Source organism: Paenibacillus sp. NPDC058174 (assembly GCF_042883865.1).
In the GTDB taxonomy this organism is placed as follows: Bacteria; Bacillota; Bacilli; order Paenibacillales; family Paenibacillaceae; genus Pristimantibacillus.
In genome coordinates, this window is the sequence record NZ_JBHVUY010000009.1 from 1 (window position 1) to 57,671 (window position 57,671).

General features: G+C 50.0%; 50 protein-coding genes (1 of these 50 running past the window's edge). 39 read left to right on the plus strand and 11 right to left on the minus strand.

The window, feature by feature from the left end; genetic code table 11:
• The first annotated feature begins 410 nt into the window (after positions 1-410).
• The 4 genes from ACFVVF_RS26080 to pheA are packed head-to-tail and all read left to right on the plus strand — an operon-like array spanning position 411 to position 4,074.
• Positions 411-848, plus strand: coding sequence for an ACT domain-containing protein (locus ACFVVF_RS26080; protein WP_042164717.1), 438 nt, complete (start codon positions 411-413; stop codon positions 846-848).
• 48 nt (positions 849-896) lie between these two features.
• Complete coding sequence (locus tag ACFVVF_RS26085; protein ID WP_387815754.1) at positions 897-2,183, plus strand: homoserine dehydrogenase; 1,287 nt, start codon at positions 897-899, stop codon at positions 2,181-2,183.
• A gap of 38 nt (positions 2,184-2,221) precedes the next feature.
• Positions 2,222-3,202, plus strand: a complete 981-nt coding sequence (thrB, locus tag ACFVVF_RS26090) for a homoserine kinase (protein ID WP_387815756.1) — start codon at positions 2,222-2,224, stop codon at positions 3,200-3,202.
• Positions 3,199-4,074 (plus strand): prephenate dehydratase, encoded by an 876-nt coding sequence (pheA, locus tag ACFVVF_RS26095; RefSeq protein ID WP_387815758.1) that lies wholly within the window; start codon positions 3,199-3,201, stop codon positions 4,072-4,074. The genes thrB and pheA overlap by 4 nt, the downstream gene beginning before the upstream one ends.
• 1,211 nt (positions 4,075-5,285) lie before the next feature.
• Here the strand turns inward: pheA and ACFVVF_RS26105 are convergent.
• Positions 5,286-5,603, minus strand: a complete 318-nt coding sequence (locus tag ACFVVF_RS26105) for a Cys-every-fifth RiPP peptide CefA (protein ID WP_387815944.1) — start codon at positions 5,601-5,603, stop codon at positions 5,286-5,288.
• Between the two features lie 1,189 nt (positions 5,604-6,792).
• Here ACFVVF_RS26105 and ACFVVF_RS26115 point away from each other — a divergent pair.
• The 8 genes from ACFVVF_RS26115 (at position 6,793) to yajC (ending at position 14,619) form a co-directional block, all read left to right on the plus strand.
• Positions 6,793-7,440, plus strand: a complete 648-nt coding sequence (locus ACFVVF_RS26115; protein ID WP_387815760.1) for a BofC C-terminal domain-containing protein — start codon at positions 6,793-6,795, stop codon at positions 7,438-7,440.
• Between the two features lie 315 nt (positions 7,441-7,755).
• The gene (ruvC, locus tag ACFVVF_RS26120) at positions 7,756-8,256 is read left to right on the plus strand and encodes a crossover junction endodeoxyribonuclease RuvC (RefSeq protein WP_042164705.1); all 501 of its coding nucleotides are present in this window, start codon (positions 7,756-7,758) and stop codon (positions 8,254-8,256) included.
• Positions 8,253-8,888, plus strand: coding sequence for a Holliday junction branch migration protein RuvA (gene ruvA / locus ACFVVF_RS26125; protein WP_387815762.1), 636 nt, complete (start codon positions 8,253-8,255; stop codon positions 8,886-8,888). Before ruvC ends, ruvA begins: the two co-directional genes overlap by 4 nt.
• A gap of 19 nt (positions 8,889-8,907) precedes the next feature.
• On the plus strand, positions 8,908-9,909 hold the full coding sequence (ruvB, locus tag ACFVVF_RS26130) for a Holliday junction branch migration DNA helicase RuvB (protein ID WP_387815764.1): 1,002 nt from the start codon (positions 8,908-8,910) through the stop codon (positions 9,907-9,909).
• A 62-nt stretch (positions 9,910-9,971) separates the two neighbouring features.
• Entirely contained in the window at positions 9,972-12,065 is a 2,094-nt protein-coding gene (locus ACFVVF_RS26135; RefSeq protein ID WP_387815766.1) for a SpoIID/LytB domain-containing protein, read from the plus strand.
• Between the two features lie 7 nt (positions 12,066-12,072).
• Positions 12,073-13,119, plus strand: coding sequence for a tRNA preQ1(34) S-adenosylmethionine ribosyltransferase-isomerase QueA (queA, locus tag ACFVVF_RS26140; protein WP_387815768.1), 1,047 nt, complete (start codon positions 12,073-12,075; stop codon positions 13,117-13,119).
• Positions 13,120-13,147: 28 nt separating this feature from the next.
• Positions 13,148-14,281 carry a tRNA guanosine(34) transglycosylase Tgt gene (tgt, locus tag ACFVVF_RS26145; RefSeq protein WP_387815770.1) on the plus strand — a complete coding sequence of 378 codons (1,134 nt, stop codon included), beginning with the start codon at positions 13,148-13,150 and terminating at the stop codon, positions 14,279-14,281.
• A gap of 20 nt (positions 14,282-14,301) precedes the next feature.
• Entirely contained in the window at positions 14,302-14,619 is a 318-nt protein-coding gene (yajC, locus tag ACFVVF_RS26150) for a preprotein translocase subunit YajC (protein ID WP_387815772.1), read from the plus strand.
• Between the two features lie 51 nt (positions 14,620-14,670).
• On the opposite strand, the gene ACFVVF_RS26155 is transcribed toward yajC, so the two are convergent.
• Positions 14,671-15,498 carry a phosphatase PAP2 family protein gene (locus ACFVVF_RS26155; RefSeq protein ID WP_387815774.1) on the minus strand — a complete coding sequence of 276 codons (828 nt, stop codon included), beginning with the start codon at positions 15,496-15,498 and terminating at the stop codon, positions 14,671-14,673.
• 100 nt (positions 15,499-15,598) lie between these two features.
• Positions 15,599-15,991 (minus strand): TIGR04086 family membrane protein, encoded by a 393-nt coding sequence (locus ACFVVF_RS26160; protein WP_387815776.1) that lies wholly within the window; start codon positions 15,989-15,991, stop codon positions 15,599-15,601.
• Between the two features lie 172 nt (positions 15,992-16,163).
• Here ACFVVF_RS26160 and ACFVVF_RS26165 point away from each other — a divergent pair, with 172 nt between their 5' ends.
• Positions 16,164-16,946, plus strand: a complete 783-nt coding sequence (locus tag ACFVVF_RS26165; protein ID WP_387815778.1) for a YetF domain-containing protein — start codon at positions 16,164-16,166, stop codon at positions 16,944-16,946.
• Positions 16,947-16,991: 45 nt separating this feature from the next.
• On the opposite strand, the gene spoVB is transcribed toward ACFVVF_RS26165, so the two are convergent.
• Complete coding sequence (spoVB, locus tag ACFVVF_RS26170; RefSeq protein WP_387815780.1) at positions 16,992-18,593, minus strand: stage V sporulation protein B; 1,602 nt, start codon at positions 18,591-18,593, stop codon at positions 16,992-16,994.
• Between the two features lie 222 nt (positions 18,594-18,815).
• Between spoVB and ACFVVF_RS26175 the strand changes: the two genes are divergently transcribed.
• The 6 genes from ACFVVF_RS26175 (at position 18,816) to ACFVVF_RS26200 (ending at position 24,869) form a co-directional block, all read left to right on the plus strand.
• Complete coding sequence (locus ACFVVF_RS26175) at positions 18,816-19,055, plus strand: post-transcriptional regulator (protein WP_042164684.1); 240 nt, start codon at positions 18,816-18,818, stop codon at positions 19,053-19,055.
• 88 nt (positions 19,056-19,143) lie between these two features.
• Entirely contained in the window at positions 19,144-20,376 is a 1,233-nt protein-coding gene (secD, locus tag ACFVVF_RS26180; protein ID WP_387815782.1) for a protein translocase subunit SecD, read from the plus strand.
• Positions 20,366-21,286: a protein translocase subunit SecF gene (gene secF / locus ACFVVF_RS26185; RefSeq protein ID WP_387815784.1), complete on the plus strand. Its 921-nt coding sequence runs from the start codon at positions 20,366-20,368 to the stop codon at positions 21,284-21,286. The genes secD and secF overlap by 11 nt, the downstream gene beginning before the upstream one ends.
• A 36-nt stretch (positions 21,287-21,322) precedes the next feature.
• Entirely contained in the window at positions 21,323-22,234 is a 912-nt protein-coding gene (locus ACFVVF_RS26190; RefSeq protein WP_387815786.1) for a cation diffusion facilitator family transporter, read from the plus strand.
• A 39-nt stretch (positions 22,235-22,273) separates the two neighbouring features.
• A complete protein-coding gene (gene recJ / locus ACFVVF_RS26195; protein WP_387815788.1) occupies positions 22,274-24,313 on the plus strand; it encodes a single-stranded-DNA-specific exonuclease RecJ in 2,040 nt (679 codons plus the stop codon).
• A gap of 40 nt (positions 24,314-24,353) precedes the next feature.
• Entirely contained in the window at positions 24,354-24,869 is a 516-nt protein-coding gene (locus ACFVVF_RS26200; RefSeq protein WP_387815948.1) for an adenine phosphoribosyltransferase, read from the plus strand.
• A gap of 97 nt (positions 24,870-24,966) precedes the next feature.
• On the opposite strand, the gene ACFVVF_RS26205 is transcribed toward ACFVVF_RS26200, so the two are convergent.
• Positions 24,967-25,317 carry a hypothetical protein gene (locus ACFVVF_RS26205; RefSeq protein WP_387815790.1) on the minus strand — a complete coding sequence of 117 codons (351 nt, stop codon included), beginning with the start codon at positions 25,315-25,317 and terminating at the stop codon, positions 24,967-24,969.
• Positions 25,318-25,888: 571 nt separating this feature from the next.
• Here ACFVVF_RS26205 and ACFVVF_RS26210 point away from each other — a divergent pair.
• The 9 genes from ACFVVF_RS26210 (at position 25,889) to ACFVVF_RS26250 (ending at position 36,707) form a co-directional block, all read left to right on the plus strand.
• Positions 25,889-26,752: an ABC transporter permease gene (locus ACFVVF_RS26210; RefSeq protein ID WP_387815950.1), complete on the plus strand. Its 864-nt coding sequence runs from the start codon at positions 25,889-25,891 to the stop codon at positions 26,750-26,752.
• A 55-nt stretch (positions 26,753-26,807) separates the two neighbouring features.
• Positions 26,808-27,701, plus strand: coding sequence for a carbohydrate ABC transporter permease (locus ACFVVF_RS26215; protein ID WP_387815953.1), 894 nt, complete (start codon positions 26,808-26,810; stop codon positions 27,699-27,701).
• A 96-nt stretch (positions 27,702-27,797) separates the two neighbouring features.
• Positions 27,798-29,480 carry an extracellular solute-binding protein gene (locus ACFVVF_RS26220; RefSeq protein WP_387815792.1) on the plus strand — a complete coding sequence of 561 codons (1,683 nt, stop codon included), beginning with the start codon at positions 27,798-27,800 and terminating at the stop codon, positions 29,478-29,480.
• 118 nt (positions 29,481-29,598) lie between these two features.
• The gene (locus ACFVVF_RS26225; protein WP_387815794.1) at positions 29,599-30,423 is read left to right on the plus strand and encodes a response regulator transcription factor; all 825 of its coding nucleotides are present in this window, start codon (positions 29,599-29,601) and stop codon (positions 30,421-30,423) included.
• A gap of 2 nt (positions 30,424-30,425) precedes the next feature.
• Positions 30,426-32,213 (plus strand): cache domain-containing sensor histidine kinase, encoded by a 1,788-nt coding sequence (locus tag ACFVVF_RS26230; RefSeq protein ID WP_387815797.1) that lies wholly within the window; start codon positions 30,426-30,428, stop codon positions 32,211-32,213.
• 125 nt (positions 32,214-32,338) lie between these two features.
• A complete protein-coding gene (locus ACFVVF_RS26235; protein ID WP_188892034.1) occupies positions 32,339-34,510 on the plus strand; it encodes a RelA/SpoT family protein in 2,172 nt (723 codons plus the stop codon).
• A 16-nt stretch (positions 34,511-34,526) separates the two neighbouring features.
• Positions 34,527-34,970 carry a D-aminoacyl-tRNA deacylase gene (gene dtd, locus ACFVVF_RS26240; RefSeq protein WP_387815799.1) on the plus strand — a complete coding sequence of 148 codons (444 nt, stop codon included), beginning with the start codon at positions 34,527-34,529 and terminating at the stop codon, positions 34,968-34,970.
• 446 nt (positions 34,971-35,416) lie between these two features.
• Complete coding sequence (locus ACFVVF_RS26245) at positions 35,417-35,590, plus strand: hypothetical protein (protein ID WP_387815801.1); 174 nt, start codon at positions 35,417-35,419, stop codon at positions 35,588-35,590.
• A 571-nt stretch (positions 35,591-36,161) separates the two neighbouring features.
• Positions 36,162-36,707: a hypothetical protein gene (locus ACFVVF_RS26250; protein WP_387815803.1), complete on the plus strand. Its 546-nt coding sequence runs from the start codon at positions 36,162-36,164 to the stop codon at positions 36,705-36,707.
• A gap of 383 nt (positions 36,708-37,090) precedes the next feature.
• Here the strand turns inward: ACFVVF_RS26250 and ACFVVF_RS26255 are convergent, their stop codons facing one another.
• The gene (locus ACFVVF_RS26255; RefSeq protein ID WP_387815805.1) at positions 37,091-37,771 is read right to left on the minus strand and encodes an LrgB family protein; all 681 of its coding nucleotides are present in this window, start codon (positions 37,769-37,771) and stop codon (positions 37,091-37,093) included.
• Complete coding sequence (locus tag ACFVVF_RS26260) at positions 37,768-38,190, minus strand: CidA/LrgA family holin-like protein (RefSeq protein ID WP_387815807.1); 423 nt, start codon at positions 38,188-38,190, stop codon at positions 37,768-37,770. The genes ACFVVF_RS26255 and ACFVVF_RS26260 overlap by 4 nt, the downstream gene beginning before the upstream one ends.
• Before the next feature lie 119 nt (positions 38,191-38,309).
• On the opposite strand from ACFVVF_RS26260, the gene ACFVVF_RS26265 reads away from it, so the two are divergent.
• The 4 genes from ACFVVF_RS26265 to ACFVVF_RS26280 all read left to right on the plus strand — a co-directional run bounded on the left by ACFVVF_RS26265 (position 38,310) and on the right by ACFVVF_RS26280 (position 43,457).
• A complete protein-coding gene (locus ACFVVF_RS26265; RefSeq protein WP_387815809.1) occupies positions 38,310-39,191 on the plus strand; it encodes a LysR family transcriptional regulator in 882 nt (293 codons plus the stop codon).
• Positions 39,192-39,578: 387 nt separating this feature from the next.
• A complete protein-coding gene (hisS, locus tag ACFVVF_RS26270) occupies positions 39,579-40,823 on the plus strand; it encodes a histidine--tRNA ligase (protein WP_387815811.1) in 1,245 nt (414 codons plus the stop codon).
• Between the two features lie 63 nt (positions 40,824-40,886).
• Entirely contained in the window at positions 40,887-42,680 is a 1,794-nt protein-coding gene (gene aspS / locus ACFVVF_RS26275; RefSeq protein WP_387815813.1) for an aspartate--tRNA ligase, read from the plus strand.
• A 21-nt stretch (positions 42,681-42,701) separates the two neighbouring features.
• Positions 42,702-43,457 carry a tRNA threonylcarbamoyladenosine dehydratase gene (locus ACFVVF_RS26280; RefSeq protein ID WP_387815814.1) on the plus strand — a complete coding sequence of 252 codons (756 nt, stop codon included), beginning with the start codon at positions 42,702-42,704 and terminating at the stop codon, positions 43,455-43,457.
• A 76-nt stretch (positions 43,458-43,533) separates the two neighbouring features.
• Here the strand turns inward: ACFVVF_RS26280 and ACFVVF_RS26285 are convergent, their stop codons facing one another.
• Both ACFVVF_RS26285 and ACFVVF_RS26290 read right to left on the minus strand, forming a co-directional pair.
• Positions 43,534-45,042: a methyl-accepting chemotaxis protein gene (locus tag ACFVVF_RS26285; protein WP_387815816.1), complete on the minus strand. Its 1,509-nt coding sequence runs from the start codon at positions 45,040-45,042 to the stop codon at positions 43,534-43,536.
• A 20-nt stretch (positions 45,043-45,062) separates the two neighbouring features.
• The gene (locus ACFVVF_RS26290) at positions 45,063-45,626 is read right to left on the minus strand and encodes a hypothetical protein (RefSeq protein ID WP_387815818.1); all 564 of its coding nucleotides are present in this window, start codon (positions 45,624-45,626) and stop codon (positions 45,063-45,065) included.
• Between the two features lie 292 nt (positions 45,627-45,918).
• On the opposite strand from ACFVVF_RS26290, the gene ACFVVF_RS26295 reads away from it, so the two are divergent.
• Positions 45,919-47,232 (plus strand): replication-associated recombination protein A, encoded by a 1,314-nt coding sequence (locus tag ACFVVF_RS26295; protein WP_387815819.1) that lies wholly within the window; start codon positions 45,919-45,921, stop codon positions 47,230-47,232.
• Positions 47,233-47,383: 151 nt separating this feature from the next.
• Here the strand turns inward: ACFVVF_RS26295 and ACFVVF_RS26300 are convergent, their stop codons facing one another.
• Positions 47,384-48,565 (minus strand): hypothetical protein, encoded by a 1,182-nt coding sequence (locus ACFVVF_RS26300; RefSeq protein ID WP_387815821.1) that lies wholly within the window; start codon positions 48,563-48,565, stop codon positions 47,384-47,386.
• 392 nt (positions 48,566-48,957) lie between these two features.
• On the opposite strand from ACFVVF_RS26300, the gene ACFVVF_RS26305 reads away from it, so the two are divergent.
• The 5 genes from ACFVVF_RS26305 to ACFVVF_RS26325 all read left to right on the plus strand — a co-directional run bounded on the left by ACFVVF_RS26305 (position 48,958) and on the right by ACFVVF_RS26325 (position 55,639).
• The gene (locus ACFVVF_RS26305; protein ID WP_387815823.1) at positions 48,958-50,718 is read left to right on the plus strand and encodes a cache domain-containing sensor histidine kinase; all 1,761 of its coding nucleotides are present in this window, start codon (positions 48,958-48,960) and stop codon (positions 50,716-50,718) included.
• A 120-nt stretch (positions 50,719-50,838) separates the two neighbouring features.
• Positions 50,839-52,188: an extracellular solute-binding protein gene (locus tag ACFVVF_RS26310; RefSeq protein ID WP_387815825.1), complete on the plus strand. Its 1,350-nt coding sequence runs from the start codon at positions 50,839-50,841 to the stop codon at positions 52,186-52,188.
• Positions 52,189-52,267: 79 nt separating this feature from the next.
• Positions 52,268-53,143, plus strand: a complete 876-nt coding sequence (locus tag ACFVVF_RS26315) for a carbohydrate ABC transporter permease (protein ID WP_387815827.1) — start codon at positions 52,268-52,270, stop codon at positions 53,141-53,143.
• A 17-nt stretch (positions 53,144-53,160) separates the two neighbouring features.
• Complete coding sequence (locus ACFVVF_RS26320; RefSeq protein WP_387815829.1) at positions 53,161-54,048, plus strand: carbohydrate ABC transporter permease; 888 nt, start codon at positions 53,161-53,163, stop codon at positions 54,046-54,048.
• Between the two features lie 37 nt (positions 54,049-54,085).
• The gene (locus ACFVVF_RS26325; protein ID WP_387815831.1) at positions 54,086-55,639 is read left to right on the plus strand and encodes a response regulator transcription factor; all 1,554 of its coding nucleotides are present in this window, start codon (positions 54,086-54,088) and stop codon (positions 55,637-55,639) included.
• Between the two features lie 58 nt (positions 55,640-55,697).
• Here the strand turns inward: ACFVVF_RS26325 and ACFVVF_RS26330 are convergent, their stop codons facing one another.
• Complete coding sequence (locus ACFVVF_RS26330) at positions 55,698-56,603, minus strand: AraC family transcriptional regulator (RefSeq protein ID WP_387815833.1); 906 nt, start codon at positions 56,601-56,603, stop codon at positions 55,698-55,700.
• A gap of 165 nt (positions 56,604-56,768) precedes the next feature.
• On the opposite strand from ACFVVF_RS26330, the gene ACFVVF_RS26335 reads away from it, so the two are divergent.
• On the plus strand, positions 56,769-57,671 hold the 5' portion of the coding sequence (locus ACFVVF_RS26335; protein ID WP_387815835.1) for a glycoside hydrolase family 130 protein. 102 nt of this gene lie beyond the right edge of the window; only the first 903 of its 1,005 coding nucleotides appear in the window; it begins with the start codon at positions 56,769-56,771; the stop codon falls past the right edge of the window.

Sequence of the window (57,671 nt, forward strand, 5' to 3'; positions counted from 1 at the left end):
TTGGGTTATTTATCACCCAATCAATTTGAGTTGAATTATTACAAAAAAGTAAGTTGATACACTTAAGCAGTGTCTACTTTCTTGACAGAGGTCCAAAGTGCAGGCTGATTGGACTAAAAAGCATGAATGGGGCGGTTTTGACCGATTTCAAATGTACATTTGCATTTTGAAGGCAACTTGGCGTCATTTAAAGCCTAACAAAATGCACTTTTGCATTATGTTCCTCTAGCAGCGCAATTTAAACTAGCATACAGGCGGGCAACAGAGCTTCTATTTTACACGGAAAAAACAATAGAGCAATCTACAGCGGATTTATAGAGAGGCAAGCAATAAACCTATTGCCGCGGCAGAAGGATTCCGATATAATGTCCATTATAGATGAACATTTGTCTTTGTAGGGAGGACGAATAGTGACGCAACGTTATTATGTCGTTCGGGAAGATATGCTGCCTGAGGCGATCATGAAGACGATCCAGGTGAAAGAGATGCTCGGGCGGGGCGAAGCTGCTACGGTGCACGAGGCCGTTGAGCGGGTAGGCTTGAGCCGGAGCGCTTTTTATAAGTATAAAGATGGCGTATATGCGCTGCATGAGCTTGAACGGGAACGCATCGTCACGATCTCGATGGATTTGGAGCATCGGTCGGGCGTATTGTCCAAAGTGCTCAGCTTAGTGGCTGGACTGGAAGGCAATGTGCTGACGATGAATCAGAGCATCCCGCTTCAGGGGTACGCGAATGTTGTGATTTCGGTCGACATTTCGCAATTGACGGGAGATCTATCCTCGCTCATCGAAGTGATCCGCAGCCAGCAAGGGGTGCGCAAAGCTTCCGTAATCGGGCAGGGTTAATGCAATAATAAATCATTTACGAGACGATTGATCTGTGGAGGGAATGTCATGAAGCCAGTTAAAGTTGGATTGCTAGGTCTTGGTACGGTCGGGACCGGCGTCGTACGGATCGTGGAGGGACATCAAGAGGATTTGCAAGGCCAGGTCGGATCCCCGATCGTCATTGAGAAAGTACTCGTCCATAACAAAAATAAATCGCGCAGCATTTCGATCGATTCGTCTAAGCTGACCGAGGATCCGTGGGAAATTATCCACCATCCCGAAATTGACGTTATCGTTGAAGTGATGGGCGGTATTACACATACGAAAGAATACATTATGGAAGCGCTGGCCAGCGGCAAGCATGTCGTGACGGCGAACAAAGATTTGATGGCGCTGCACGGCAAAGAAATTTTGGCGAAGGCGCATGAACATAACTGCGACGTTTTCTATGAAGCTAGCGTTGCCGGAGGCATTCCAATCATTCGTACGCTGATCGAGGGCTTTTCCTCCGACCGGATTACGAAGATTATGGGCATCGTGAACGGTACGACCAATTATATTTTGACGAAAATGAGCCAAGAAGGCGCGTCATATGATGATGTATTGAAAGAAGCGCAAGAGCTCGGTTACGCGGAAGCTGATCCAACCTCCGATGTGGAAGGTCTGGATGCTGCCCGCAAAATGACGATTTTGTCGACGCTTGGCTTCCGCGCCAACGTGGATTTGAATGATGTTTCGGTACAAGGGATGTCCAAGGTGAGCAAAGAGGACATTTTGTATGCGAAGCGCCTCGGCTATGAGGTGAAGCTTCTTGGCATTGCGGAGCGCCAGGATGATGAGTTCAGCATCAGCGTACAGCCGACAATGGTGAAGACATCCCATCCGATCGCATCCGTTAACGGCGTGTATAACGCGGTTTATGTGTATGGCGAAGCGGTAGGCGAGACGATGTTCTACGGCCCGGGAGCGGGCGAGCTGCCGACAGCTACGTCCATTGTAGCCGACCTCGTTGCCGTGGTGAAAAACTTGAAGTTGGGCGTGAACGGCAAGCAAGGCGTCGTGGCCTTCAAGGAGAAAAAGCTGAAATCCGACGAGCAAATTTCTTCGAAATATTTTCTGCTGCTGCATGTGGACGACCGGGCGGGCGTGTTAGCCCGTATTACGCAAGTGTTTGCTGATTTCGAGGTAAGCCTGGAGTCCGTTCTTCAGCAGCCAAACCCATTGAATCCGGAAGCCGAAATTATTGTAATTACGCATGATGCCAACAAGGCGGCGATCAATAAAGTGCTGCAGCAGTTCGAATCGCTAGATGTGATTCGTAAGGTGAAGAGCGTCTATCGCGTAGAAGGCTAATCCAAATCTAATCGAGGCAAAAAGGAGCTTTACCCGCTATGAAACGAGTATTAGTAAAAGTGCCGGCAAGCACAGCCAACCTGGGCCCCGGCTTTGATACATTGGGCATGGCACTCTCCCTCTATTCATGGATCGAGATGTCGCCTGCAACAGTGACGTCGTTCCGTCTGCATGGCGAGCAGATGCAGGGTCTGCCGACCGATAAAAGCAACCTGATCTATAAAGTAGCACAGCTGGTGTTCAAGGAAGCGGGCGTGCAAATGCCCGAGCTCCATATTGAGATGTACAGCGAGATCCCGCTGACGAGAGGTCTTGGCAGCAGCGCGTCCGCAATAGTCGGCGCTCTGGTCGCGGCTAATGCGCTGATCGGCAGCCCGTTAAGCGAAGACAAGCTGTTTCAAATTGCGACATCGCTTGAAGGGCATCCCGACAACGTTGGCGCGTCCTTGTTCGGCGGCATCGTTGTCTCTGCTTGGGATGGCGAGCGGGCCGACTATGTACGGCTTGCTCCGCATCCCAAGCTGGAAACGCTGGTAGCTATCCCAGCGTTTCAATTGTCCACAGAGAAGGCGCGGCATGCGCTGCCTTCTCAAGTGAGCATGGCCGACGCCGTCTTCAACGTCGGCCGCAGCTCGCTGCTCGTCGCCGCTTTGGCCAGCGGCGAGCTCGGCCTGATCCGTCATGCGATGCGCGACAGGCTGCACCAGCCTTACCGGGCAGCCCTTATTCCAGGCATGACGGCTATTCTGGAGCGCGCTGCCGATAACGGCGCGCTTGGGGCAGCGCTCAGCGGAGCGGGGCCGACGCTGATTGCGTTTGTGGATGCGGACAGCCCGCGTAAAGCGGAGCTGGAGCGTTTTCTGCTGGAGACGCTGCAGCAGGAAGGCATAACGGCGAAGACGATGTGGCTGGAGCCGTCTGTGTCAGGGCCGGAAGTACGGATTGAAGAAACGAATGCCGACAGCATCAATGACGGAACGACGCTAATGTCGCGGATTAAAGGAGAGGTTATGCAATGAGTATGAGCATCGCGCTGTTGCCGGCGGGCTCCGTCTCCGATGAAGCGGCGAAAAAGCTGTTCGGCAATGAAGAAGTTACTTGGAAGCACCACCGCTTGATCGCTGACGTGTTTCTGTCTACGGTCAATAACGTTAGCCAATACAGCATTATCCCGATTGAGAACACGATCGAGGGCTCGGTCAGCCTGCATATGGACTGGCTCGTGCATGAGGTTGATTTGCCGATTCAGGCGGAGTGGGTATACCCGTCTATTCAGAATCTGATCGGCCGGCGCTCTGAGCTGACCGGACCAGACGGCGAGCTCGATTTGAGCAAAATCAAAAAAGTGTTCAGCCATCCGGTTGCAATCGCCCAATGCCTTCAGTTTCTGCGTGCGGAGATGCCGCAGGCAGAGAAGGAGACGGTGGGCAGCACCTCTGAGGGCGTGCGCATCGTCCGGGATAACCCGGACAACGGCTGGGCTGCAATCGGCACGGCGACGGCGGCTGCAAATCAGCAGCTTGATGTGCTTGCCAGCGAGATTACTGACCACAACAACAACTTTACCCGCTTTCTTCTTGTCGGCAATGAGCCGTTTACGGCAAGGGAATCTGCGACGCGCAAGACGAGTATTCTTATTACGCTTCCGGATGATTTTCCGGGTGCGCTTCACCGGGTGCTGTCCGCGTTCGCTTGGCGGAAAATCAACTTGTCCAAAATCGAGTCGCGTCCAACGAAGCGGCAGCTTGGCACGTATTATTTTTACATCGATATCGATATGGCGCTGGATACGGTGCTGCTGCCGTCGGCGCTTGAGGAGATCGAGGCGCTGGGCTGTCAGGTTCGCATTCTCGGCAGCTACCCGAGCTTTACCTATGAGCAGCTGAGCTAGGAGTCGAGAGTGGTGGTTCTTGAGCTCAAATTTGGTTGATTTGCAGGGCATCACTGAGCGCTTCAAAATGCAAATATGCAGTTTGTTGGCCCATTTCGGAGGCAAACTAGCTGTCAAAATGTAAAAGTGCATGTGAATGAGGCTTTATCGAGCTAAAATGAGGCTCGAGGCGCCTGTTAAACTGCACTTTTGCATGTTGAAGCTGATTTCGAAGCGAAATCGGGGAATCAAAATGTACTTTTACATGTTGGTACGAAATGCCGATGGTTAGAAGGTGCTCCGCATATGCGGGGCGCCTTTTTTTATAGAGGACAAGCAACATTTTCGCAAATGCAAACATTCGTCTATTTTTTTTCGAATAAGTTGGAGACACCTGCCCATGTTCTGCATAGGATGTAATGATTAGCGGGGCATTAGCCTTGACTGTGGTACAAAGAACGTGACAGGAGGTTTTCGGCGAGTGAAAATTTATGTCGTGAAGAAAGGCGATACATTGTACTTTATTAGCCAGAAACATAATGTGTCGATTGAAGAGATTTTGAAGCTGAATCCAACGATAACGAATCCGGATGCACTGGACGTTGGGATGAAGCTCAAAATTCCATCCTCGCATGGCGGAGGTGCCGGGGACATTATGCATCAGCATGTCGTCAAGCAAGGCGATACGCTCTGGAAGCTGTCCAAAGCATGGGGTGTGCCGCTGGCGGACATGATTAAAGCCAACCCGCAGCTGAAAAATCCGAATGTGCTGCTGACTGGCGAGATCGTCAACATTCCGAAGGCAGGCCATGCATCGGTTGAATTGCCGGCTGCTGGTACCGGTGCGGCTCATCATCCGCTGCATCCGATGTCGATCGTCCAAGGCGTTCAAAATTTGGTAGGGGGCAAAAAACCGACCGGCCCGATTCAAGGAAAAACGAATACAGCACCTATAGCGACGGCACCTGCACCAGTAGCGCAGGCCGTTCCAAACAAGCAGCCGACCGGCCCAATCATAGATAAAAAACCGACAGCTCCTATAGTGAAGCCTGTGGAGCCGGCTAACATTCCCGCCCCGCAGCCGGCTGCAGTGAAGCCGAATAAGCCGCTTCCGGTTGAAAAGCCTTTGAAGGCTGAAAAAGCCGGTAAAAAAGAGCTGCCGGTTCAAAAAGAGCTGAAGCAAAGTGTTGATTTGTTCAAGCAAAGCAACATCCCGGCTATAGAAGCTTCCTCTAATGCGAGTCCGATTTTTGGTGGTTATGGTCACGGCGAGCATGTTTCGCCGATTCACTCCGGGTATGGCTACGGTAATTCGAACATCGGTCCATCGAACATTGGTCCATCGAACATTGGTCCATCGAACATTGGTCCGTCGAACATTGGTCCGTCGAACATTGGTCCGTCGAACATTGGTCCGTCGAACATTGGTCCGTCGAACATTGGTCCGTCGAACATCGGTCCGTCGAACATTGGTCCGTCGAACATCGGTCCGTCGAACATTGGTCCGTCGAACATCGGCCCGTCAAACATCGGTCCGTCGATTTGTCCACCTGGCACGATGCCAGTCTCCCTTGGCGGTTATGGCTACGGCGGCTGGGGTCCAACAGCAGTATCGCCGGAATCAACGGGCGGTTATGGCTACGGCGGTTGGGGTCCAACAGCAGTATCGCCAGAATCAACAGGCGGCCACGGTTATGGCGGCTGGGGCCCGACAGAAGTATCGCCGGAATCAACAGGCGGTTATGGTTACGGCGGCTGGGGCCCGACAGCAGTATCGCCAGAATCAACAGGCGGCTATGGCTACGGCGGCTGGGGTCCAACGGCAGTATCGCCGGAATCAACAGGCGGCTATGGCTATGGCGGCTGGAGCCCGACAGCAGTATCGCCAGAATCAACAGGCGGCTATGGCTATGGCGGTTGGGGCCCAACAGCAGTATCGCCAGAATCAACAGGCGGCTATGGCTATGGTGGCTGGAGCCCAACAGCAGTATCGCCAGCCTCGAACGAGTCAATCGAAAGTGTTGCTAACAGCAGCATCAGCCCGTCGAACATCAGCCCATCGAATATCGGCCCGTCAAACATCGGTCCGTCGAGTATCGGCCCGTCAAACATCGGTCCGTCGAATATCAGCCCGTCGAACATCGGCCCGTCGAACATCGGCCCGTCGAACATCGGCCCGTCGAACATCAGCCCATCGAATATCGGCCCGTCAAACATCGGTCCATCGAATATTGGCCCGTCGAACATCGGCCCTGAAGTAAGCTATGGCTACGGCCCGGGAACGGTGTCTCCGGCTATGACAGGTCCATATGGCGGCTACGGCTATCCAGTCTGGGGCTTCCCGCCGTTCCCTCCATTCCCGCCTGTAGGGGGATGGCCTGGCACAGTAGCGGGTGTGTCTGAAAAGCCTTGCGGCTGCAAAGGGAAACGCGAAGATGAAATCGAGCAGCCGGTTGCAGCTGCGGAGACGGTGAAAGCCGTGAAATCATCAGCGCCTAAATCAGCATCTAAAAAATCGGCACCGAAAAAAGCCGTTATCCGTACAGTAGCAGCCCGCTCGAGATCGCATAGAACAGGCAGCAAGCCATGGATTAACCGCTAATCATGTACGTAAACGTCCCTCCGTATACCGCAAACGGAGGGGCTTTTTTTCTTGTTTTCGACAATATTCAACCTTCATGCATAGATATGGAAGCTGAGGAAACACTATTGTCAAAATGAAGCAAAGGGGCCTTTATCATGATGGAGTTCAGCTTATGGAAGCAGGTCAGAAAACGTCTTCGCCGTCGCCGCCGCTCGCTATGGATATTAGGCTCCTTCACGATATGGCTGTGCGCTTTATTGGTGGCAGCAGGGAGCACGTCTGCAGCCGCTGCTGCGGCTGTTGAGCCTGCGGAGGCGAAGCCCGCAAGCATCATTGAAGCACTGGAGGAGCAAGATGGACCGCTTGCGGTCACACTTAGACGAGTATACATTTGCGGGGAAGAGACCAGTCCGCTTGGACGGCTTGCTTCCCAGCAAATCGTAAGGCTGCTCCGCCTGCATCCGGAATGGACGGCAGTTATGGACCGCGACGGTCAGACCGTGATGCTGCAAGAGCAGGTCGAGGATCTATCCGAGGAGTGCCGGTCCCACGCTTATTTTGGTTTAGACAAGAAAGGATATTTTTCCTTATTCGAAGGCGAGCCGGGCAAGGAAAAGGTGCTGCGCACGTTTTTCCAGCTAGACGTTCAATACATGGAGAGCAGTCTGCCTCATGAAAAAGTGGACGAGCTTGCCCAAGGAATTAAAGTGTCCGATATCGATGAATATAACAGCGTGCTGTCTACATTTAGCGACTTTGCCCTGCAGGCCGAGGAAAAAGAATTAACGCCAGCTACATATTAATCCATTACAGCATCAGCAGCACGCCCCTATTGTAAATAATATTCAGTTAGTACCGCGGACCCTATCCAGGGGCTCGCGGTTTTTTTATGTGGAGCGGCATTGCATCTGACAGCGGCCGACTCGGAGGGAATCGCATCCCCTGGCAGCGCTCGGCCGGATCACAAAAAAAGTCGCCAAGCCGGAATCGTCAAACGCGTGTTCTCATGGGGTGCAATTTTTGCTATAATGGAGGTTGCGAAGTCATAAGGCAATTGATTATTGCTTACATAAGTTTGCGAAAGGCTGAAGCCTCGCATCGTTGAAGGAGTTGGGCATTTGCGAGTTTTAGGGATCGATCCCGGCATTGCCATTGCGGGTTTTGGTTTTATCGATAAAGTCGGCCATAAGCTTACCCCGGTTCAATACGGCTGCATTCAGACGGCAGCGGGCACGCCCTCTCAGGAGAGGCTGCTGCAAGTATACGACTCGGCCGTTGCCTTGATCGACAAGTACAAGCCGGACGCTGTTGCGATTGAAAAATTGTTTTTCAACCGCAACGTAACGACGGCTTTTGATGTTGGGCAAGCAAGGGGCGTCATTATTTTGGCCGCGGCTCAACGGGGGCTTCCAGTTTCCGAATATACGCCGCTTCAAGTGAAACAGGCTGTCGTTGGCTACGGCAAAGCGGAGAAGCGCCAGGTACAGGAGATGGTGAAAATGTTTCTGAAGCTTTCGGCCATTCCAAAGCCGGACGATGTCGCCGATGCGCTGGCGGTTGCGATTTGCCACGCCCATTCTGCCGTAATGGCGCAAAAAATAAACGAGGTGCGTCGATGATCGATTTTTTACGCGGGCTAGTCGCCCATTTGGAAACGGAATACATCGTATTGGATGTACAAGGTGTGGGCTATCGGGTGTTTACCCCGAACCCTTATGCTTTTGCGGCAAAGGAAGAAGCTGTCACGGTCTATATTCATCATCATGTGCGTGAGGATGCCATTCTGCTGTACGGCTTCGAATCGAGAGAAGAACAGTCGCTGTTCCGCAAGCTGCTGGAAGTATCGGGCATCGGCCCGCGCGTCGCGCTTGGCATATTGGCGGGAGGGCGCCCGGATGCGGTCGTCGCAGCTATTCATCAGGAGAATCTGACTTTTCTGACGAAGCTGCCGGGCATCGGGAAGAAGACGGCACAGCGGATGGTGCTGGACTTGAAGGACAAGCTGTCTGGCTTTATTTCCGACGAGGGTCTGCTTGCTGTCGCTGGCCTTTCGCCAACCGCTTCGAAATCAGGCGGAGATGCTCAAGGAGCCGGCACCGCTTGGGAGGAAGCGCGGGAAGCGCTCGGTTCGCTTGGCTATACGGATGCAGAGCTGGATCGCGCATGGCATGGCCTGCAATCGTCGGTTACGGCGGAGGAAACCGTCGATTCCTTGATGAAACGGGCTTTGCAGCAGCTGTTCAAAGGGTAACGGAAGGAGATGACCGCAATTGGATGATAGAATCATATCCGCCAACCTGATGATGGACGAGCAGGCGATGGAGCTAAGCTTGCGCCCCCGATATTTAGCGGAATACATCGGGCAGTCCAAAGCGAAAGAAAATTTGAAAATTTATATCGATGCAGCCAAGCTCCGCAAAGAAGCGCTGGATCATGTTCTGCTTTACGGGCCGCCCGGGCTGGGCAAAACGACGCTCTCCAACATTATCGCCAATGAGCTTGGCGTGAACTTGCGGACGACGTCGGGGCCGGCAATTGAGCGGCCGGGCGATTTGGCTGCGCTGTTGACGAATCTGCAGGAGGGCGATGTGCTCTTCATAGACGAGATTCATAGGCTGCACCGTACCGTTGAAGAAGTATTGTATCCGGCTATGGAAGATTATGCCCTCGACATTATGATCGGGAAGGGGCCAAGCGCACGTTCCGTGCGCCTTGATCTTCCGCCGTTTACGCTCATTGGAGCGACCACTAGAGCCGGACTTCTGTCCGCACCTCTGCGCGACCGCTTCGGCGTGATTAGCCGGCTGGAGTTCTATACCGTTGATGAACTGGCCTATATCGTAAGCCGTTCGGCGGAAATATTCGATATTTCTATTATCGGCGAGGCATCGATGGAAATTGCGATGCGCGCCAGAGGAACGCCGCGGATCGCGAACCGGCTGCTGAAGCGGGTCCGGGATTTCGCCCAGGTGCGGGGAGACGGCATTATTACGCATGAAATCGCCATAGCGGCATTAGAGCTGCAGCAGGTCGATCCGATGGGACTCGACAGCATTGACCATAAAATGCTGCTCGCAATGATGACTACTTTTGCCGGGCGTCCGGTTGGCCTGGACACGATTGCGGCCTCCATCGGAGAAGAAAGCCAGACGATCGAAGACGTATATGAGCCTTACTTGATGCAGATCGGTTTTCTGCAGCGGACGCCGCGCGGGCGGGTTGCCACCGATCAAGCCTATAGACATCTGGGACTTCCGGTGCCAGAGAGATAAACCAAATGACGACCAGACGGCCGCATTCGGCGAGCCGTCTCAGGAGAGGGGAATGTACACGGATGAGAACGACGCTTTTGTCGTACCGCCGGCTGATCGTTTTGACGATGATTGGATTACTGCTCGTTTCGATGTGGACGGTTAAGCCGTCCCAAGGCGCGGTGCCGCAGCTGGATTCGATACGAGTCGCTATTTTTCTGCAATTGCCGGGGAAATATCAAGTAAATACGCCGGTTGCAACGCTATCCTCGACAGGCGGGCTGTCGGTTGGCATGCGCCAGCCTTCGGGCACGGAGCAATGGTTAAGCTTAGGTGCCGGCGCTCAAGCCCGGTTCGTAATTGACAATTATAAAGTGCTGGTATCGGAGACGGAAAGCTTCGATACAGCGCTCAAAGCCTATAAGCGTCTGCAGGCAGCTTCCGGTACCGGAGCGATCACTTCCTTGTCCAAGGGCGGGAAAACAGTCTATCAAGTATCGGAAGGCAGCTATAATACGCTGGCAGAAAGCCAGACCGCTTTGAAAAAATGGAGCGCTGACGGTGAACTGAGCAGCTCCTCCGGCGGTATTACAGCGTCCGTACAAGGTCCGCTTCATTTGGAAAGCGGCAGCTATACGTCTAAGAGTGCGGCTGACAAGGCTGCACAAACGTTCGGAGCGGCTGGCGTCGATGCGTTTACCGCACTGCGCGGTACGGGCAGCTATACCGTTATGGTAGGCGCAGCCACTTCCGCAGCGGAGCTGGAGCTGATCAAGAAGAAGGCAGGGGCGGCAGGAAGCAGCCTGAAGCAGGCTGCAGCGGGTTCTTACTTGCTGCTCCGCAACGATCATACATTAAGCGGCAAAGCGGCTAACCCGGCAACGCAATTCGCGTTCCCGTCCGGAACGTCGAAGGTATGGGTATCGCCTGGATCATCGGATCCGATTAAGCTGACGGAAAGGTTTAGCCGGACGTACAGAGGCGAATTCGAATTAAGCGAATTCAACGGCAAGCTGGCTGTTGTCAACGAGCTGCCATTCGAGCAATATTTGTATTCGGTAGTTGGCGCGGAGATGGTCGCTTCCTGGCCGCTTGAAGCGCTGAAGTCGCAAGCAGTTGCTGCCCGCACGTATGCGCTGTACCAGGGCTTTGGCTTCCAGATCGCTCATGTGGTTGATTCGGTTAACAGCCAGGCTTACAGCGGTACCGGCACGGAGAAAGCGGCAACGATTCAAGCCGTTGATGCGACAGCGGGAGAAGTGATCCTGTATAACGGCAAGCTGATTGAAGCTTTGTTCTCTTCCAACGCAGGCGGCCAGTCCGCCGACGCCAAAGAAATTTGGGGCAATTCCGTCGCTTACCTGCAAACTGTCCCAAGTCCTGCCGACGCTGCGTCGGAGAAGTCGCTTTATGGCTGGTATCGCGTCGTGTTATCCAGCGGTTTGACGGGATATGTGCGGGAGGACCTGCTGGATGGAACGGGAACAACGAATGCTGCAGGCGTTAAGCTCATGAAGGTTAACGCAGCAGGCACGAAGGTACGCGTTCTTCCAATTGTTCAGGATGCAGTGCCGCTAGTCGGTCAACTGAACGCCGGCGACGAAGTAGCCGTGCTGGAGCGTGTTGTACAAAACAACGAAATGTCCTGGATCAGAGGGCCATTTACTTCTCAGCAGCTGGTAGATTCCATGAAGGGGAAGACGACTTCAGCTGTAGGCGGGCCGATTTATTCACTTGAAGTCAGCAAGCAAGGGCAGTCAGGGCGTGTTACGGAGATGAAAGTGAACGGCACCGTGCTGCCGATCAAATATCCGGACGGCTTGCGTTCCGCTCTGGGAGGTTTGCCGAGCACTCTGTTCCAGATTGACGAGACCGGAAAGGTCGCTATGCTGGGCGCCGGCGGGGAAAAACGCACGAAAACAAACGCGTCCCAGTCCGTTTATGTGATAGGCGCTGACGGAAGCGTCAAGCAGGCTGACGGCAACACCTTCGTCATGAATGGAGAGGGCAAAGTCCGGGCGACGACGAAGGATGCCGCTTACCGCTTTATCGGCACAGGCAACGGCCACGGTGCTGGCTTGTCTCAATACGGAGCGCTAGGTCTCGCACAGCAAGGGTATGACTATTCCTATATTTTGAAATACTACTATAAAGATGTAACCATCGCTAAGGAATGATTGAATCGTGAATGTAGATTTATTTGACTTCGAGCTGCCTGAGCATTTGATTGCCCAGACGCCGCTTGCGACCCGGACGGATTCCAGACTGCTGGCGTTGAGCCGGCATTCGGGGGAGCTGGCGCATCGTCGTTTTACCGACGTCGCTGATTATATGAACGAAGGGGATGTTCTCGTATTGAATGATACGAGAGTTATCCCGGCAAGATTGATGGGCATGAAGCCTGAAACGGGCGGGAAGGTCGAGCTGTTGCTGCTCCGCCAGCTGGAAGGCGATAGATGGGAAGCGCTGGCCAAGCCGGCGAAACGGCTCAAAACCGGATCGGAAGTATGGTTCGGCGATGACGGCAACGGAGGTCCTTTGCTTCGGGCCGTTGCCGAAAGCGAAGGAGAAATGGGCGGGCGTACGATCCGTTTTCATTACGAAGGGATTTTCCAAGAGCTGCTTGACCGCCTTGGCGAAATGCCGCTTCCGCCGTATATTAAGGAGCGGCTGGAGGAGCGCGAGCGGTATCAGACCGTTTATGCGAAGCATGAAGGCTCAGCTGCAGCTCCGACTGCCGGGCTGCATTTCACCGAGCCTTTCTTGCAGAAGCTTAAGGACAAGGGCATCAAGCTCGCTTTCGTAACGCTTCATGTCGGGTTAGGCACGTTTCGGCCGATGTCGGTGGACAAAGTCGAGGAACATGAGATGCATTCTGAATTTTATGAACTCAATTCGGAAAACGCACGTATTATTAACGAGGCAAAAGCGAGCGGACATAAAGTGATTGCAGTAGGGACAACTTCGGCGCGTACGCTGGAGACAGTTGCGGTAAGGTTCGAAGGCGGGCCGATTCAGGCATGCAGCGGCTGGACCGACATTTTTATTTTCCCGGGCTATACGTTCAAGCTGGTCGATTCGCTCATTACGAATTTCCATTTGCCGAAATCGACGCTTGTGATGCTCGTCAGCGCGCTTGCGGGCCGCGAGTCCATCATGAATGCATATAAAGAAGCGGTCGCGGAGCAGTACCGGTTTTTCAGCTTCGGCGACGCTATGATTATCTATTAGAATTTAAACAGACAGGACGAGTGAAACAGTGGCTGTGAAATATGAATTTATTAAAGAGTGCAAGCAGTCGGGAGCGCGTCTGGGCCGGGTTCATACCCCCCATGGCGTAATCGAGACGCCGACATTTATGCCTGTTGGCACGCAGGCTACCGTTAAGACGATGAGTCCGGAAGAGCTGAAAACGATGGACGCGCAAATTATTTTGAGCAACACATACCATCTGTTTTTGCGTCCGGGACATGATATCGTGAAGCGCGCCGGAGGACTTCATAAATTTATGAATTGGGATCGTCCGATCTTGACCGACAGCGGCGGCTTTCAAGTGTTCAGCTTGAGCGAAATGCGTAAAATTACAGAGGAAGGCGTTCATTTCCGTTCCCATCTGAACGGAGACAAGCTATTTTTATCGCCAGAGAAGGCGATGGAAATTCAAAACGCGCTCGGCTCCGATATTATGATGGCTTTCGATGAATGCCCGCCTTACCCGGCGGAATATGATTACGTCAAGCAATCGCTGGAGCGTACGACACGTTGGGCAGAAAGATGCCTCAATTCGCACGCTCGTCCGCATGATCAAGCGCTTTTTGCTATCGTGCAGGGCGGTATGCACAAAGATTTGCGCATTCAGAGCGCAACCGATTTGACTTCCATGGATTTCCCGGGGTATGCTATTGGTGGACTGAGCGTAGGCGAGCCTAAGCATTTGATGTATGATGTGCTTGATCATACCGTACCTATTCTGCCGGCTAACAAGCCTCGTTACTTGATGGGTGTCGGTTCGCCCGATGCACTGATCGAAGGCTCTATCCGCGGCATCGACATGTTCGATTGCGTATTGCCGACACGTATTGCCCGCAATGGGACAACGATGACTAGCCAAGGCCGTCTCGTTATCCGCAATGCCAAATTTACAGATGATTTTGGACCGCTTGATCCCGAGTGCTCCTGCTATACTTGCCAGAACTATTCGAGAGCCTATATCCGTCATCTATTGAAAGCGGATGAAACATTCGGTATCCGGTTGACGACGTATCACAATTTGCATTTCCTGCTTGAACTCATGCGGAATGTTCGTCAGGCGATTAGAGAGGACCGGCTGCTTGATTTCCGGGATGAATTCTTTACTTCGTATGGCCTGCACGACAACGACAAAGGGTTTTAGAAAGGGGGGAAAACTATACGATGTCTACTTTTCTAGCAGCAGCAGCAGACGGCGGACAAAACATTTGGGGTATGATCCTGCCGTTCGTACTTATGTTCGCGGTATTTTATTTCTTGCTTATCCGTCCGCAGCAAAAGAAGCAAAAGCAGCGCAGCTCCTTGCTGAGCCAGCTTAAAAAAGGCGATAAAATCTCGACTATCGGCGGCCTTCACGGCACGATCGTTGAACTGACGGACGACACTGTCGTGCTTCGCGTCAACGATACGACGAAGATGACGTTCGAGCGCAGCGCTATCAACACGGTTATTACTAGCGCACCTGCATCTTCCGCAGAATAATTACTTCTGGCAGCAGAAATGCCGCCGAAAGCCTGTCATCTGAAGCATTCTTCAGATGACAGGCTTTCTTTTTGCATAAGCCGGCCATTCGCTGAGCTTGAGACCGGCCGCGCTGGCAAAGACACCTAGCGTAAGCCCGCCTAGCATATCGGTAATCCAGTGGATACCGAGATAGAAGATGGAGAAAAGGATAACAGCTGAGCAGCTGCACACGATGGCCGCCCATCTGCGATTGGAGGAGCTGCATGCCAGAATAGCGAGCGTAACCGACATCGAAGTATGCAGACTTGGGAAGCAATTGTCCAGACCCGATAGCAGCCGGTATTGGCTTTCAAAGGAAGGGAACGCTTCTAACAGGAAGAAAGTAGCTCCGCTGTCTTGGTAAGACCATACTTCCTGTACAGGGAAGAACAAGAAGAACGGAATGGCGACGAAGTAATTAAGCATAATGGCGTAACAGGTTGCGTAATAGAGACGGTGGCGGCCGCTCACTCTTTCCTGCGTCGTATAGACTGCCAATGAAGACAGCATAAGCGCCTGAAAGACGACAATGTACATAAAAGAGAGAAATGGAGTCAGCCATTTATGGTGGAACAGCTGTTGAATCGAATGGACGATATTGCCCTCCAGCGCATGAAAAAGTGCGGTGAAATTATATTGTGTAATGAGCTGGCTCTCGATTCTCAGCTCCATTTTGTTGCAGAGCAAGATGATAATTAAAGCGATGAAATGAAAGAAATAACGCTTGGAACCGAGCAGGCTGCGAATGAGCTGGGCTGATGCCGCGAAGGGGTTCATGCCGGCGCCAAGCCAAATTAGCATAAAAGCGGAAAGCGCAGTATAAGCGGCAACCGATCCCATCGTTTGGAACAAAATCAATAAAAAAACCTCCTAAGCCGGTTACTTTATCCAGTGTCGAACTTGGATTAGTATGCCGCTTACAAGGTTTTTTAGCCAAGATTGGTATTTCTGCTGTTCATCATTTCTTCGTGTTCACACCGATCATCCCGCCGAATGCTCCAGCCAGAAAGGCTATCGCAAGCAGCAGTCCGCTGTGCCAGCTAAGATGGGCATCTGCAGCAAGGAACCCGATGATTAGAATAAGCAGGCCGTATAACACGCCTAGCACTCCTCCATAGTACCAGCCTCTTTTACCCGAGCGCCTACCTGATACAAAGCCGCCTGCAAGCGAAGAAAGACCATGCACGCCCATGGAGAATGCCGGGAGGCTGTTCTCCCTCATATTGCCGAAGTGAAGCAGCAGCGACAGCAGCAAAGCCCCGGCAGCGAGCCAAACGATGGCAAAAAGGATGCCTGCCAGCACCGGAGAGCCGATTTGCGGCGGTTTAGCAATTTGTTTGATCGGATTCAATCGTACCCCTCTCCCCTACAAATAGTATCGATTACTAATCCATATGGCCAAGCCGGTCATAATAGTACAAACCTGCCATAATTTCGTACCTTGCTCCATCGTATGACGAAGTCCCTTCCAGAACAGAATAGCTGTACTGGCTGCTCGGATCTCATCTGATGCAGGTGCAGCTATGTCGAGGAGGCGATTTTCATTGGATTTCTGGGGCCTGCTGGTCCGAACCGTGATTATTTACTTCATCGTATTTTTGATCATGAGGGCGATGGGGAAGAGGGAGATCGGCAAACTGTCGGTTTTTGACCTCGTCATTTCTGTCATGATTGCGGAAATTGCGGTTATCGTAATTGAGGATTTGAGCCGTCCGATGTGGGAAGGCATCATGCCAATGGTTGTATTGCTGGCGATTCAAATCGGGATGGCGATTATCGGGCTGAAAAGCCGCAAGTTTCGCCAGCTTACGGACGGAAAGCCAAGCATTATTATGGCGAAAGGCAAGCTTAACCGCGATGTAATGCGCAAGCAGCGCTACAACTTGGATGATTTGATGCTGCAGCTGCGCGAGAATGGAATGAGCCGGCTTGCGGATGTAGAATTTGCAATTTTGGAGACAACCGGCAAGCTGTCTGTCATACCGAAGGAAAGCGAAGATGATCAGGATCATGACATGTCGCATAAGCATCAATCCGAGCTGGGCGATATGGACGATAGCCATAATGGAACGAAAACGTCTAAATCTGCAATTCCCCCTAAATACCGGTTTGAGACACTGCCCGTTCCGCTTATTATGGATGGTAAAGTTCAAGATAATAATTTAGCCCAACTGGAAAAAACACGTTTTTGGCTTAAAAACGTGCTTCAGGAGCAAGGCGTCAATGATTTCAAAGATGTGTTTCTTTGTACGATTGACCACAAAGGCCGAGTGTTTATCGATTCCGACCGAAAGCCGCGAACGTAGCGGGAAGGGATGTTTTCCTTCTGCTGCAGACGCGGCTTTTTTCTCTTACTTGAACCATCGGCCGAGTAAAGGGACTCTGGCGATATCATAGCGGTCGATGATCCGCATCCATATCATAAGCAATAAGTAGACGATTACACTGGCGGCGCAGGCAATTAATAAATTGCTCCATTCCGCCGGCAGCGGCTCGCGGTTCATCGTCCATCTGGCGGCAGCGCCCATGACGACCATTGCCGCTCCAACTTTGAGAAAATCGAGCATTTTCATCCGGAAGCCGATAAATCGGAGCACACTTATATAATGGAGGCCGGTAACGAGCACAATATTGATGTTGATGGCGATCAAAGCTCCGTAAATGCCGAATTCAGGCTTGGAGGCAAGCTGCACAATGAGCACAAGTTTAACTACTGCACCGATAAACGTATTCATGAGGGCTGTTCCCGGTTTATCAAGTGCCTGGAGTGCGGCTTGCAGAGGGGCCTGCAAATAAATGAAGAGGCCGATCGGCGCCATCAGCTGAAGCATCGGGGCGATTTCTGCGTGATTGTACATAAGGCGGCATAGCGGCTCTGCGAATAATCCCATGACGACGACAAACGGGGCGCCGGCAACGAGTGCCAGCCGCATCGATTGATGCATTCGTTTATGAATCGTAACCCGGTCGCCGCGCGCGGCTGCTTCCGAAAGGGAAGGAACGAGCGAGGAGGCCAGTGAGTAAGTAAGCGCTGTGGGCAGCAGCAATAGCGGGATAATCATTCCCTGCAGGGCGCCATATTGCGCGGTAGCCTTACCGGTAGCAATGCCTGCGGCAGCCAAACTGCGCGCCGTAAAGATCGATTCCAGCAAATAGGATAAGGAGCCGACCATCCGGCTGGCCGTCACTGGAATGGAGAGTTTCAGCAAACGCCGCATAACGGGTGTGCGAGGGGAGGAGGCTTCATCAATATTAGAAGGATCAGAATCGATTTTGTCAGCAGGGCTGCTATCTGTTTGTCCATGAAGCCGCTTTTCCTTGATTCGTTCTCTCGCATATTTAAGCAGCATAACGGCCAAACCGCCGATCTCGCCAACGACCACGCCAAGCATAGCGCCAGCCGCAGCCCATTCGACGCCTTTAGGCAGGAGCAGGAAAGCGAATGTCAGCGTGCAAATGATGCGAATGACCGTCTCTGTTATTTGAGATACGGCGGTAGGCACCATATCCTGCTTGCCTTGAAAGTAGCCCCGGTAGACCGAGGAAATACCGACTATAAGCAGAAGCGGCGACATCGACAGCAGCGTACGGTATACTCGGGCATCCGGCAGCAAATGTGCGGTAATCCATGGCGCAAACAGCAGCAGCGCAGAAGTCATCAGCAGCGCAAGGCATACGGTAAGCAGCATGGCGTTGCGGAAAATTTGTTTGACGCGCGGAGTATCGCCTCGAGATTCTGCCTCAGCGATCCACTTGGCGACAGCGAGCGGAATTCCGCCGGTAATTACGGTCAGCATGACGGCTAGAAACGGGTAGCTCAGTTGATAGAGCCCGACGCCTTCTGCACCGATAATCCGAGGAAGCGCGATACGGGGCACAAATCCGAGAATCCGGTTTATGATGCCGGCCGCTAACAAAATCATAGCCCCTTTAATGAAATTTTGTTTCGTCATCCAATTCCCTCATCTCTTCTTCTACGACTGCGCCTGTCCGACAATTCAGCCGATGCCATGGAGACAGGCTTCCCGTACATCTTTATGCGCGGCATGTCCGATTCATGAATCATCCAAATTTATCAATTCGAAAATCGATGCAGGAATATGAAGACGGCATAGCGAATATGTAGCGTGCGATGCGAGTATTGGATTACGAGGACAAGAGCAGGAGGAAGCGCCATGAGGGATGACGAGCTCAACAGCATGATCGAGCAACTGTGCGGCAGCAAAGCGGAGGAGTTTCATCTCATCGGGTACGAGCATGTGACGGCGAGGGAAATCTGGGCATGCGTCAGCGAGAAATACAACAAAACCGGACAGCCCGAACTTCATCAAATCGTAAATGACATTTTGTCGCTGAAGGTGACTAAATTTATGAATTTCATGACGCTAAACGCTTTTCGGGGAACCCATTTCTAATCCTCATCAGAAGGGTTCTTTTTTTTGACTCGTATTTTACTCGCAAGTATAATAGGAATATTGAGATCATAAGGGGGACTATGAACGTATGAATTGGAAGAGATTAACAGCCTTCCTTGGGATCGTTGTCATTATGTTTGGCGTGATCGCTTGGAGCAGCCCGTCATTGGTCAAAAATATGCGACTGGGGCTGGATTTGAAAGGCGGATTTGAAGTTTTGTATGAAGCTTCACCACTGGAAGGCGGAGAGAAGGTAACCCCGGAATCACTTCGCAAAACGGCAAGCAGTCTGGCTGACCGGGCGGACAAGCTTGGTATTGCGGAGCCTGAAGTCACGACTGAAGGCACCAACCGCATCCGCGTTAGACTTGCCGGCGTCTCCAACGAGGAAGAAGTCAGAAAGGTAATCAACAAGCCTGTTAACCTGACCTTCCGCGATCCTGACGGCAAAATCATGCTGAACGGCAACGACTTTGTACAAAATGCTGCAAAAGTCGAGTATGATCAGGTCGGCAATCCGATCGTTACGATCAAGCTGAAAAGCGCGAAGAAATTCGAAGAAGTAACGACAGAGCTGACGGGCAAAAGACTGGCTATCTATTTGGATGAAGAGCAATTGTCTAATCCAATGGTCAACTATCCGATCAGCGGCGGTTCGGCTCAAATTACGGGCGATTTCACCCATGATGAAGCCAACAATCTGAAGGATACAATCAATCTGGGTGCTTTGTCGCTGAAGCTGACTGAGAAGTATACGCAAAGCGTCGGGGCTAAGCTCGGACAGCAATCACTGCAGGATACTGTTGGCGCAGGCCTCATCGGCACAGCGATCGTACTGCTGTTCCTCGTCATCCTGTTCCGTATTCCTGGTGTTGTTGCCGGGATTACCGTATTAACGTATACATGGCTTCTTGTACTCGTCTTCGAGCTCTTGAACGCCACTTTAACCTTGCCGGGCATCGCAGCATTTGTACTCGGTATAGGTATGGCGGTTGACGCCAATATCATTATGTACGAGCGGATCAAGGAAGAAATCCGAAGCGGCAAAAGCTTGCTGTCGTCGCTTAAAGCCGGCTCGAAAAACTCGTTCCGCACCATTATGGATGCGAACATTACGAACATTATTGCCAGCGGTGTTCTCTACTACATCGGTAACGGTGCAATCCGCGGTTTTGCGCTCACGATGATTTACAGTATTCTCGTCAGTATCGTAACGAATATTTTCCTGGCGCGCCTGCTGATCCATCTGCTGATTCGCAGCAACCTGTTTACGAAACCTAGCTATTACGGCGTGAAGGAGGCAGAAATCCGTGAACTTTAAAACAACGGTGCATTTCGACTTTATTAAACACCGCAAGAAGTTTTTCTCTTTCTCGATTATCTTGACGGTGCTTGGTATAGTGTCGCTCCTGGTCTTCAACCTGAATTACGGGGTGGATTTCAAAGCCGGCACGAATATGGATATTTCAGTCGGCCAAAAGCTGACGCAAGCCGACGCGAAAGCAGTGCTCGAAAGCGTTGGTATTACCGATGTCATTCCTACGGTTGGCGGCGATAAGGGCGACCGGGTATCGGCGCGCTTCGAGGATGTGCTGGAGCAGAGCAAAGTAAAAGAAATTGAAGGTGCTTTTAAGGCCAAATACGGCGACAACGTATCGTCTGAAGTCAACATCGTATCGCCAGACATGGCGCAAGAGCTTGGCAAGAAGACGATCTATGCCGTTCTCATCGCGAGCGTGCTCATTATGCTTTATGTGATGATTCGTTTCGAATGGCGGTTCGCGCTTGCAGCTAATATCGCCATTCTCTATGACGCTTTTGTCGTTGTTGCGATTTTCTCCATTTTCCGTCTGGAAGTCGATTTGCCGTTTATCGCGGCTATTCTGACGACGATCGGTTACTCCATTAACGATAAAATCGTTATTTTCGACCGTGTCCGCGAAAATCTGCGCTTTGGCAAGTTCAAAAACAATGAGCAGCTTGCGGAAATGGTCAACCAAAGCTTGTGGCAGACGATGGCGCGGAATCTTTATACGGTATTGGCCGTATTAATAATTGCAGTCTGCTTATTCATTTTCGGCAGTGAATCGATCAGATTGTTTGCTTTGGCGAAAATGATTGGTCTGGTAAGCGGAGCTTACTCTTCCATCTGTATTGCAGCGCCGCTGTGGCTGGTGCTCAAAGGCAAACAAAAGCCAAAAACGGCTCAGCCGGCAAAATCGACTGTATAACTATTTAAAGAAGTGGAATACCACGCTGGAGGCTATATGTCAATCAAACAACGGTATGCTGATGCAGAGACGGCTAGTCGCTCGGACTTGTGGGGAAATGCGGCGCTCGCGTTGTTTAAAGGCATTGTCGCCATATTGTCGGGCAGCAAAGTGCTTCTCGCCGATGCGTTTCGCTCGGCGGGGCAAGCAGCTGCGGCATTTGCCGCACTGACCGGCATTCAGCTTCGGAGCAGCAAAAAGGCGGCTTCGGAGGACGGCAAGGGCTCAGCTTCGCGATTCGCTGCGGTTATACTGCCGATTGCTCTCGTAATTGCGGGAGTGGAAATCGGCATCGCTGCGGGAAAAGATATTTGGATGGCTTCAGAGCAGCCGTTACAGGCTCCGCATTGGAGCGCGCTGGCTGCCATTGTCGCAGGCATTGTTGTGCAGCAGCTGCTGCTGCCGGTCAGGGAAAGGCAATGGGGCTTGTTAGCCTCGCTTACCGCTTTGATCGGTACGGGCAGTGCACTGGTCGGCCAAGCGACAGGCGCCAAATCGCTCTATTACTTTGGACCGGCTGCGGCGATTGCGATCTCGGTTATGTTAGCGGCTGGCGGCTTCAGGCTGTTGGCAGAAGCGTCCCGCAAGCAGCATGCTTCTGGCGTACAGCACGAGGATGCGGATGATCTGATGCAGCTCATTCAACGGGTTGAAGGCGTCATAACGGTAGAGTCGCTGCAGGCGAAGGAGCATGGCCATTACGTGGTGGCGGATGTCGTGATTAGTGTCAATCCGCGTATTTCGGTTCTGGAAGGACATGACATTGCCAAGCGGGTCAAGCAGCTGCTGCTGCTTCGGTTCACTCATTTGACGGATGTTACGATTCATGTCGAGCCTTACGACCCGGGTTATCCGTACAAATCGAATCATGATCCGAATCAGGAGCATGCGCCTACGCTGCTGCAATAAAAGTAACGAACGGAATGTCAGGAAGGGGTTGAACTCGGCGTGATACAAGCAAAGACACGCTGGATTTTAGCGCCTTGGAGCAATGAACATGAAGCGGCTGCAGTCCTTCTGGGAGAGAAGCTGGACGTTCCGCCTCTCGTTGCCAAGCTTCTCGTACAGAGGGGCTATGGCGGCGTTGAAGAGGCAGAAGCTTTTCTCTGGGGAGGCGACGAGCAGCTGCATGATCCGTTTCTGTTGAAAGGGATGGCCGAAGCGGTTGCCCGCATCAAGGAAGCGGCAGACAAAGGCCAGAAAATACGAATATACGGAGACTACGATGCAGACGGGGTATCAAGCACCTCTCTGCTCGTTCATGTCTTCCGGGAGCTTGGTTATCATTTCGATTATTATATCCCGCATCGTGCGCTGGAAGGCTATGGCTTGAATCGTGCAGCGCTTGAGCTTGCGGCTTCTGAAGGCGTAGAGCTGATCGTCACGGTTGATACCGGCATAAGCGCATATGAGGAAATCGAATTCGCCAAAGAGCTTGGTCTCGATGTTGTCGTAACCGACCATCACGAGCCGCCGGAGCAGATTCCCGATGCTTGCGCAGTCGTCAATCCGAAGCGTGAGGATTGTACATATCCGTTCAAAGGTTTGGCGGGTGTGGGCGTCGCCTTCAAGCTGGCGCAAGCGCTGATGGGGCGGGCGCCGATAGAGTGGACTGATATCGTAGCTCTTGGTACGATTGCGGACATTATGCCGTTAGTCGGCGAGAACCGCTATATCGTTCGTTGTGGCTTAGAGCGTTTGCGTAATACGGGCAATATCGGTTTTCGCGCGCTTGCGGAAGCCGCAGGCTTCGAGCTGGACGGGGTAACCTCAACGACGGTCGCATTCAGTATGGCTCCAAGAATTAATGCGGCAGGCCGGCTTGATCATGCGAAGCGGGCTGTGGAGCTTCTGACAACAAGTCATTATGATGATGCCATACTTGCGGCATCGTCCCTTGATGTGCTGAACAAGGAGCGGCAGCGTATCGTTGAGAGCATTACGAAGGAAGCTGCACAGCAATGGGATGAGAAATGTTCGGCGGCGAAGACGGAGGGAAGAGCTGTTCCCTCCGTTATTGTGCTGGCCGGTGAAGGCTGGAATGTCGGTGTCATCGGCATTGTGGCCTCCAAGCTGCTAGAGCGTCATTACAAGCCCGTCGTCATTCTCGGAATAGACGGCGATAGCGGCATGTGCAAAGGCTCGGCGCGGTCTATAGACGGCTACGACCTGCATGCGGCGCTTACAGAATGCGATGAGCTGATGGACCATTATGGCGGCCATCAGGCGGCGGCGGGCATGAGCTTGCACCGTGATCGCTTAGCGGAGCTGGAGAGCCGTCTTGGCTCACTGGCTGATCAATGGCTGACGGAGCAGGATTGGATTCCTAAGACGCCTGTAGACCTCGTGTGCGATGTCCGCGATGCAAGCGTGGATACGATTACTCAACTATCGCAATTAGAGCCATTTGGCGCAGGAAATCCGTCCCCGCGTTTATTGTTTCAAGGGGCAGAGCTTGCGGAGCGCCGCACGATGGGCAAGGATTCCAAGCATTTGAAGCTCTCACTGCGCAATAATGACTCGCGCAGCCGTGCTGCGCTGGAAGCTGTCGGCTTCAGCATGGGAGAGCTGTCTGCCCAATTGCAAATTGGCATGCCTGTCGATTTGATCGGCGAGCTATCGATTAATGAATGGAACGGACAGCGCAAGCCGCAGTTGCTCATTCAGGACTTGTATGCCGGCGAGAATGCGGTGAAATTCCCGGAAAGGCAGCATTTTGGACAAGTGTATCAGCTGCTGCGGGAATGGCAGCACGTACCGTTAGCAGGCCTTACGGAGCGGCTGTCGCCTTTATGCGGCTGGGCTCCTGAGATAGTGGGGATGATGCTGCTCGTATTTCGCGATTTGGCATTTATCGAGATAGACAATGAATACGTCACGGTCGTTCCGTCTCCGCAGAAGCGTGATTTAAGCACCTCTGCGCATTACCGTTCTGAGAAGCGCAAGGCTGAGACTGCGCCGCATGTCGTATATGAAGAATTGGCATAATGGAGTTGTACGAACAGAAGGGATTGAATGTTAAATGAGTTTGAACTTTAAAGATTATATCCGGGTAATTCTTGATTATCCGCAGCCTGGCATCCGCTTCAAGGACATTACGACGCTCTTGAAGGATGGCGCAGCTTACCGCGCTGCCATCGAGGAAATGCGCAAGCTCGTTGAGCATCTGCAGATTGACGTTATCGCCGGTCCTGAGGCACGCGGTTTCGTTGTAGGCGCACCGTTGGCACTGGCGCTTGGCGTGGGCTTCGTACCCATCCGCAAGCCTGGCAAGCTGCCGGGAGAGACCATTGAAGCTGGATATAATCTGGAGTACGGCAAGGATAGCCTCGCGATGCATAAGGACGCCATTCAGCCTGGCCAACGCGTGCTCATTGCTGATGACTTGCTTGCGACAGGAGGCACCATCGCAACGTCCATCGATCTGGTTCGCCAGCTGGGCGGAGAAATTGCCGGCGCAGCATTCCTGATTGAGCTTACTTACCTGACAGGCCGGGAGAAATTGGACGGCATTGAAGTGGCTTCGCTTATTAAGTACGACTAGAATATAGAGTACTATTTAATGTGAAGCGGATTGGTGAAAATAAGAGCGGCCAAGCGAGAGAGTTTATCCGCTTGGCCGCTCTTATTTATACTATTGGTTAAAAAACTTGATGCAAACTAGCTGGCTCTACACCACCGTAAGATCCTTGAAAATCTCCTTTAAGAATATAAGTACCTGAGCTTAGGTATCCTACCGGTATGTCAATAGTACTCGAGGTTGGAGTAATATTCACGGTAGTTGAAAATACTTTGGTAAGTTGACCATGTGGCGATTTGGAATATAACGACAGGACAACGGTATCATTAGTACCGCTCCATACAGCAGCATTTAATTTATACTGAGCTGGCTGATATACCGTCAATTCATGCGAAGTCGCTGTATAGGCGGCAAATGCATGAGTTGAGAAAGAGAAACAAGCAATTAATAGGATTAAAACGATTTTTTTCATAGAGATCACCTCCCTTCTTATTTTGAATTATCAATTAAGAAAAACTATGTAACGACATATTATACGCAATCCGTTTATTGATATACCATAAAAATGGGAATTAATCTGTTGGCGGAGAAACGAAAGTTTATAGTCCTTCACTGAGTCACTCCAAGGAGTGGCTTTTTTTGCTGCCTATAGTCTTTTTTATACTTTTAACTGGAAATTATTAAAACAATCGATAAATCGCAACTAATGTTAGGTATATGTGATTTAACAATGATTACGGAAGACTCATGTTAGCTGGAAACGGATTCATTTTTTCGCTTAATTTTTGCAAACGGATTCAATTTCATCTTTTCTTGCAAAAAAGTGATTTTACTATGCAATAATGTGATGAATAGTAACATTTCATTGAAAAGTATCATTTATCGTTGGTCAGGCAAATAGTATCGGCGAACATCCCCCCTTACAATTAGACATGTGAGGAGGGAATAAGATGGCAGAGATTACAGCAGTAACGGAGAGACAACAAGCGCTCAAAAAGAAGACCAAACTGGGCAGACTTATTAAACAGTGGGATTTGCAATTAATGGTAATCCCGGCGCTTCTGCTGATTCTTGTATTTAGTTATTTTCCGATGTATGGCGTACTTATGGCTTTCCAGGACTACAACATTTTCAAGGGGTTTTTAAACAGTCCGTGGGCAGGATTCAAGCATTTCGAAATGTTCTTCCATGCTCCCGAGTTTTACAAGGTGATGCGCAATACGATCATCATCAGCTTCCTGAAGCTGGTCATCGGGTTCCCGGCGCCGATTATACTCGCGCTTATGCTTAACGAAGTGAAAAATATGTACTTCAAACGAATTGTTCAAACCGTCAGCTATTTGCCGCATTTCCTGTCTTGGGTTATCGTCTCGGGTTTTGCAATCTCGATATTGTCGACGGAAAACGGCAGTTTGAATATGTTGCTTCAGTCAGTCAAGCTCATCGATGAGCCGATCAGTTTCCTGGCTATACCGGAATACTTCTGGACTATTATCGTTACGACTGGGGTTTGGAAGGAAATCGGATTTGGTTCTATCGTCTACTTGGCAGCGATTGCAGGTATTGATCCCAGCATGTATGAAGCGGCTTCCATTGATGGAGCAAGCCGGTTCAAGCAGATTTTTCTCATTACAATTCCGACGATTATGCCTGTCGTCATCATCTTTATGATTCTCGCAATCGGCAATCTGCTGAGTGCAGGCTTTGAGGACCTCTTGCTCCTCGGTGTCAATCCGGTGTTAAGGCCGGTGGCGGACGTGCTTGATACGTACGTATACCGAACGGGTATAAGCGGTCAGCGCTTCTCCTACGCCACAGCGGTTGGCTTGTTCAAGGCGATAATCAGCGTAGGCTTGCTTACTTTTGCCAACTTGCTAGCTCGCAGAACCGGCAACAGCTTATGGTAGGTCCTACTCGCAGCAACAGCATGAGATTGGTGAAGGAGGCACGGCAGCCGTGAAAATAAAAGCAAGCTTCGGCGACCGAAGTTTAACCGTATTCGTATATGCAGCACTGGCAGTTATTGCTTTTACAACTTTTTATCCGTTTTGGAACGCCGCGGTTATTTCATTGAACAAAGGGATGGATACGGCACTTGGGGGAATTACATTCTGGCCTCGTGCATTTACTTTCGAAAACTATGAAGTCGTGTTCCAGGATAAACGCATACTGGATGCTTTCTTCATATCAGTCATGCGAACTGTGATCGGAACGATCGCTTCCATTCTGATGACCGCGATATTCGCTTACGGCATGACAAAGCGCGAGCTGATGGGACGCAAGTTTTATATGATTGCTTGCATTATCACGATGTATTTCAGCGGTGGTCTCATTCCGACATTCCTGGTCATTCGCGGCCTGCACCTGATGGATTCATTCCTTGTATTCATCATCCCTGGCTTGATCAGCGTCTGGAACATGATTATATTCCGTACGTTCTTCAATGGGCTTCCAGCCGGTCTCGAAGAATCGGCTAAAATCGACGGCTGCGGATATTGGTCGACGTTTTTCCGGATTGTGCTTCCGCTGTCGGGTCCAGTCATTGCGACACTCGCCCTGTTCACTGCGGTGGGTCACTGGAATGACTGGTTCTACCCAAGCATTTATATTACCAACGAAAAGCTTATCCCGATTCAGACGAAGCTTCAGCAGATTCTGAATTCCAATATTATGAGCGAGCAGATGTCGCAGCTCGACTCCGCTTCACAAAGCAGGCTTTCCTCGATGAAGAGCATTACAAGCAAATCGCTGTCGATGGCGACGATGATGGTCGCAACACTGCCAATCATCATGGTATACCCATTCGTGCAGAAGTACTTTGTAAAAGGCGTTCTGGTCGGATCTTTGAAAGAGTAGCTTGCTTTATCTTCAACGTGAGACGGATGGTTAAACCTCATGGTCGACAAATTCGTCTCCGCTGAACATAATTAAATGAAGAGAGGGGTTTACAGAATGAACAGATGGAGAAAATCGGTATTTCTAGTATTGGCCTTGATGCTCGTAGCAGTTGCGGCGCTTGCAGGCTGCAGCAGTTCAAATGATGGCAAAGGAAACAATGGGAATAATGATTCAAGCCCGTCCCCTAGCGCGACAACGGATAGCGGCGGTGAGACGGCTGCTGCAGGTTTTGAGCTTGGCAGCGAGCCGCTTAACTTCTCATTCTATGGACATTATGACTGGTACACCATGCCACCTTGGGGCGGCGACGAAGCGACAAAATGGATTAAAGAAAATAAAAAAGTTGACATTACGGCCATTCAATCCGGCGGCAATGCAGCTCAAAAGCTGAACACCATGATTGCTTCCGGCAAATTGCCTGACGTCATCTGGCTGGACCGCGGCGCTGATGTAGAACGTTTGCGCGCAGCAGACATGCTCGTTCCTTTCGACGACTATTTGGATAAATATCCGAACTTTAAGAAGTGGGTAGGTGACGAAGCGATCAACATGCTTCGCTCCAGCGACGGCAAAATTTATCAGTTCCCGAACTGGTACACGTCGCAGCCAATCGGCAACTCCGGTTACCTGGTGAATAAAAAAATCTATGAATCGCTTGGCTCGCCAACCATTGAGACAACCGACGATTTCTACAACTACTTAAAGCAAGTGAAAGAAAAGTACCCGCACGTAACGCCGTTTAACCCGGATTTGGCGATTGACGGCCAAGGCCTGGACGTATTGTTCGGCGGCTTCGCGAATGATTACACGCCAGCTTACGTGGCAAACCGCGCTGTACCGCAAGGCGACAAGCTGACTTCGCTGTTCGTCGATCCGGTCTTCCGCGAGTCGATGCAATATGCAAGCAAGCTGTTCCGCGAGAAGCTGATGTCTCAGGACGCATTGACACAAACGAAAGACCAAGTGAAAGAGCAAGCTTATAACGGCACAGCTGCTGTATTTGCAGGCGCCAGCCCGACTGAGTACGGTGCAGTAGGCGATGCTGAGCTGAAGAAAAAAGATCCTAACGACGGCTACATCATGATCTGGCCGGTTCACAAGCCAGGCGTAGACAAAAACAAAGTATGGACGGGTACGTATACACAACTGGGCTGGAACGTAAGCGTCATTACGAAATCCGCTAAAGACCCTGAGAAAATTTTCGCATTCCTCGACTACCTGACTGGCCCTGAAGGCACGCGCACACTGTTCTGGGGACCTGAAGGCACGTACTGGAACGGACATGACGAAGATGGAGCTCCGATCTTTACAGAAGCTTATGATACGGACGTAGAAGGCCGTACAAAAATGATGGATGCGACCGTTAACTTCCAATGGAACGGCAACAGCGTATTTATCGATAAGTCGAAAATGAAGCATGAGCTCACGCTTCCAGTTGAGAAACAAAGCTGGGAAGCTCGTTGGCAAAACGAGATTACTTGGAAAACGCAGGATAATGCAACACAATTTATTAACATGGCGCCGGCTCCGGATTCACCGGAAGGCATCATTGCAGCAAGCTTCGAGGAGATCTATAAAGAAGCTAGAGCCAAAGCGCTTTATGCAAAAAGCGACGAGGAAGTGCTCTCGATCCTCGATAAAGCGGAGAAAGACGCGCAAGCGGTTGGCTACGACAAGCTGCTTGCATACAAAACAACTAAATGGCAAGAAAACCTGAAAAGCATGCAAGGTAATTAACATCGGGCATTATCTCGGGTTATAATAGGTAAAAACGGTCGCCGTCCTTCGCAGGGACGGCGATGCCGTTTTGAGCCAGTCCCTTCATTTCTATTCTTTTTCAAACGGAGATGATCCCATGTATAAAGTATTGATTGCGGATGATGAGGTGCTAGATCTCGAAGGCATGCGCACATTTATTCCATGGACCGAGCTGGGGCTGGAAGTGGTCGCAGCAGTTCATAACGGTTTTGCCGCTTATGATGTATTAATGGAGAAAGAGATTGATATTCTCGTATCGGATATCCATATGCCCAGCATGTCTGGACTGGAGCTCGCCCGCAAAGCGCTCGATTCGGGCAGATGCAATGATTTGCGGATTGTTTTTGTAAGCGGTTATCAGGATTTTCACTATGTGAAGCAGGCGCTGTCACTGAAGGCTTACAGCTACGTGCTCAAGCCGATGGACGATAACGAGCTTATTAAGGCGCTTGCCGCGATTACGAACGATTTGAATAAGGAACGGGAGCGTCAAGCGAAGGAGCAGCAGCTCAGAGATACTTATATGCAAGCCATTCAGCATCAGAAGAAAGAAACCGCTGCCATTGTACCTCCGCTATCCCATTCAGGCGGCGAACTAAAGAAGAATACGAAGCTCATTCATGAGATGATCCAATATATGAAGCAGCATATGAATCAAAGCTTGACGCTCAAGGAGGTCGCAGACCACTTCTGCTTTTCGCCCAATTATTTGGGATTGATGTTTAAGGAAGAGACGGGCAAAACCTTTAGCGAATATGTCATTTGTCTGCGGATGGAGAAAGCTGGCGAGCTGCTGAAAGATCCTAAGGTGAAAATCTATGAGGTTGCCGATCTCGTCGGTTACCGGTACATGCCTTACTTCAGCAGACAGTTCAAAGAGACGTTCGGCATGACGCCGATCGAATTCAGGAGAAAAATTTGACGATGGCAGGGGTCCCTTTGCATAAGCAAGAACGCAGCTTCATTCCTTTTGGAGTGAAGCTTCTCGTATCCTACGTGCTGCTGATCATCATCCCGATATTTATATTCGGCTATATCGCCAATTCCATTATGGTGGATTCGATTCGTACGCAGACGAAAACGGCGATTAAAGGCACGCTGCAGCAAATTCAGGACAACATGATGTATAAGATCGACGACACGACCAGACTGTCGGATCTACTGTATTTCGATTCCAAGCTGTCCAAGCAGCTTATGCATTATGAGGAGGGATGGGTCAGCTATGAGGCGACGACCAACCTGCTTATGCCTAAGTTCTGGCAGACGATAGAATCGACCAACCGGAATGTATGGCTGACGATCTATTTCAGCAATGAAACGCTCCCTGAAATCTATTATGACACCTCCAATATCGATCCGTTGAAAATAAAGGGCCGATTTTTTGATGTGATGCATTTGAAGCGCATCGAGAATAAGGAATGGTATGCCAATTTTCCGAAGGAAAAGTTCGGAGAGACGATGGAGTGGAAGCAGGTCGAGGATGATGCCAAATACGGACGGATCTCATTGCTGCGGCGCATTGTCGATACGACGGACCCGACTAAGCTAAAGGAAATCGGCTTCGTACGAATCAGCACTTACCTGGATGATATCTTTCAAAGCGTTGACTATCATAAAATCGGCGGAGACAGCACGCTCGTCATTACGAATGAAAACGGCCATCTGCTATATTCGTCGGGGAGCGCTGTTCAGTCAGAGGAACAATTCCGCAACGAGGCGAGCAGCGGAAGCCATTTGACAATCGATCAGACATTACCGGGTTTGGGGTGGAAATTGACGGCGTTAATCCCGTCTTCCGTATTTGAGGAGGACAGGAAGAAGGTCGACAGGCTGACGATCGTCATTTGCCTGTTATGCGGTATCCTTATTACGTTTGTCGCCACCTTTGTGTCCCGCACGTTTTCCCGTCGTGTCCTGAAGGTGGTATCGGTGCTTCAATCTTTCCGTCAGGGCGATTTCCATAGACGCATTCAATATAGCGGCAATGATGAGTTTACGACGATTGCTGCTTCACTTAACGAGCTGGGGAAAAAGACGCAAAGCTTGATCGAAGAAGTATATGTAACGAATCTGAAGAAAAAAGAAGCGGAGCTTGAAGTGCTGCAGGCGCAGATCAATCCGCATTTTCTATACAATACGCTCTCTTCAATCAGCCGTCTTGCCAAATTCGGCGAGGTGGACAAGCAGCATCAGATGGTGATGAACCTGGCCAAGTTTTACAGGCTGACGCTGAACGAAGGACAGACGATCATTCCTATCGCCAAGGAAATCGAGCAAGTGAAAGCTTATATGGACATTCAGCAGATCAAATATGCGGAGCGGGTGGAGGTCATCTATGAGATCGATCCTTCGATCCTTCCTTATTCGGCCGTTAAGCTCATTCTGCAGCCCTTTATTGAGAATGCTCTGGAGCATGCGTGGCGGGGTGACCGGATTCAAATCCGGATTGCCGGAGGCTGGCAGGACGAGGCGATTTGCTTCCAGATTATCGATAATGGCAGCGGCATGCCGCAGTCGACAATAGACGCCATATTTAGCGAGACGGCAGCCGCTGAGCGGAATGGCTACGGCATTCGCAACGTACATGAACGCATTCAGCTGTACTATGGCAAAGAGTATGGTGTCGCAATCGATAGTGAGCCGGGAGAATGGACCTGTGTTCAAGTGTTGATCCCAGCCCAGATTCACCCGATCGCCAATTCGGAAAGTTAACGATTTTCGGGCGATTACCATGACTCCATAGTTGACGCAACGCCGCTCTTACAGGATAATATTAAGAAAACTCGGAAAATGCGGAATCGGAGTCGAACCGAAGGCTTTTCAGAAAGGGAATTTTCATGGGCATTGAGCAGTTACTCGAAAAGGCATCGGCCTATATGAAGGAACAAGACTTATTACGCATAAGGGAAGCCTATGAGTTTGCGGAGCAAGCCCATCATGGACAAGTGCGCAAATCTGGGGAGCCTTATATATTGCACCCGGTTGCGGTAGCCGATATATTGGTCGATATGCAGATGGACGTGCTGTCGATCATAACAGCGCTGCTGCATGACGTCGTTGAGGATACGACTGTGGATTTGGAGACAGTGCGGTCGAAATTTGGCGAAACCTGCGCAATGCTTGTCGACGGCTTGACAAAGCTGGAGAAGATTCGTTTTCGTTCGAAGGAAGAACAGCAGAATGAGAATTACCGCAAAATGTTCGTGGCGATGGCCCAAGATATTCGCGTCATTCTTATTAAGCTGGCCGACCGGCTCCATAATATGCGTACGCTCAAATTCCAGTCAGAGGAAGCGCAGCGGCGAATTGCTTACGAAACGCTTGAAATCTTTTGTCCAATTGCACACCGGCTCGGTATTTCCGCGATCAAATGGGAGATGGAGGACATTGCCCTCCGCTATTTGAATCCGCAGCAGTATTACCGCATTGCTAATTTAATGAAGAAAAAACGGGCGGAACGGATGCAGTTCATATCCGACGTTATTTTCCGTATTAAAGAAAAGCTTGAGGAAATGGGCATCGAAGGAGATATTTCCGGACGCCCTAAACATATATACAGCATTTATAAAAAAATGACGGCGAAAAACAAGCAGTTTAATGAAATCTATGACCTGATGGCAATCCGCATCATCGTCGAGAACATTAAAGACTGCTATGCTACCTTAGGCATTATTCATACGCTATGGAAGCCGATGCCCGGCCGCTTCAAAGACTATATCGCGATGCCGAAGGCGAATATGTACCAGTCCTTGCATACGACCGTAATCGGCCCTAACGGGGAGCCGACGGAAGTGCAAATCCGGACTGTTGATATGCACCGCACCTCGGAGTACGGCATTGCGGCCCACTGGGCATATAAGGAAGGCTCGCTTGTTCCTGGAGGCAATTTCGAGGATAAAATGTCCTGGTTCCGCGAAATTCTGGAGCTGCAGAACGAAACTCGCGATGCGGCGGAATTTATGGAATCGCTCAAAATGGACTTTTTCTCCGACCTGGTATTCGTCTTTACGCCAAACGGCGAAGTCATCGAGCTGCCGGCCGGATCTGTACCGCTTGATTTTGCTTACCGGATTCATACTGAGGTCGGCAACCGGACAATTGGCGCGAAGGTGAATGGCAGGATTGTGCCGCTGGACCATAAGCTGAAAACCGGTGACATCGTTGAAATTTTGACCTCTAAGCATTCTTACGGACCTAGCCAAGACTGGGTTAAAATCGCTCAATCCTCCCATGCAAGGAGTAAGATCCGCCAATGGTTCAAGAAGGAGAAGCGCGAGGAGAACGTCGCCAAAGGCCGCGACATGCTGGAGCGCGAGCTCAAGCGGCTGGGGCTGGAGCCTCATGTCTGGCTAGCGGATGATAAGCTGCAGGAAGCGGCAGCGAAGTTTGCGTTCAATGACATCGAGGATATGATGAGCGCGATCGGCTTCGGCGGCATTACCGCCGCACAGATCTGTACGAAGCTGACGGAGAAGCTGCGCAAGGAAGCCGAGAAGAGCAATGAGCTAATCATTGAGAAGGAATCGAAGGCAAGCAGCCGTAAAAACCGTCCGACGCATGGCGTTACGGTAAAAGGGATCGACAATTTGCTCGTTCGTTTTGCACGCTGCTGCAATCCGGTGCCGGGTGATGAGATCGTTGGCTATATTACGCGCGGACGCGGTGTATCCGTACACCGGATGGACTGCCAGAACATTCCGTTCGGCACGGATGGTGAAGAAGCGGAACGCGTCATTGAAGTGGAATGGGAAGCTTCAATCGAATCCAATTACAGCGTCGATATTGAAATTGCCGGGCATGACCGCGACGGCTTGCTGAATGAAGTGCTGCAGGCGGTATCGGAGAGCAAGACGAATATATCGGCTGTGACCGGACGTTCGGTTAAAAATAAAATGGTTATGATTCATATGACGGTGCTTATCCGCAACATCGACCACTTGTCTTCCGTTGTCGAGAAGATCAAGCGGGTGCAGGATATTTATTCGGTGCAGCGGATTATGAACAGCTAATCGGAGGTCTAGAGCGGTGAAAGTAGTCATACAGCGGAGCAAGCGCGCCGAAGTGACCGTTGACGGGGGAGTGACCGGAGCAATCGAGTTTGGCCTCGTATTGCTCGTTGGCATCACACACGAGGATACAGAAGCTGATGTGCGCTGGATGGCGGACAAAGTAGCAGGCTTGCGTATCTTTGAAGATGACAACGGCAAGATGAACCATTCCGTTGTTGATATTGGCGGTCAGATCCTATCGGTCTCGCAGTTTACGCTATACGGCGACAGCCGCAAGGGGCGGCGTCCCAACTTCATGGCCGCTGCTAGGCCGGAGCAGGCGGAGCCGCTATACGAGCGTTTTAACGAGGCGCTGCAGGCAGCGGGACTTACGGTGGCGACTGGCGTGTTCGGCGCGATGATGGACGTATCGCTCGTCAACTGGGGGCCAGTGACGCTTATTGTGGACAGCAAGGCTTAAGAGCTTGAAAAGGGCATACGGATGATCAACTGATCTTTGTTATGCAGCAAGCACTGTGAGCCGTGTGTCTATTCAGGTATTATGCAGCATTTTAAATTACTCTTTACTCTGATCGAGATTCGAGTTAAACCGATTTAAAGCTCCGGCTTTGAATCAATTAAGACTAGGCTAGTTGAAAGCTGGTTAGAGTGATACGGACTATACTGCCGGGGTTTAGCTTGAATGCAAGCGCCGGAAGCGGGCAACACTAGGGACAGCGGCAGCGCGTCCCTTTTTTGTCTGGCTGGATTTAGTTCCAAGAGATCAATCCTTACGATGAACTGATTTCACTCATTGTAAAGTAGCTGTTGAGTGTTCGTTTCGAGCTCCACCATCTACGAAGGAATGGAACAGCCAACTCTAAAGGGGCGAGCTTGCCAAACATCAGGCGAAGGAGTCCCGAGCAAATGCATCAATCCCGCAAGGAGCAAGGCATGGAGCGGACGGCGCGCAGATTAATCCATGCCGACCGCAGAGAGGCTCTGATCTGGTCGCAGCTCGAAGGCGACATCGAAGCAGCTGAGGAGTGGGCAGTCACCCCAAAGGGGACGAAACACGATCAGCCAAATAATAAAAAATAGTATGTACGTAAAGGCGTCTCCTTAAAGGGAGCGCCTTTTTTTTGTTGCTGATGGGGAAGTGTGTACCTGGTTTGACCGCTGACTTGAATCCGAGTGATGAGTAACGCGAGATGACATCAGAATTCGGGAGTCCAGGAGGCGCGAACGGTATGAAAAGGGAGGCCCTTCCTTGCCGAGTGGCTGGAAGGGGATCAAAATGCAAAAGTGCATGTTGATCGGTCATTTTTTGGCCGAAATAGCGATCAAAATGTAAAAGTGCAGGTGAAACGGCCTAAACAGGGCGTGTTTGCTGATTTTAGCCTTATCAAACTGTATATTTGCATTTTGATGGCGATTCTGGCCGAATAAGCGGGTTGCAAAATGCACTTTTGCATTTTGATCTTTTAGGATCCGGTCTGAAGAAGAAGTGGTGAATGAAAGTGTAGAGTTGGGGAATTGTTCAGATTCGTGAAGGGAATAAGAGTAGAAGAAAGATGAAATCCATAGATAAATATGGATATTATATAGATAGTAATACTATAATTGATGGAGTATATTTTTGTAAGTTGACATGCGAGGAGGAAAGCACATTGTGACAAGAAAAATAGCATTACCTTTAACAATAGGTGGTATTGTAATTGCTGTCTTCTTAATTTGTTTCCTATACATTGCTAGAGGGTATGAAGTTAATTTAGAAGGATTGAAGTATCAGCTAGGACAAGCTCATGTTCAAGTTTCGGAGTCGGCGTTGATTAAGATTGAGGGCAAAGTGAAGAAAAGTATTACCGGTCAAAAAACCTTCATTGGAACGATAGAAATAGCTGGTGATGATAATCCTGTGCCTGAAAAATATAGAAAATTAGAAATCAAATTGCAGAGTGATGACTCGGGCATAATTATATATAACTATAATGATAATGGCATACCCGTCATGTATAGTTACGGAACACTTTACACCAATTCAGATTTCAGTGAAGTCACTATCGCTATCTTTGATCGTAAGGAGCAATCCTCCTCAGGCATTTGGACAGCGGAAGACGGATTGATGTTCAGCGCCCCAGCAAGCAGCAGGGAAGAAGCTCTGGCAATCTCCAACAGACGGATGAGCCGGGTCTTACAAGGTACATCGCTGGAGTAGCTAGTAACGATTTAAATGTAGGCGGAGTGGTTTCGAGTTCATGATGACTTTTCGATGATTGAATTCCCGATCGAGTTAACGATCGATGGCAATCAAGAACGGCAGCATGAACCGAAACTACGGAGCCCGAACGGCAGCATGAACCAAATCCACGAACTTCCGCAACCGCTTTCTATTTTGTAATAATGCTGTAATCATTTTATAATGGTTCCTTAATATCGTTAACCTATAATAGAACTCGACCCCCTTTTTAAAAATATAAATTTCTTGGACCTACAACTCGTTTGTAGGTTTTTTTCTTTTTTACGGACTCTAATCACCATAACAATAATAAAGGCAGCATCAAAGACCAGCTTACCGGTCTTTTGCTGCTGCCTTTCATTTCATACGAACAAAGATACAAGCCAAGGTGCTGCACACAGCGTAACGAAAGCTGTCAGCAGCATAGCGATACCCGCCACTGATCCCGTAACCGGGCCGTACTCGAATGCTTTACTGACTCCTGCAGAGTGAGCGCTCGTTCCGAAAAGGACACCTCGTGCAATCGGATTGCGAATCCGGCACAAGCGAACGACCAGAGGGCCGACGATCATGCCGAGCAGACCGGTAATAAGCGTGGCGACAGCGGTGATGGTCGGTAATCCGCCAAGCATATCGGAAACGGCAAGCGCAATCGGTGTGGTGGCCGAGCGAGGAGCGAGCGTCTCCATCATTTGGGCGTTCAGCCCAAGCAGCCGAGCCAGCCCGGCGGATGTAACAATAGCTGCGATAGCGCCTGAGCTGACGCTAACGGCAATGAGCAGCGCATTTTTTTTCAGCACATCAAGATGCTTATAGAGAAGGACGGCGAGGGCAACCGTAGCCGGCTCAATCATGTCGGTTAATACACCTGCGCCGTTATTGTATTGCTTGAAAGGAACGCCTAACAGCTCGATAGCAATTATGATAATGGCTGGCGTAACCAAAAGCGGAGTCAGCCACAGCTTTGGATACATGCGGTAGAGCCGTTTTGCACCCGCATATACGGCAATCGTAGCCAGCAGCCATAGTGCAGCCTCCATCATCCCGCAACGCCTCCTTCACTTTGTCCGCGTGCTCCGCCGCCAATAGATCCTGGATCAGCAGCTTCATTAGGCGCAATTCGCTGTGCAATCGTGCCTGCGAAAATCATGACAGCGACGGTGCTGCCGATAATGGCGAGCAGGATAAGCGGACCGCTGGAGACGATTAAGCTTTTATAATTGACGATTCCTACAGTAGATGGAATAAAGAACAGCAGCATTTCAGCCAGCAGCCAGGCGGCTCCGGCTTCGACCCATTCGATGCGCAATAGCTTTGTTTTCAGCAGAGTGAATAATACTGCGATACCAGCAACACTGCCCGGAATGGGCAAATGAAGCAGATGAACGGCTAGAGCTGAAAGCTTGGAAATCACGATGAGCAGCAGAACCTGCCCAATCGTGCGTAGTGCTTTTTTGTACATGTGGTTCAGCTCCTCTTCTTGTTGCTTTCTTAGTGTACTGCAAGCCTTATTATAGGTAAAATGAATATACAGAATGATTTACATTCCATTTTGCTATGATATATAAAGGAGAGCTGCACATGGATATCCGGCATTTGCAGTACATTAACGAAATCGTCAAGCAGCGCAGCTTTACGAAAGCGGCAGAATCGCTGCATATCGCTCAGCCGACAATCAGCAAATCGATCCGCAATTTGGAGAATGAGCTGCACTTTGAGTTGTTCAACCGGGATAGCAAAACGGTGAAGCTGACGGATGCCGGGGAAGTGGTGTACCGCTATGCGCAGCCGATTTTGCAGCTATTCGACAGCTTGACGGCGGAAGTTAACGATCTGTCGTTCTTGCAGAAAGGTACGATTTCAATCGGATTGCCGCCGATGGCAGGTTCGCGGTTTTTTCCTTCGGTGCTCAAGCGTTTTCAAGCGCGTTATCCCGGCATTTCCGTACAGATGGTGGAGTACGGTGCAGTCCGGATCGAAGACAGTGTAAGCAGCGGCGCTCTTGATGTCGGCGTCGTGCTGACCCCCGTAGATAAGGAGCAGTTTGAATCAATCCCGCTCGTTAGAGAGAAACTAAATGTCATCATGCCGACGTCTCATCCCTTCTCAGGCAGACAGTCAATTGCGTTATCCGAGCTTTCGACCGAGCGGTTTATCCTGTTCAGCAATGAATTTACCCTTCATGACCGGGTTATCGATCATTGCCGTGATGCAGGCTTCACCCCCCATATCGTCTATGAAAGCTCGCAATGGGATTTCATTACGGAGATGGTGGCGTCCGATCTTGGCATTGCCATGCTGCCGGAGACGATCTGCCGGACGCTGGATGCTACGCAAATCAGCTCTGTTCCGTTGACCGAGCCGGTTATTCCTTGGGAGCTGGTCATGGTATGGAAGCGGGAAGGGTATTTATCACGGGCAGCAAAAGCCTGGATTGCTTTTGTAGAGGAAATGTTTGCTTGACTTTTCGGCTGTATACAGGTAATATTAACCCTTAATATCATAAAAATGATTTGTTGATGGAACCAAGTAATCCCGTGCACGTACCCAGAGATGGATGCCTAGGCTGCAAGCATCCTTATGGTGGCTGGATGAAGAGACCTTCCGGAGAACGATCGGCGAACGAGAACGGCTTTGTTGTACAGAGCCAGCATTAAATAGCCGGTATGCGTGTAACGGGCGTTAACCGTTTATGAGCGGGCTTGTCGTACAAGACGGTCCGGAATTTGGGTGGCACCACGGGAGTTCAGACTCTCGTCCCTGGCGATGAATAGTCGTCAGCGACGAGGGTCTTTTTTGCGTTCCAGATCAAGGCAACAAGGAACGATCAGGGGTCAGGAGGGAAGAAGCATGGCATTTCAGAAATTGCCGGGCACACAGGATATTTTGCCTGGAGCGTCGGAGCGTTGGCAGTATGTAGAGCAGAAAGCTCGGGACATATGCCGGCGGTACAACTTCCGCGAGATTAGAACGCCGATGTTCGAATCGACGGAGCTGTTTCAGCGGGGAGTAGGCGAGACGACCGATATCGTCGAGAAAGAAATGTATACATTCACCGATCGCGGAGACCGGAGCGTGACGCTTCGTCCCGAGGGAACAGCTGGCGTTGTCAGATCCTATGTCGAGAACAAGCTGTTTGGCGAGCCAGACGTATCGAAGCTGTATTACATCGGTCCGATGTTCCGCTACGAGCGCCAGCAAGCCGGCCGCTATCGCCAGTTCCACCAGTTTGGCGTCGAGGCGCTGGGCTCGGTCGACCCGGCTATTGATGCCGAGGTGATTGCACTAGGCTACACCTTCTATACAGAGGTTGGCCTGAAGGGAGTACGCGTGGAGATCAACTCCGTCGGTACGCCTAGCGTTCGCGCCGATTTCCGCGAAAAGCTGCTGGCTTTCCTGGAGCCTAAGCGCGAGGTGCTGTGCAAGGACTGCCAGTCGCGTATGGACCGCAATCCGCTGCGCGTATTGGACTGCAAGAATGATCAGCATCACTTCGAGGGAGCGCCTTCGATTCTGGACAGCTTGGACGAGGAGTGCAGCACGCATTTCAACAAGCTCCAGCAATACCTTTCCGATATGGGCATCCCTTATACAATTAATCCCCGTCTAGTACGCGGGCTTGATTACTACACCCATACCGCTTTCGAGTATAAGTCGGAAGGCATTGGCGCTATCGATACAATTGGCGGCGGCGGCCGCTATAATGGCTTGGTAGCTGAAATCGGCGGTCCGGATCAGCCGGGCATCGGTCTTGGTCTTGGCCTCGAGAGAACGATCATGCTGCTCAACAAGCAAGCTGAGCAAGCAAACGAGCCTCAAGTGGATGTCTATCTGGTCGGTCTTGGCGAGGCGGCGGAGCGTGAGACAGCTAGAATCGTCTATCAGCTTCGTCAGGACGGCATACGTGCGGAGCGGGATTATTTGGGCCGGAAAATGAAGGCGCAAATGAAATCCGCCGACCGTCTGCAGGCTCGCTACACCGCTATTCTTGGCGATGACGAGCTATCGCGCGGAGAGATTGCACTGAAAGACATGGCGAGCGGCGAACAGCGTTTTGTAGCGCTGGGTCAGCTCTCCGCCCAGTTGAAGCAGTAACAGCAAGCAGTAAGAAACAACAATAGTTCCAATACATCCGATTGAAAAGGGAGAATGAAAACCATGATGCTCAAAACTCATCATTGCGGTACTTTAACGAAAGCCGATATCGGCCAATCCGTAACCCTGAACGGCTGGGTTCAACGTCGTCGCGACCTTGGCGGCGTATTGTTCATTGACTTGCGCGATCGTACAGGCATTGTTCAAATCGTATTCAACCCGGACTTCTCCGGCGACGCGCTGGCAATTGCTGACCGTGCCCGCAACGAGTTCGTGCTTGCAGTAACAGGCACAGTCGTAGAGCGTGACGCAGAGACGGTGAACAAAAACCTCGCGACAGGCGAGATTGAAATCCGTGTAACAGAAATTGAAGTGATGAACAGCGCGAAGACGCCTCCATTCCCGATTGAAGACGGCGTTGAAGTCGACGAGTCGCTTCGTCTGAAATATCGTTACCTTGATCTGCGTCGTCCGGAAATGCACAAAACGCTGCTGCTTCGTTCGAAAGCATCGAAAATTTTCCGTGACTTCCTCGACGGCGAAGGCTTTATCGACGTAGAAACACCGATTCTGACGAAAAGCTCGCCAGAAGGCGCGCGCGATTACTTGGTGCCTAGCCGTGTGCATGAAGGCGAATTTTTCGCCCTGCCGCAATCGCCGCAAATTTTCAAACAGCTGCTCATGGTCGGCGGTATCGAGCGCTATTACCAAATCGCACGCTGCTTCCGCGATGAGGATCTTCGTGCAGACCGTCAACCGGAATTTACGCAAGTCGACATCGAGACTTCCTTCCTGTCGCAAGACCAATTGCTGGGCATGATGGAGCAGCTCGCAGCACGCTTGTTCCGTGAGACAATTGGCGTAGAACTGGAGCTTCCGTTCCAGCGCATTACGTATGAGGATGCCATCAACAAATACGGCTCTGACAAACCGGATCTCCGCTTCGGTATGGAAATAGAAGATATTACGGATATCGTTGCAACGAGCGACGTAAAAGTATTTGCAAGCGTTGCGGCAAGCGGCGGTGTCGTGAAGGCGTTCAACGCAAAAGGCTGCGGCCATTGGAGCCGCAAAGAGCTTGACGATCTGCAGCCGTTCGCTGCCCGTTACGGCGGCAAAGGCCTGGCGTGGATCACGATTAAAGAAGGCGAGTGGAAAGGTCCAATCGTTAAATTCCTCAAGCCGGAAGAAATCGCAGCTCTTACAGAGCGCCTGCAAGTAGAGGAAGGCGACTTGCTGACGTTCTCCGCCGACAAGAAAAAAGTTGTAGCCGACGTGCTTGGCAACCTGCGTCTGAAAGTGGGCCGCGAGCTTGGCTTGATCGACGATTCGAAATTCAAATTCGCATGGGTTGTTGACTTCCCGCTGCTTGGCTGGGACGAGGATCAGAAGCGTTATGTAGCCGAACACCATCCGTTCACACGTCCGAAGGACGAAGACGTGCACCTGTTCGATACCGATCCGGGCAAAATCCGCGCACAAGCGTACGATATCGTGCTTAACGGCTACGAAGTAGGCGGCGGCTCGATGCGGATCTACAAACGCGACGTTCAGGAAAAAATGTTCAAAGCGCTGGGCTTCACGATGGAAGAAGCACATGAAAGCTTCGGCTACCTGCTGGACGCATTCGAATACGGCACGCCTCCGCACGGCGGTATTGCCTTCGGTCTAGACCGTCTCGTGATGCTGCTTACAGGCAGAACGAACCTGCGTGAGACGATCGCTTTCCCGAAAACGGCAAGCGCAACCGACCTGTTGATGGACGCTCCATCCACTGTTGAGCTGTCGCAGCTGGAGCAGCTTCATATCCGCACGGTTCTGAAACCGAAGCCTGAAGCGGCTAAACCGCAGGAATAAGGCGAAGGAGGCGGCCACGATATGCTGCATCAATTTTCGCGTACTGAGCTTGCAATAGGCCCGGAAGGGCTGGAGCTGATGAAAGGGAGTACGGTTGCCGTGCTCGGCATCGGCGGTGTAGGCTCGATCGCTGCCGAAGCGCTCGCCCGTACGGGTGTAGGGCGCGTCATCCTGATCGACAAAGATGTTGTTGATATTACGAACGTTAACCGTCAGATTCATGCGCTGACGACCACGGTAGGCCAGCCGAAGGCTGACCTGATGCGCGACCGGATTAAGCTGATTAATCCGGATTGCGATGCCGTATCGCTACGGATGTTCTATACGGAGGAGACGTACGAGCAATTGTTTGCTTATGAGCTTGATTACGTCGTGGATGCATCCGATACGATCTCGTACAAGGTGCACCTCATTAAGGAATGTCTGGAACGCGGCATTCCGATCATTTCGAGTATGGGTGCGGCGAACAAAATGGACCCGACGAGGTTCCGCGTAGCCGACATCTCCAAAACCCATACCGATCCCATCGCCCGTGTCGTTCGCACGAAGCTGCGCAAGGACGGCATTAAGAGAGGCGTGAAGGTCGTATTCTCGGACGAGCTTCCGAAAAAGCCGCGTGAGGATGTGACGCAGCGGATCGTACCGGAGAATGCTCCGGAAATTCGCAAGGCGAAGCAGCCTCCAGCCAGCAACGCATTTGTACCGCCGGTAGCCGGACTCATTATGGTCAGCGTCGTCGTACAGGATATGCTAAGCAAGGCAGGCATCGAGGTTTAATGCAAGAGAAAAGGGCGGTCGCAGAAGGGAATTCCCTCCTGCGACCGCCCTTTTGTGATGCGTCATGCAGCTAGCTTTAGCTTTGCTTCGTGTTTGTGTTTTTCCGCTCAACCAGCTGAGTGAGCTCGGAGATGAGCGCATCCAGTTTGCCGTAGCCGTCAACAAGATGATTGATCTTGGAATCCTGGTTTTCCATGCTGGCGCAAACTTCTTCTACGGAAGCCATATTTTGCTCCGTCGTCGCCGCCATTGACGTCATTTCGTCGGCAATCGATGAGTATTGCTCATGCAGCTGGCGGGAAGAAATGCCAACCGTGTCGGACTGCTGCTTCACTTGCTCCGTATTGCCGTTGATGCTCTGAATGATTTTCTCGACCTGCTGTGCTGCGTTATAGCTTACATCGGCAGCATGGTCACCTAGATTGACTTGCTCGCTGACGGCGCTGATTTGCGTATGAATGGCGCCCAGAATATCGTTGATCTCATTGGCAGCCAGACTGGCATTGTCGGCCAGCTTGCGGACTTCACCGGCTACGACGGCAAAGCCGCGCCCTTGCTCGCCGGCACGCGCTGCTTCAATGGCAGCATTGAGCGACAGCAAATTCGTCTGCTCCGAAATTTCGCTAATAGAACCAACGATGGAGCTGACGCGCTCGTTCTGTTCAGTCAGCTGCTTCATCATTTCTACCGTTTGCGAGATGATCGAACGAACACGTTCCACTTCCGTAGACAGCGTATGAACGAGCGTATTGCCATCCTCAGTCAGTGCAGCGGTGTCCGCCGAATATTGCTGTAGGCGGGTTGCGCCTTCCAGCAGCTGCGTTACTGCGCCTTCAATCGTTTGTGCAGAGCTGCTGACGTTAAGCACCATGCCAGTCTGCTTCTCGATGGAAGCGGACATTTCTGTGAACGTCGTTGTAACCTCGCGTGAAATTTGTCCGGTGGATTGCGCCGTATTTTTCTGCTCGTTGCTGAATTCTCCCAGAACGAGAATCGACGATTTCATTTTCTCAACCAGTTGTTCAGCCATTTCCTTGGAAGCAAGCGCATCGCTTCGCTCTACCAGTACTTCCTCTTGCAGCTTCTGGCTGAACTTGGCCGATGAAGCGAGCGCAATCGTGATGAAGATAATGTACAAATATAAGTAGATCAGCGAATCATTAGGAAATAAGACATCCTTGTATTTCGGGGTCATAAACAAATAAGTGCTAAGACCCATGCTAAGCAGCCCGGAGAACACAATAGGCTTATAATCGGCGTACAGCGTCATGAGGGCAATGCCTACAAAAGTAAGGAAATAGGTGCTTATAATCGGATTCGGGTCAGATACGATAAGAAGCGTCGTAATCGCCATCAAAATAACGGGTACGTAATACATGATGTAAGAAACTAAAATTCTTTTGTAAGTCATGAAGGTAGCGATGCCGATACTGACTGTGCCTACTATCACGAGCAGCAAGATCATATCGGTGCCAAGTCCCGCGCCAATATCGGCAACGATCCCAAGCGCCAGCAAGCCCCATAATATTTTTATGAACAAACGATTTCTTTTGTCTAGCACAGTCAGTTCTTTCTTCATCGTCATCTACCTTCTCTTCCCGACTATTAAATTTTTATACCCGATCGGATCGTATGGCTGTCCGGATAGGCAAGCCACTCATAGTGCTCTTTGTTGCTATACATGCGCTCCATATCGAAAATAACCGGAATAACGTAATCGCCTTTATAAAAGGTCTTTTCTCCCGCTTTCTCCATCGGCACGTGGAATGTAATGCGCAGCGCACGGTAAAATACCGGCTCCAGCAAAGATATAAAGTATCGGAATTGATGCGTCTCTGCGCTAAAAACGGCGGAAGAGAGCAGGTCCGTTATCGGATGGCCCCTGTATTGCTTAATGACTGCGATTTTATCTATTTCGGCTACTCGTGCAGGATCAGCTGCAATTTTCGGATGGCTATGGAAAGGCGCAACAGAATCAATTATGCTAACACCAGGTGTATAGGCTTTAATCTCGGAGGTGCCCACGTAATGGCCTTCAGGCGAGATCGCGACGTATCTCTCCAGCGCTTGCTCAGCATACTCCAGCTCAAAGCCCTTTTCTTTCCATACGGTGGTCCAAATACTGTTGAACATCGTTAGTTCCCAATCAGTCTCGACTTTCTTGAACAATCGACAGCACTCCTCTTATCCTCTCTCTCTTTACAGATTAGTTATCTAGTCTCTACCTGTTCCCTCTCAACATGGCAAGTCGATCGTACGATATTGCATAAAAGAATAATTTACCACTAATTTATATCGGTATATTTAGTAAAAAAGTTTACATCAAAAACCTACGTTTTACCTAGGAATTGTGAAGATATAGTGAAACAAAAGGCCTATTTTCAGGAAAATCGACAATCTGGCGAACACCTGTACGATATGCTATGATCGTAGTAACGGATGAAGAAAGTAGTGAATGCGCATGGACTTATTTAGCTATCAGGAAGCAGAGACGCCGCGTGCGAGGCTGCTGGCGGACCGGCTGCGGCCGGAGACGCTTGAAGAATATATTGGGCAAGAACATATAATAGGACCGGATAAACTGCTAAGAAGGGCTATAGAGGGCGACCAAGTGTCGTCTATTTTGCTCTACGGTCCGCCGGGCTGTGGCAAGACGACGCTGGCGAACATTATTTCCAAGCGTACGGCCGGTGATTTCGTCAAGCTGAATGCAGTCGACGCTTCCGTGAAGGACGTTCGTGAGGTTATCGACCGGGCACGGAGCAACAAGATGCTATACGGGAAAAAAACAATTCTATTCCTCGACGAGGTGCACCGCTTCAATACGTCGCGGCAGGATGCGCTGCTTCCTGCGGTTGAGCAGGGCATCATTATTTTTATAGGAGCGACAACAGAAAATCCGTTCCATCATGTGAACGGAGCGTTGCTGTCTCGCTCTACGCTGTTTCAACTGCAGCCGCTTGATGAGCGGCATGCGCTGGAGGCGATGAAGCGGGCGCTGGATGATAAGGACCGCGGGCTTGGCTTTATGAATTTGAAGGTTGAGGAGGATGCGCTGGCGCATCTCGCGGCGATGGCGGGGGGCGATATCCGGCGTGCGCTTAATGCGCTGGAGCTAGCTGCTGTAACGACGCCGTCGGAGCCGGACGGGTCCGTCCATATTACGATCGAAGTGGCGCAGGAATCAATTCGCAACAAGGCGCTGCGGGCAGATCCTTCCACGCAATACGATGTGCTCTCGGCGTTTCACAAAAGCGTAAGAGGCTCCAGCGATGCTGCGCTGTTCTGGTTTCTCTATGCGGTAGAAAAGCTCGGCATGGACCCGATGACGTTCATCCGCAGGCTGATTGTCGCTTGCAGTGAGGATATCGGATTGGCTAATCCGCAAGCAATGATCCAGGCGGTGACCGCGATGGACGCCTACCACAAGATCGGCTGGCCCGAGGCGAAATACAATGTCACGCAAGCCATTTTATTCGCCGTGGAAAGTCCAAAGTCGAATGCCGTTGCAATGGCGATCGCCAAGGCGACAGCGACGATTGAGGGGATGGGCAGCGCCGAAGTGCCGCTCCATCTGCGGGATACCCATTACAAGGGCGCGCAGCAGCTTGGGCATGAAGGCTATAAATATCCGCATGACTACCCGGGGCATTATGTAGAGCAGCAGTATTTGCCTGATGTGTTGAGGAATATGAGTTTTTACAAAGCGTCGGAGCAGGGGATGGAGCAGAAGATCGCGCATAACCAGCAGCTGCGGGGCAAAGGGAAGAAATAAAGGGACTGACTTAAGAAGGTCTCTCTTTTAGAGAATATCATTAATATTATATTTCTCAACTACTAATTGGGATATTTATTGTTTTATGTAGTACTGATCTTTTTCTTTAATTAAAAACAGCACCAAGGAAGTGGTTTCCTTGGTGCTGTTTTTAGTCGTATTCAATTTGTAAATTATTAAAGTAATCTAGCATCTCATCTGCCAATTTTTCAGCTTTATCCTGAAATTGAGCAGATATTTTCTGATTTGTAGCTAATAAAGAGGTAGATTTATTTAGTTCGACTTCTATGTTTTTAGTGAGAGTTAAAATGTGTTCTTCAGTAAAATTTGGTAAAGGGGTACCGGTTGAATTTTGTTTAGTGGCAACATTGAGCAATGACCAACGATGGTTAATGTCGTCTAATGAGCTTTGTAAATCGGCTAAGTAATTATTAATTCTCCATTCTATATCTTTAAATTGATAGGTATCATCACCAATTGCATATTTATCATCACCAATATCATACCTAATGTCTTGAACAATATAATATTGGTCATTGTTGAAGGGTTTAACTTTGGAAGCAGCGATGAGTTTTTGCTTATTTAAATTCATTTGTTTCCAATGTGTCTCGAAAGATGTATTAACATTGGTAAATTGTTCTTCAAAATTCTCACGGTTTTTAAGTTGTTCTAGTAATGTTTGGATAACATTTTCAAGAGATTGATTTGCTTGTATAACTGCTTTTTGTTCGTTTTCTTTCTTTCTCTTGTTCGCTGCTTCTTGTTCCTCGATAGCTTTAAGTTCTGCTTGCTGTCTATTTGTGTTTTTAATTTTTTCAGATAAAGACTGTATTAATGAGTTATACTCTTGAACGCTACTTTCTTTAAAAGAGAATTCATTTAGTAGTCCATCGTTATCGGGAAAGTAAAGAATTAACTCATTTTTTCTTATAGCCCCAGTAATAGTAATGGTTGAATTAAAGAAACCATTAGTGAAGTTTAGACTAATAGACTTCTTGCTTATAACACCTGTGAATGGATATGAATTAGTTTCAATAGCTATTTCGTTTCCTGATTTTTTTGTACTCGCATACTGCATACTCCCATTTAATAGGTTTTCTTGATTTGTCCAATTAATAAATATCTGTTCAGATTGATTTGAATTAATGTATAGAAACCCTTTCAAGGAGTTATCATCTGGAGTGGGAGAAGCTGGTGGTGAGGATTCTACTCGGGTTAAAGAGGGAGTGCTTGCATTACTTAAAGTTGACTGCAAGTTCTTTTCTTTTGATTGGCAGCTAATTAATAAACTAAAGGCGAATGCCAAAAAAAGGGCTATAGCTAGCTTTCTCATCAAACTCTCCTTTGTTTTCTTATAAGTTAATTTATTAATAGTTACATACGATCTTATCGGCTTATCATCCTATACTGATCTGTTTTGGCTAGAATAATGAGATACCGCTTGTTTGATCTATAATTTATAAAAATCGTTACTGATAATTCTACCATGTAATAATTTATTCGTTAATCTATTTTTAGGACTTTTTTCTTGATATAGGGTCAATGACCACTGCTAACGGGGCCGAAAAATTGAGTTATCCTTGCCCGGATTGAAGTTTAGCTGTCATTTTATTATCCATATATACCTACCCCTCTCTACGTATTCTCCCTCTTGCCAATTTTAATAGAGTTGAGCGACAATGGATGCACATTCCAGCCAATTCTAGTATAGAACAGGGGAACTAGATGATGAAGGTAGAGAAGAAGCCGGCGTTTATTAGTATTCGTACCAAATTGCTCATTCTTTTTTGCGTGTTGATTTTTCTGCCGCTGATTGCGCTCAGCACCTTGTCCTACAATATTTCTACGAGAGCGATGACGAATCAGGCCGTGAAATCGACGGCGACGCTGCTGGATGCCAACGTAGCGAATATTGAATCTGTTATCCGCGAGGTTGAGTCGACCTCAAGCTATGCAATCGTCAATAAAGATATTCGCAGCTACTTAACGATGACCTCCGTCGATTCCGATCCGAAGCTCGCATCGGCGCTTATCGATAACATAAAAGGATTTATCGAGTTTATTTTAATTTCCAAGGGCTACATTCATTCCGTAGAGTTTAGAGGGGTGGACGACCGTCAAATCGCCTATGGCTCCCGATTTATCGGAAATGAAGGGGAGTGGATCGACCAAGCGGTTCAAGAGAGAGGAAAAATCACCTGGACAGGGCGTTATGAAAACGGTGATATCCATCACGAACCGATTATTTCGCTAGTCCGCGTCATTAATGACTATAATGCGATCGACAAGGCGCTTGGCATCGTCATTATCCGTCTGAAGGTTTCCAAGGTGAACGAGCTGATCCAAAGCAAGGATTCGGGAGCAATCGCAGGCACTATGCTGCTCGATCATGACGGAAATTCGATTACGGAACAACGGTCTGAGCCGGGTGACAAGTTTCAACTGGATAGCAGCAGCATACATCAGCTTGTCAGCAGTGAAGGAAAGCCTGTTGATGAAAAAGATAATCTGCTGCTATACAAAAAAATTGCCTATACCGGCTGGGGGTTAATTTCCTGGGTCGATAAGGATCATCTGTTCAAAGAATCAAGGTCGATCCAGTTTTATACGATACTGATCGTGGCGATATCGGTCGCGACCGTGCTTTATGCTTCATGGCTTATTTTTAACTGGATACTTAAGCCGATTGAAAGATTGACCAAAATGATGAAGAAAGTCGATGACAACTATTTTAGAAAAATTACCGGGATTCGTTCCAAGGATGAGATTGGCTTGCTGGCGGCGAACTTCAACGCCATGATGGACCGGATTCATGATCTTATTGATAAGGAATACAAGCTGACACTCAAGCAGAAGGAAATTGAGCTGCATGTGCTTCAGATGCAGATCAATCCCCACTTTCTGTACAACACGCTCGACATGATCCGCTGGAAGGCCAGAATTGAAAAAGCAATGGAAACGAGTCGGTTAATTCAAGTGTTATCGACGTTGTTCCGCTTGAGTCTTCACCGATCGGGAACTTGGGTTGAGCTGAAGGACGAGGCGCTGTACGTGAGGAGCTATCTTGATCTCCAACAGCAGAGGCTGGGTGCGCGATTGACCTGCGAGATCGATATAGAGGATGAATTGCTGGCTTCCTATGTGCCGAAGATGATTTTGCAGCCGCTTGTGGAGAACAGCATCGTCCATGGCATGCCGGGCCAGCAAAAGCCGATGCATATAACGGTACGGAGCACGCGGCTTTCTGCAGGCGACGCCTATCACATTGATATTATCGATGATGGCTTAGGCGCTGATATTCAGGCATTATCCGACTTGATCGCCTACACAGGCGAAGGGAGCCACGGCATGCGCAACGTCTACCTGCGGTTATCTTTATGGTTTGGCGACCGGTTCCGTATGGAGTTTTTGCCGGCAGCGGCAGGAACCCATATCCGGTTAACGATTCCATTCGTCGATACGATACCGGCCGAATCTTCACCATAGGCAATCTTGTTTAAAATAGTGGATGCTGAGTTAATTTAATCGGTTTCTGGCTGCAACCGTTTTCCCTACAATAATGATAACGGTTACAAACACCGCAAAACAAAAATGAGGGGGAATACGATGAAACGCGCACACACAGTCATAAGTAAGGCTGTCAGCATCATGCTGGTTCTGATCTTGTCGATCGGGCTAACGGCATGCGGAAGCGGGAACAACGGCAGCAAAGGCAGCAACGAACCTGAGAATAAACCGAGCAATGGGGGAACGGCCACAGAAGCACCGGCCAAAAACGTAGAATTGACGTTCTGGAACATTTGGAACGGGTCAGATGCGTACATGGGCGTGCTGAATGATAAGGTGAGCGAATTCCAGCAAGAAAACCCGAATATTAAAGTCAAAATCGAGCAAATGCCGCATGATCAGTACAAGCTGAAATTAAAGGCAAGTGCAGCAGGCCGGCAATTGCCGGATATGTTCGTCGTATGGCCAGGCGCAGAGCTGAAGCCCATGGTAGACGGCAATACGGTACTGCCAATCGACGATCTCGCCGCAGAATACAAAGACAAGCTCATTCCGAGCGCTAACTTGATCGACTATCAAATTGACGGCAAGCAATATGCAATTCCTAACATTGTTGTATACACCCATATGATTTACTACGATAAGGACATTTTGGCCAAAGCGGGTTACAGCGAGTTTCCGAAGACCTATACGGAATTCAAGGAGATGGTTGTAAAAGTGCGTGATTTGGGAGTTACGCCGATCGCTCTCGGCAACAAAGGGCAATGGGTGCTTCAATCCTGCTACATCTCCACGATTGGCGACCGCATGACAGGAAGCGACTTCCTGGTCAAAGCGATGAGCGGAGAGAAGAAGTTTACCGATCCTGAGTTCGTGGGCGGTTTGAATGTCATTAAAGAATTGACCGATTTGAAAGCATTCAATGAAGATTTAAACACGATCGACAACAATCAGCATTTGGATTATTTTGTCCAGGGGAAAGCGGCTATGTTCGTTGAAGGCACTTGGTCCCTTGGCGGCGTACAAGAGAAGCTGCCGAAGGATCGTAATCTGGGCCTCGCTATCTTCCCGGCCATTGAAGGCGGAGCAGGCAACCCGCAAGCTTTGTCGGGGGTTACGGGACAAGGCGTTGCGATTAACAAAGATATCGATCCAGCCAAGCTGGATGCAGCCCGTCAATTTATCCGGTTTCTGAGCAGCGAGGATACGTATAACCGTCTTCTGGCCAAGGATCAGCTGGTTCCGGCAACTGTTACAGTTCCGTCCGATGCATCCGATACGTTGAAGCAGCTCATTAGCCTGACGAGCGGAGGCGTGGCTCCTGTATATGATGCCGTGCTTACGCCTCAGTTAACCGAAATTATTAACAACGGACTTCAGTCCATTACGATGGGCACCAAGTCGCCAGAGGAAGTAGCGAGCGAGCTGGAAGCGGCTAAGGCTAAATAGTTCATATAGGAACGAACTTCGGAGAATCAGGGGTATTCCTTGATTCTCCGCTTTAATTAAGAAAGGAGCAATCTCTCGCATGCATCTATTAAATCGCAACAAGTGGCTGATCTGGCTGGGAATTTCTCCTTCCCTTATCGTGTACACATTGTTTTGCATGATTCCTATTGGCATTTCCTTCTATTATTCCTTTCAGAACTGGGACGGCTTCTCCGACCCCTCGTTTATCGGATTGGACAACTTTGCGGCTTTAATGAAAGATCAAGTATTTTGGAGCTCGCTGAAAAATAATATGTTCGTCCTGCTGGCGTCCGTGCTCGGACAAATTCCGATCGCTTTGTTGTTCGCTTTGCTGCTGAACAGCAAGCTTAGAGGCGCTAAGTTTTTCCGCACGGTAGGCTTTCTGCCGGTAGCTATCTCAACGGTCATTATTTCTTTGACCTGGAACATGATTTATAACACACAGTACGGATTAATAAATACGCTGCTCAAAGCGGTCGGTCTGGATCATTTGGCACACAACTGGCTGGGCGATCCGAAATGGGCCATGCTGGCAGTATGTCTGACGATTATATGGCAATATGTCGGCTTGTATCTGGTGATCTTTCTGGCAGCGCTGCAAAACGTCCCGGCGGAAACGCTGGAGGCAGCGGAAATCGACGGAGCAACCGGTTTCGTCAAAACGATAAAGATCATTATCCCGATGATATGGGGTACCATCTTGGTTTCGATTATTTTATGTATCAGCGGAAGCTTGAAAACGTTCGATTTAATCTATGTCATGACCAACGGAGGACCGGCTCATACGACCGATGTCATGGCAATCTATATGTTCAACAAAACATTCTCCTCCTTTCAGTATGGATACGGAAGTGCGATATCTGTCGCCATCTTCGTGGTCAGTCTGCTGCTCATTTCCGTTGCTTCACGATTGCTGAAAGCGAAAGAAGATTAAGAGAGGAGAGGCGAGAGATGCCGCATACGATTACCGTTCCCTCAGAAAAAGCGATGCTAGAGAGGGATACGAGACATTCGACGAGAAAAAAGATACTCAAGCTAGTCGTCTATATTTTTTTAACCGCCTATAGTATAGTCAATTTATTCCCGATCCTGTGGATGTTCATGAACTCCTTTAAGTCGGATGACGCTTTTTCCCAAAGTGTATTGGCATGGCCAAAGCAATGGCTGTTCGCCAATTATGCGGAGGCATGGAGAGTCGCCAAGCTAGGCTTGTATTTCTCCAACAGTATGATTATTGGCGTGCTGGCTGTCTTGTTTACGGTGCTATTAGGCGCCTTCGCGTCCTATTTTCTGGCCAGATTCCGATTTAAGCATCAGACGAAAATCTACAATTATTTCGTGTTTGGCATGCTGATTCCGATCCATGCGACACTGGTTCCGTTATTTATACTTGAAAACAAGCTGCATATGCAAAACTCGTATCTGTCGTTGATCGTGCCCTATATCGCTTTTGGGCTGCCGATCACCATATTTATTCTGGTAAGCTTTATGAAGAGCTTCTCCAAAGATATTGAGGAATCTGCCATCATGGATGGCTGCGGGCCGCTGCGTATTTTTTGGTCCATTATATTGCCGATGTCGATGCCGTCGATCGCAACGGTCGTCATCATTAACTTTATCAACAACTGGAATGAATTTTCATTTGCCTTGGTGCTTGTGAGCAATCCGGATTTGAAAACCGTTCCGCTAGGGCTTTCTAATTTCGTAGGCCAATATACCACTTCGTATACGACGCAGATGGCAGGCTTGACGATGGCGCTCATTCCGGTCATTATCGTCTTTCTATGCCTTGAAAGTTATCTGGTTAAGGGAATGACGGCGGGTGCCGTTAAGGGCTAGCTAGCAGCATCTGGACATCTAAGGGAGGATCATGGGAATGAAGCTTAGAATGCTGATCGTGGACGACGAGCCCATTATATGTATGGGATTGAAGGAAACGCTGCCCTGGCATGAGCTCGATATCGAAATCGCAGGTGAGGCTTATTCCGGTCTGGAAGCTTTGGCTATTCTGGAGAAAGAAAAGGTGGACCTCATTCTGAGTGACATTCGCATGCCTGAGATGGACGGACTGGATCTGGCGGCAAAGCTGCATGAGATCGAGCATCCTGCTTCCTTCATTCTGCTCAGCGGATACGAGGAATTCGAATATGCAAAAAGAGCAATTCAATATAATGTGAAGGATTATTTGATTAAGCCGGTAGACGTCGATCAATTGATGAGAACCGTGGAATCGGTCTGCCGGACGATTCGGGCAGCGCGCGAGAAGCAGGGCAGCGAGCTTCGCAATCAGCTGGAGCATCGGCTTCGTCAATTGCTAATGCAGGCCCATGAAGGCGTGCATGATCTTGCTTTGCCGGAGCAGGAGCTCTCCTTCCCGGTTCCTTATCGACTCTTTGCCAGCGCTGTGGCAAGCTATGACCAGTTATCCTGCGGATTGACGGATGAAGTCGTTCGGCAATTGCATGCGGCATGGCAGAATAGGATAGAGGCTAGGCTGAAGGGGCTTGGATATGAGACGATATCGGTATTCGTTCATCCGAACCTGCATTTCGTATACGGTTACGGCAGCGACGATATGCAGGAGGAGGTTTTTCCGCAGCCGTCCTGCACGCTGGAGTGGAACGGCTCGAATATTCCCTTGTGGGTGTGTGAGTCTCCGGCACAGACTGGTCTCGCCACATTGAAGAATGCGTACGAGCAGGTCGTGCTGCAATTGAAGCGTCTGGAGATCGGGATAGACGGGAGCTCCAGAGAGAGGAGACAGGAAGCGGATGCCGTGTCTGCTTATCCAGAGGCGCTGGAGAAGCAGGTCGTGGAGACGTTTTTCCAACAGGATGTCGAGCAGCTGCGGCAAGCAAGCCGGGAGCTCTTTCTCTATTTGAAGGAAAATCTGTTTCTGCTGCAGGAGAGCTGGAAGGTGTGTCAGCTCATTAAAGTGCTCATTTATCGTCGGCTGAAGCATGTAGGCGTCCGTGTTGAGGAGAAAGACTCTTATTTCACGGATGCCGATTTGTTCATCTATAATTCGTATGCATCATTGGAGCGGCTGTACTGGGACGAGCTGATGGCGCTCCAGACGATTATGAACAGCTCGAATGTGGGAAAGAACCGCTGGGTCGTCAATCGGGTAAAGGAATGGATTCATCAGGAATTTACTCAGGATCTGAAGGCTTCTACCATTGCCGACAGGCTTCATATTACGCCGAATTATTTCAGCCATATTTTCAAGCAGGAGACGGGCAAGTCTTACAATACTTACTTGAATGATGTCCGTATTGAAACGGCGAAAGGGCTGTTGCGGGACACGGATATGAAAATTGCTGATATTGCCGATCGTGTCGGATACAATGACTACAAATATTTTGTAAACGTCTTCAAAAAAACATGCGGCGTATCGCCGTCCGAGTATAGGGAAACGAGATATCAATAGCAAAACGAACGACTTGTAAACGGGTGACGTTTACAGGTCGTTTTTTTGTGCGGAGAGGTTATCTTTTTTGTGCACGATACTGAAGCGGGGACATGCCTATGCAGGTTTTGAACACTTTGCAGAAGTAGGGAGCCGAGGCGAATCCGGTCGCTTCTGCAATGTCTTTGGCGGAAAGAGCGGTGCCGGACAGCAGACTCTTGGCGTGAGAGAGGCGGCTTTCCTGAAGCTTCTCCTTGAACGATTTGTTGTAATACAGCTGCATAATACGCTCTAGCTGCCGGACGCTTACGCCAATCAGCCCCGCAAGCTCGGCAGGAGTCAGCATCAAGTGGCTGTCTTTGAAATAGTTGTCGGCAATAAATCTCCGTCTGTCGTCCAGTATTTTTTGCGGAAAATAATAGCTGGGCGCCCGATCCCCATCGGCGAAGTTGCGGATGGCATGAATAATAATCTGGGATGCCAGACTCTGAATATAGGCGTAATAGCCAAGCTTGCGGCTGGACACCTCTGCGAATAGATGCTCGAACAGAGGAATCGTTTCGAACGCGTCGCGGCCAAACCAGAAGTGAGTATTTCGCAGCGTTTCCAGCATTTCTTCTACTTCGGTTTCAATATAGTCATCATTTTTCTTCTTCCGCCGGCCGGTTACCTCAAGCTCGAAGTTGATACAGTATTCACACATCGGGTCTTCATCGTCTGCCTGCTGTTCATGGTATATGCCGGGTCCGGTGAGGTAGAACACGCCGGGTTCGATGGGGAATTGCTGATCGGATACGCGAAGCACGCCCCGCCCGCTCGGAATAAAGTGCAGCTCATAGCTGCTATGGCTGTGGTTCTTGAAATGCCAGGCCGGTGTAGCCGGCTCGAAATTGATATACAGAATATTAAACCGGATATGGCCGATGGATACCTTAATATCCAGATCCATATGGCGTATCGGCTCATGCCTTTGCAAGTGTTCCATCTGAATGACCTCCGAATGTAACCATTCTGCAAAGGGAAGATAAATCCTTCTACTTTTGCGACATTATTGCACAATAATGGCGGTCATGTCTATTTCTCTAAATCTTCATGCGGCGTATGCTAGGCGTAGCAGTAGATTGACAGCTATTAAAGGAGGATATCAGCTATGAAATTTACACGTTGTGAGGCAAATCCGGTCGTTGTTCCAGGGGAAGCCGGAATCAGGCAAGTGGCTACATTTAATCCGGGCCTTATTTACGATCAAGGGAAGTTCCTGATGTATGACAGAGCGGCGAGCTCTTTAACGCCGTTCCAGACCAGCATCGGTCTGCTGGAAAGCGAGGACGGCATTCATTTTACTCCAGTTCAGGAGGAAGCCGTATTTACGGGTGAAATGCTCGGTTTTCCTGGAGGAAGCGTGGAAGACGCAAGGGTCGTCAAGATAGACGGTTTATATTACATGTGTTATGCACTGCAGCCGTATGCGTTTGACTGCTGGCCGACAGGTATAGCGGTACCTAATTACTTTCCCGAGCATTATCCGGAATGGGCAAGCAATGGGGTGAGGCCGATGCTGACTCGTTCCGGCATTGCGGTATCGGAGGACGGCATTCATTTCAAGCAGCTGTGCTATACGACGCCGCCAGAGATTGATGATCGCGACAATGCTCTGTTTCCTGAGAAAATAAACGGGAAGTTTGCTCTTCTGCGAAGGCCGATGGAATATGTGGGCGAAGCCTATGGAACGGACAGGCCGGGCATGTGGATTTCCTACTCCGATGATTTATTGGAATGGTCTGAGCCTAAGCTGCTGGCTGTCGCGCAGGAAGCGTGGGAGGGGACTAAGATTGGCGCTGCGGCTACGCCTCTTCGGACGGAAAAGGGCTGGCTCGTGCTGTACCATGGCGTGGATGGCTCATCGATCTACCGCGTCGGCGCTCTTCTGCTCGATTTGAACAATCCGGAAATCGTCATCGGGCGAACGAAGCAGTTCATTATGGAGCCGGAGGAGTACTATGAGAAAACCGGACTTGTTATCCCTAACGTCGTCTTCCCGACAGCCAATCTC

Bases quoted from the DNA above. Each gene is read 5' to 3' on its own strand.
- ACFVVF_RS26285 (WP_387815816.1), bottom strand. From the start codon at position 45,042: ATGACGATGAAGAAAGAACTGACTGTGCTAGACAAAAGAAATCGTTTG.
- ACFVVF_RS26165 (WP_387815778.1), top strand. From the start codon at position 16,164: ATGTCGAGGAGGCGATTTTCATTGGATTTCTGGGGCCTGCTGGTCCGA.
- ruvA (WP_387815762.1), top strand. From the start codon at position 8,253: ATGATCGATTTTTTACGCGGGCTAGTCGCCCATTTGGAAACGGAATAC.
- ACFVVF_RS26230 (WP_387815797.1), top strand. From the start codon at position 30,426: ATGGCAGGGGTCCCTTTGCATAAGCAAGAACGCAGCTTCATTCCTTTT.
- ACFVVF_RS26320 (WP_387815829.1), top strand. From the start codon at position 53,161: ATGCCGCATACGATTACCGTTCCCTCAGAAAAAGCGATGCTAGAGAGG.
- ACFVVF_RS26085 (WP_387815754.1), top strand. From the start codon at position 897: ATGAAGCCAGTTAAAGTTGGATTGCTAGGTCTTGGTACGGTCGGGACC.
- ACFVVF_RS26255 (WP_387815805.1), bottom strand. From the start codon at position 37,771: ATGATGGAGGCTGCACTATGGCTGCTGGCTACGATTGCCGTATATGCG.
- ACFVVF_RS26135 (WP_387815766.1), top strand. From the start codon at position 9,972: ATGAGAACGACGCTTTTGTCGTACCGCCGGCTGATCGTTTTGACGATG.
- ACFVVF_RS26190 (WP_387815786.1), top strand. From the start codon at position 21,323: ATGTCAATCAAACAACGGTATGCTGATGCAGAGACGGCTAGTCGCTCG.
- ACFVVF_RS26205 (WP_387815790.1), bottom strand. From the start codon at position 25,317: ATGAAAAAAATCGTTTTAATCCTATTAATTGCTTGTTTCTCTTTCTCA.
- ACFVVF_RS26210 (WP_387815950.1), top strand. From the start codon at position 25,889: ATGGTAATCCCGGCGCTTCTGCTGATTCTTGTATTTAGTTATTTTCCG.
- ACFVVF_RS26310 (WP_387815825.1), top strand. From the start codon at position 50,839: ATGAAACGCGCACACACAGTCATAAGTAAGGCTGTCAGCATCATGCTG.
- thrB (WP_387815756.1), top strand. From the start codon at position 2,222: ATGAAACGAGTATTAGTAAAAGTGCCGGCAAGCACAGCCAACCTGGGC.
- ACFVVF_RS26225 (WP_387815794.1), top strand. From the start codon at position 29,599: ATGTATAAAGTATTGATTGCGGATGATGAGGTGCTAGATCTCGAAGGC.
- aspS (WP_387815813.1), top strand. From the start codon at position 40,887: ATGATGCTCAAAACTCATCATTGCGGTACTTTAACGAAAGCCGATATC.
- ACFVVF_RS26260 (WP_387815807.1), bottom strand. From the start codon at position 38,190: ATGTACAAAAAAGCACTACGCACGATTGGGCAGGTTCTGCTGCTCATC.
- ACFVVF_RS26325 (WP_387815831.1), top strand. From the start codon at position 54,086: ATGAAGCTTAGAATGCTGATCGTGGACGACGAGCCCATTATATGTATG.
- ACFVVF_RS26280 (WP_387815814.1), top strand. From the start codon at position 42,702: ATGCTGCATCAATTTTCGCGTACTGAGCTTGCAATAGGCCCGGAAGGG.
- pheA (WP_387815758.1), top strand. From the start codon at position 3,199: ATGAGTATGAGCATCGCGCTGTTGCCGGCGGGCTCCGTCTCCGATGAA.
- secD (WP_387815782.1), top strand. From the start codon at position 19,144: ATGAATTGGAAGAGATTAACAGCCTTCCTTGGGATCGTTGTCATTATG.
- ACFVVF_RS26245 (WP_387815801.1), top strand. From the start codon at position 35,417: ATGCATCAATCCCGCAAGGAGCAAGGCATGGAGCGGACGGCGCGCAGA.
- ACFVVF_RS26330 (WP_387815833.1), bottom strand. From the start codon at position 56,603: ATGGAACACTTGCAAAGGCATGAGCCGATACGCCATATGGATCTGGAT.
- ACFVVF_RS26295 (WP_387815819.1), top strand. From the start codon at position 45,919: ATGGACTTATTTAGCTATCAGGAAGCAGAGACGCCGCGTGCGAGGCTG.
- ACFVVF_RS26220 (WP_387815792.1), top strand. From the start codon at position 27,798: ATGAACAGATGGAGAAAATCGGTATTTCTAGTATTGGCCTTGATGCTC.
- hisS (WP_387815811.1), top strand. From the start codon at position 39,579: ATGGCATTTCAGAAATTGCCGGGCACACAGGATATTTTGCCTGGAGCG.
- ACFVVF_RS26305 (WP_387815823.1), top strand. From the start codon at position 48,958: ATGATGAAGGTAGAGAAGAAGCCGGCGTTTATTAGTATTCGTACCAAA.
- ACFVVF_RS26115 (WP_387815760.1), top strand. From the start codon at position 6,793: ATGATGGAGTTCAGCTTATGGAAGCAGGTCAGAAAACGTCTTCGCCGT.
- ACFVVF_RS26175 (WP_042164684.1), top strand. From the start codon at position 18,816: ATGAGGGATGACGAGCTCAACAGCATGATCGAGCAACTGTGCGGCAGC.
- ACFVVF_RS26315 (WP_387815827.1), top strand. From the start codon at position 52,268: ATGCATCTATTAAATCGCAACAAGTGGCTGATCTGGCTGGGAATTTCT.
- ACFVVF_RS26300 (WP_387815821.1), bottom strand. From the start codon at position 48,565: ATGAGAAAGCTAGCTATAGCCCTTTTTTTGGCATTCGCCTTTAGTTTA.
- ACFVVF_RS26235 (WP_188892034.1), top strand. From the start codon at position 32,339: ATGGGCATTGAGCAGTTACTCGAAAAGGCATCGGCCTATATGAAGGAA.
- yajC (WP_387815772.1), top strand. From the start codon at position 14,302: ATGTCTACTTTTCTAGCAGCAGCAGCAGACGGCGGACAAAACATTTGG.
- spoVB (WP_387815780.1), bottom strand. From the start codon at position 18,593: ATGACGAAACAAAATTTCATTAAAGGGGCTATGATTTTGTTAGCGGCC.
- ACFVVF_RS26265 (WP_387815809.1), top strand. From the start codon at position 38,310: ATGGATATCCGGCATTTGCAGTACATTAACGAAATCGTCAAGCAGCGC.